The organism is uncultured Lawsonella sp., from assembly GCF_947252745.1.
Lineage (GTDB): Bacteria > Actinomycetota > Actinomycetes > Mycobacteriales > Mycobacteriaceae > Lawsonella.
In genome coordinates this window covers 173,014-230,684 of record NZ_CAMXWW010000003.1, presented here as the reverse complement: position 1 = coordinate 230,684, position 57,671 = coordinate 173,014, and the positions used below count along the sequence as shown (strand labels likewise).

Below are 57,671 nucleotides of genomic sequence, written 5' to 3'. Positions count from 1 at the left end.
TCTACACCATGCGTAATGTGCGCAAGGCTTTTGGTGAGAAGGTCATCTTGGATGACGTCACCATGTCCTTCTACCACGGTGCGAAGATTGGTGTTGTCGGCCCTAACGGCGCCGGTAAGTCCAGCATTCTGAAGATCATGGCCGGAATTGACCAGCCCTCCAACGGCGATGCTTTTGCAGACCCGGAGGCCACTGTCGGCATCCTCATGCAGGAACCACAGCTGGACGAAGCAAAAACCGTCCGCGAAAACGTAGAAGATGGTCTTGGCGAGGTCATGCAAAACCTCAAACGGTACAACGAGATCGCCGAGGAAATGGCCACCGACTACTCCGATGAACTCATGGAGGAAATGGGCGTACTACAGGAGAAACTCGACCATGCGGATGCGTGGGAAATCGACTCCCGTATCGACCAGGCCATGGATGCGCTCCGCTGCCCTCCGGGGGAATTCCCGGTAACGCAGCTCTCCGGTGGCGAAAAGCGTCGCGTCGCCCTCTGCCGCCTCCTGCTGCAAGCCCCCGATCTGCTCCTTCTCGACGAGCCCACTAACCATCTGGACGCCGAATCTGTCGCGTGGTTGGAGAAGTTCCTGCAAGACTACAAGGGCGCCGTGCTGTGCATTACCCACGACCGCTACTTCCTCGACCACATTGCTGAATGGATCTGCGAAGTTGACCGTGGCCACCTCTACCCCTATCAGGGCAATTACTCCACCTACTTGGAGAAGAAGGCAGAACGCTTGGAGGTTGCCGGCCGCAAGGACGCCAAACTGCAAAAGCGTCTGAAGGAAGAATTGGCCTGGGTACGCTCCGGCGCGAAGGCTCGGCAGGCCAAGTCGAAAGCTCGTTTGCAACGCTACGAAGAGATGGCAGCCGAAGCTGAGCAGTACAAGAAGCTCGACTTTGAAGAGATTCAGATTCCCACCCCTCCACGTCTCGGCAATGTGGTGGTGGAGGTCGACGACCTTACTAAGGGTTTCGACGGGCGTGTGCTCATCAAGGACCTCTCGTTCACCCTGCCGCGCAACGGCATCGTTGGGGTTATCGGCCCGAACGGTGTCGGTAAGACTACCCTCTTCAAAACCATCGTGGGTTTAGAAAAGCCGGATTCCGGTACAGTCCGCATAGGCGAGACCGTGAAGCTGTCCTACGTAGACCAGAACCGCGAACACATTGACCCCAACAAGACCGTGTGGGAGGTCGTCTCCGATGGGCTCGACCACATTGTCGTCGGCCAGAACGAGATGCCGTCACGCGCCTACGTTTCCGCATTCGGGTTCAAAGGACCAGACCAGCAGAAGAAGGCCGGTGTGCTGTCCGGTGGTGAACGTAACCGTCTTAACCTGGCACTCACCCTAAAAGTGGGTGGCAATCTGATCCTCCTCGACGAACCAACCAATGATCTCGATGTGGAGACCCTCTCCTCATTGGAAAATGCCCTCACCAAGTTCCCTGGCTGCGCCGTGGTGATCTCCCACGACCGCTGGTTCTTGGACCGCACCTGTACCCACATCCTCGCCTGGGAGGGCAACGTCGAAGAAGGACAGTGGTTCTGGTTCGAAGGAAACTTCGAAGGATACGAAGCAAACAAGATCGAGCGACTGGGTGAAGACGCGGCCCGCCCGCACTCCGTCACCTACCGCAAACTCACCCGCGATTAGCCATCGCACACCATCCACGGGTCCTTGGCAGAAGGGAGTACCACCATGTCGAACCGGGCAGGAAACTACTCTTGTGAGCTAGAAATCCGGTGGAGTGACTTCGATCAATCAGGTGAAGTCACTGACACCACCTACATTGAGCTTGCCCGCGAAGCGCGTCTCCGCTTCGTCAAGGACACGTGGATTCGGCGAGGCTTCACCGCTCCGCCAATGGTGGTACGTCACCTCGAAGTGGACTACCTCAAGCCACTCCTCTTCGGCATGGAGCAGGTTAAGGTCGAATTGACGGTGCAAGCTGTCACAGCGAGCAGCTATACACTCCGACACGAGCTACGTGACGAGCGAGGCGACGTCGTTGCCGTGGTGGACTGTGTGCTGGTTGCCTTCGATTTCGACTCCCGACGCCAGGTGGAACTCGAACCGGCACTCCAACTTATGCTCACCGAGTATCAAGCCGCTGCTGACGGTGATCAGTGACCACCCAACACTCCGAAAACCCCACGCTGAGCTGGGATAACCGTTCACATATCATCATTGCTGGGCACACACATTATCATGCGGTTAACCCTGACTCCTGTCTCCCTAATGCACCGCTTACGTTGTTCCAGCACCGCCCAGCTGCAGCGGTGGAACTGACCACAGCGGCGGGAATCGGTGCGCAAACGCCCACGGCAGACACACCTGCTGAGGAAGTGATCGCGGCCCAAGCCACTCCGCGTATCCTCCGTGCGGCTCTCGATGCGGGCGACGACACCCCGGATATGGTGATCTGTGGTGACGCTTACGACGCGATCCAACACCTCACAGCGCTTGAGGGGCTCCGCGCCCCCCAACTCGTCTACATCGATCCGCCATACAACACTGGCACGATTTTCACTGACTATAGTGACGGGCTAGACCACCATCTCTGGCTGGGTATGATGCATACTCGTCTCACCGCGCTGCGGGATGCCCTCGCCCCGAGCGGAAGTATCTGGGTCCACCTCGATGACTCTGAAATGCCTTATGCCCGTGTACTTCTCGATGAGATCTTTGGGCGGGAGAACTTTATTGCCCAGATTGTTGTGGAGATCAACCCTAAAGGACGACAGCTCGATCGTTTCTTCGCTGCCTGCCACGACTACCTCCTGGTATACGCCAAAGATGCCAGCCGGCTCACCCTTGAACCGGGGATTACCGGTTCCGTCGACCCCCAAGATTTCCCCTATGAAGATAGCCAAGGGCGCTATCGGCTACTTCCTTTGCGTAACACCAATAAAAAGTTCAACCCCGTCACCGCTCACACTATGAGCTACCCGCTCTACGCCAACCCTGACACCGGGGCCGTGCGTATCTCCCCCTTTGCCGGCGCCGAGAAAATTATGCCTGTGTTTGGGGATTTGCAGCCCGCCGTATGGCGCTGGTCTGCACCTACCGTCGCCGAGAGACCCGACGAACTACTGGCCCGTAACGTCCGTGGCAGGAAAGGCACTCGCCTCGATATCTTTCAGATTGACCGGATGCACCCAGGTCGCCGCAAGAAGCTCAAAACAATTTGGCCAGCAAGCGAAGTTGGCTCCTCAGACTCAGCAAAACTACAGTTGCGCAAAAAATTTGGGGATGACATTCAATTCGCAACTCCAAAACCCGAGCCTCTACTAGAACGAATCATTAACGCCGCCACAGAACCCGGTGACTATGTGTGGGACGTATTTGCGGGATCAGGCACCACTGGCGTGGTCGCCCATCGGTTGGGAAGACACTTCATCATGGCAGAAAGTAACCCCAGCACCGTCACCACCCATATACGCATGCGCATGGACGACGCTGGGGCTACACCATTCTGGCTGGCGGTGGAGCCGCGCTACTAGGAATGCCCACGACGGCCCTAGAAGCCACGGACCGGTTAATCCACGCTGTCGTCACTTAGAGAACTGTCCAGTGCACGCCCCTGCTGAGCACGAGCGAGGTCAAAAAGCCCCTCACGCAGAAACCGCTGGGCACCACTCGGCAATGTCGTGGAACTCTCCAGCAGTTCTCCAACCAGCTGCCTCACCTCCGCGGGATTACCCCACAACGGGAACGCTCGTTCCGTCACAGTAGCAGCTACCTCACCGCCACGCTTCTCCCAGAGGCGCACCAAATCAGCCGGATACCGCTGTGCGAAGGGAGCTACCAGCGCGTCCTGGCCAGCCCATGCGAAACCATCCAAGAGTGCCACTATGGACCAGTTGCCTGTCAGCTCGCCTTCCACCGCGAAAAGCTTCTTCCATACGGCAGCCTTATTGTCCGCAGTAGGCAGCGCTGCCCCTGCTGTCAGTGCCCGGCGTACACCCATACTGGTATTGTCGGCACGTAGCGCCGCATCCACGTCGTCTTGTGTCGCAGCCCCGTGGGCAGCCAGTGCCGTCAGCACAGTCCATCGCAGGTCGGTATCCAGCTCCAAGCCCTCAATATCCGCCGGTGTCAGCGAGTTCGCCGTCCACACCTCGTGTAGCAGCGCCACCTGATCTTCCTGCAGCTTGCATTGGCAGAAGGTGGTGAAAGCTATCAGCTGCTGGTCAGCACCAAACTGCGGGTCCTGGGCAATGGTGAGTAGCGCGTCCGTCAAGAGTGCCCACCCCTCTGCCTCTGCCCAAGCAGGATCGGTGAAGTATCGCAGCACCTGCACTGCCCGAGCCATGAGGTGCTCCGCCACTGGAAGCTCCGGCTCTGCCTCGACTGCCCGGGCAATAACCTCCACCAGAGTGGATCCGGGTAGGGTGGCGTGCATCGTCATCTCTTCCAGCACACCCCAGCAGAGGGTGCGAGCGAGCGGGTCCACAATGTCCTCAACACGCTCGACGACAGTGTCCACACTCTGGGCATCCAGTTCGATCTGGCAGTAGGTGAGGTCTTCGTCGTTGGGGAGGAGAAGGGCCCCTTGGGGGATGTTCTGTAGGCCCGGGACGGTGGTCCACTCATCGTCGAGGTCCACTTCGATGTAGTGGGTACGAATCAGTTCGCCAGCCACATCTCCAGTGAGTGAGGTGTCTGCACTGGTATGTGTATTGCTTGCCAAGGTTCCGCCGGTGCTGCCCACTGGGGCTAACGAGTAGACGCCCACACCGACGCGGTGGGGGCGTAGTTCGCCGCTGCCGGGTGCAGCGCCACTTTGGTGGAGGGTGACGGAGCTGTAGCGGGCGGATTGGTCGTCCACAGTTGCGTCGATGTCAGCGAGATTCTGTTCCTCGGCAGAGGTGGTGATGTCGAAGTCGAGGGAGAGGGTGTTGCGTCCGGTGGTGGTGAGCCAGGCTTCAGCCCATGCATGAAAATCCTTGTCGCAGTATCCACTGACTGCATCGAGGAGGTCCTGGAACGTTGCGTTGTTGTAGGAGTGGGCGCGGAGATAGTCACGCAGGCCCTTGAGGAAGGGCTCCAGGCCGGCGTAGGCCACCAGTTGTTTGAGGACAGCACAGCCTTTTGCGTAGGTGATGCCATCAAAGTTGGCGTCGAGTTCTTCCAGGTTTTCCATGCTGGCGGCAATAGGGTGAGTCGAGGGGAGGTCGTCTTGCCGGTAGGCCCAGTTTTTCTGGGTTGAGGCGAAGGTGGTCCAGGCGGTGTGGTACTTGGTGGAGCCGAGTTGAGCCATGACGCTCGCCCAGCTGGCGAAGGATTCGTTCAGCCAGAGATCATTCCACCACTGCATGGTGACGAGGTTGCCGAACCACATGTGTGCCATCTCGTGCAGGACAGTATCGGCACGTCGCTCATATTTCCAGGCGGTGGCGTGGGAGCGAAAGACGTAGTCTTCGCGGTAGGTGACGCAGCCGACGTTTTCCATAGCGCCGGCGTTGAAGTCGGGGACGAACACTTGGTCGTAGGAGCCGGTGAAGGGGTAGAGGATGCCGAAAGTGCGGTGGTAGTAGTCGAAGCCACCCTTGGTGAGGGCGAAGATGTTCTCGGGGTCGAAGTAGGGGGCGAGAGTTTCGCGGCAGTACAGGTTGAGCGGAATGGTGAGGGTAGTGCCGTCTTCTCCGGTCCACTGGTAGGTGTCGCTCCATTGATGGTAGGGACCTGCACAGAGGGCGAAGAGGTAGGGGCAGAGTGGGTTGGTGGGCTGGAAGTGGTGGGTGATGGCTTCGTCTTCGCCAAAGATGGGGGAGATGGCAGTAGTGGAGCTGTCGATGCTGCTATTGCTGATGATGTGCCAGCTGCTGGGAGCCGTCACAGTGAGGTCGATGGGGGCTTTGAGGTCGGGCTGGTCGAAGCAGGCGAAGACGCGTTTGGAGTCGGCGGGTTCGCATTGGCTGTAGAGGTAGACGGTGCCGTCTGCGGCATCGACGGAGCGGTGGAGGCCTTCCCCGGTGGTGGAGTAGCGACACCAGGCGTCGATGACAATGGTGTTGTGATCGGCGAGGGAGGGGAGCGGTAGCCCGTTTTCGCCGGTTTCTCCGGCAGCGGAAAGAGTGGTGTTGTAGGCGTCTACGTCGAGGGGTTCACCATTGAGGGTGGCGGAGAGTATGTGTGCACCGCGTAGGTCGAGGAACGTGGAGTAACCGGGGGCGAGGCAGTCGAGCTGAATGGCTGTGTGGGAGCGGAAGTGGGTGAGGGGGGAGATCCCAGATGGGGCGTCTGTGAGTGCGTCGTTTGCTGCTGTGTCGGGCTGGGTGGTGGGTTGGGTGACGTCGAGGTGGATGGTGTAGGAGGTGACGGTGAGGTGTGCGGCGCGGTCGGCGGCGGTTTCTCGGGTCAAGTTGAATGACGTCACGGAGTTGCTCCTCAGTAGATGGGTGGTGGGCTTCTGTGACGGGTGTAGAAGCACTTTTATGTGATCGTCACAGATGTGTTTTAGGGTGTTTTCAGTTAATAGGGGTCGAACCTAAGAAAAGCGAGAAATTGGTAATTCAATCGCTTTAGTGGAGACTCTAGTTGTTCAATCCTGCAATGTCAGTAGGGGGTTACGAGCCCCATCTTTTAGCGGAAACACTCGGCAACATTTAATAAAGCAACATAGGCTCTGAACTGGTTGTTTCCACTTCTTTCCAAGAACAGCGGGCTAGCTTTTCCAGATCCAAAAATTTTGCTTTAGCCCTCGGTAGCCTAGGAGTCAGCTCCAATTAGTTTAATTGTGCGATCGGACGGGCATTCTCGTTTTTGTGAGTGGGAATCCTTCGTTAGCGAGGGAGGATCCGCGGAGCCCCTGCCAGTCCGTGTTGCGCTTATCAACTCCTCGGAAGGAGATGTCACATGGCGTTGGATCAAGCCGAATGGAAGCGGCTCGAAGACAAGGCCTCCGAGCTCAGGAAGCTTACCCTTCAGACGGTTATCTGGGCAGGGTCTGGTCACATCGGTGGTTCGCTCTCGGCAATGGACGTCTTGACGGTTCTTTACTACAACGAGATGAATTTCGATGGTAAGAAACTAGACGACCCGGATCGCGACCGCTTCGTGCTGTCGAAGGGCCACATCGGCGTTGGTTTCGCCCCTGTTCTTGCTGACAAGGGCTGCTTCCCCAAGGAATGGTTGGAAGACTACAACCACACCGAGTCCCCGCTGGGTATGCACCCCTGTTCACACATGGTGCCCGGCGTTGAAATCTCCACCGGTTCGCTCGGCCACGGCCTGCCGATCTCCGTGGGCATGGCCCTCGGCGCCAAGCTGGCGGGCAAGAAATGGCGCACTTACACCCTGCTGGGTGACGGTGAATCCGACGAAGGCTCGAACTGGGAAGCCGCTATGGCCGGCGCCAAGTTCAAGCTAGACAACCTGGTCGCCATTATTGACCGGAACAAGCTGATGATGGACGGCCCGACCGAAGACGTTATGCCGCTGGAGAACTTCGGCGACAAGTGGCGTGCCTTCGGGTGGGAGGTCATCGAAATCAACGGCAACAGCATTCCCGAAATCGTCGACGCCTTCGCCAAGGCCCGCGAAGTCAAGGGGAAGCCCACCGCCATCATTGCCAACACCACCAAGGGTTGCGGCATTGACTTCATCGCCGGTGACTACAAGTGGCACTACGGTGCATTCGCGTCGGATCTGGCAGATAAAGCATTCGATAGCCTTAACCGCTACCACGAGCAGCGGCTTGCAGCAGTGAAGGGAGCCTAACGCAATGGCTGGTATGACTTATACGGCACAGGCCCAGGTTGACCTGTCCACCGCCGAAATTTACGGTCGCGTTCTCACCGAACTTGCTGCCGAGCATGAGGATATCGTCGGCCTCTCCGCCGACCTCGCCAAGTCCACCAAGATTGGTCTGCTAGGCGATAAGTTCCCCGAGCGCTTCTTCAACGTTGGTATTGCTGAGCAGGACATGATGGGCATCGCTGCCGGTCTCGCCTCCGCCGGCTTCACCCCGTTCGTGTCTACCTTCGCCGCTTTCGCCTCTATGCGTGCATGCGAGCAGGTCCGCACGGACATTTGCTACAACCAGAAGAACGTCAAGATCATCGCCACCCACACTGGCACCTCCTTCGGCCAGGCAGGTACGACCCACCACTGCACAGAGGACATCGCCATCATGCGCTCCTTCGCAGGCATGGTCGTTCTCAACCCCGCCGACGGTATGTCCACCGCCCAGGCTGTGGAAGCTGCCTACGAGCACGATGGTCCCGTCTACATTCGTATCAACCGCGGCTTCGACCAGGTTGTATACGAAGAGCCCATTGAGAACTTCCGTATCGGTGGTTCCAATACGCTCCGTGAAGGCACTGACCTCACCATCATCGCCTGCGGTGCTGGCGTGTGGCGTGCCGTACAGGCTGCCGACTTCCTCAAGAACGAGGACGGCCTGTCTGTTCGCGTGATCGACCTGTACTCCTTGAAGCCGCTCGACGAAGAGGCCATCAAGGCTGCTGTCGGTGAGACCCGCCGCATCGTTACTGTGGAAGACCACAACATCATTGGTGGTATGGGCTCCGCAGTTGCCGATGTCGCCGCCACCACCGGCAAGGGCTTCACCTTCAAGAAGCTGGGTATCCCGGACTGCTGGTCCATCATCGGCCAGCCGGAAGACCTGATGTCCTACTACGGCTTTGACGAGAACGGCATCATTAACACCGTTCGCGAACTCATGAAGATTGAGGTCGAAGAGGACGACGACTGGGATGATGAGGTCTAAGAATGAGCGATGCTGACAAGACTCGGTATTCAACGACCGTCTTCCTGAAGGCGGTTCTGCCTACTCTGAAGCCGCTCGTTGAAGGTAAGCCGGGCCTGACCAAGCTCTGGGGGAGTACCAACGGTACTGTCCAGATCAGTGCTTGCGCCCCGGATGGTGAATTCAACGTGAATGGTGTGCAGAAGGACGCCATGCACTTTGAAATCACCGATGGAGCTCTGCAGCCCCGCTTGTCCGCCACCGACTATCCCGACTTTGAAATCGAGTTCAAGAGCCGTGAAGATCTCGTCACCTTCTTCACCGGTGGACTCGCACTTCCCAAGCTCCACGGAGCGCTCAAGAAGCCCCAACTGCTGGTGAAGACGATCGGCACGCTGCTCGTCCTCTCCAAGCTGATGGGCGCCACTGAGCCCCCGGAGGATCCGGACGAAGCTGCACTTCTCACCAAGCTGATGTTCTACTTGCTGACCACTGGTATTTCCCAGCTCAACAAGGCCGGACATCCGAAGTTCAAGAAGTGGGCAAAGAAACAGCCCGACCGCGTGTACCAGCTGTCTGTGCAGGGTAAGCCCGACCTGGCCGCCTACGTGCGCGTCAAGGGTGGCCGTACCCGTGCATCTCGCGGCTACTACAAGCGTTCTCGCCCGTTCTTCGAGCTGTCCTTCGACTCCGTCCCCAGTGCCCTCGGCACCCTTCTGGAGATCGACGACATGCTTGAGGCCACCACCGCTGGACGTATTCTCATGTTCGGTGCCCCCGAGTACGGTGCAGACTTCGGCGACCTTCTTCTCACCATCGGAGGTTACGCAAAGTGAGAATCCCCTTTAAAGGCCCCAAAGTATACGGACTTATGCACGCTGGTCTCACCGTCAGCGACTTCGAAGCCGCTGTTAAGTGGTACCACGAGATGTTCGGATGTCTGCTCGTCAGCGAGCAGACCCTGGACAACTCCGTCCTGGAGCCCATGTCCAACCTTTACGGAGGCTCTGGCCTGAGCACTCGTCTTGGCTTCCTCCGTACCCCGGACGGCGGTGTTTTCGAAATCTTCGAATTCACCCCCAAGCAGGAGAAGCTGAAGTGCGAATGGAACCGTCCTGGCTTCACCCACGCCTGCATCTCTGTCCGCGATGTGCCGAAGCTTCGGGCTGAGCTCGAAGCAAAGGGTGTCGAGTTTATGACCCCCATTCAGGCCACTGCTGGTACCCACTGGTGCTTCCTCAAGGACCCGGATGGTAACTACCTCGAAATCATGGACCTGCATGCCCAGCGTCTGCCGCTTAAGTGGCTCGGCTGGACTCAAGGCCTGATCGACAAGAAGGGCAAGTACGCCTCCTACTACAAGTAATTCCTTGCGGTAGAACGCAGAACCCTCACTGACCCCACCTGGCAGCAGGTGGGGTCAGTGCTATTTCCGGAATAAACGTAGACCTCCATTGGTTGCCACCAAGTGAAAGAGCACTGTGCTTTCCTCCGACAGAAAGGCCACTATGTCTGAGACCCGCGTAGATTTTTGGTTCGATCCCTCCTGCCCCTGGTGCTGGCTTACGTCGCGCTGGATCCTCGAAGCAAACAAAGTCCGCAACTTCGACCTAGGCTTCCATGTGATGAGCTTGGGTGTTCTCAATGAGGGTCGCGATCTTGACCCCAACTACCGGGAACATATCGACAAGACGTGGGGACCTGTCCGTGTGCTCAACGCCGCAGCACAGGAACATGGGGAAGACGTCCTCGCCGACCTCTACACCGCTATTGGTACACGCTTTCACAATGGTGGGCGTATTCAGGATAAAGACGCCGTTGAGGAAGCTCTAGTGGAAGTTGGACTGCCCACCACCTTGATGGAGCATTGGGACAAGACACCCTACGAGAAGGAGTTGCGGGCTTCGCACCATGCCGGCATGGATGCGCTGGGGGATAACGTGGGTACCCCGTGCATTCATGTGAACGGTGTTGGCTTCTTCGGACCGGTCATCAGTCGTGTTCCGAAGGGTGAGGAAGCCGGGAAGATGTTTGACGGGGCAGTCGCACTGGCAAACTTCCCCTACTTCTACGAACTCAAGCGATCCCGCACGGAATCCCCTGTCTTTGACTTCTAGACACCGCTTTTCCGAGGTCGTTTGCAGGGTAATGACCTAGTAGCGAAACACTGGGCAACAGCACTTTTATGGTGTTGACCAATTGCCACCCAAAGCCGAATTGGGGCTTTTTGCCCTGATTCGGCTTTTCGCTTGCCTGGCCCCCATTAAGCTGAAGCTATGCGAATTTATCTTGGCTCCGACCATGCCGGTTTTGATTTGAAGAATGCCATCGCGGCCCATCTCAAGGAAGAGGGTCACGAGGTCGTGGACTGTGGCGCCCACGAATATGACGCCCTTGATGATTACCCCGCCTTCTGTGTCTCCTGTGCGGAGCACGTCCGTGACGATGAGGGAGCTCTCGGCATCGTGCTGGGCGGTTCCGGCAACGGCGAGCAGATGGCGGCTAATAAGGTGAAGGGCATCCGTTGTGCCCTCGTGTGGAATGTGGAGCTTGCCAAGTTGGCGCGCGAGCACAATAACGCACGGGTGATGAGCCTCGGCGGTCGCTTCACTGAAGAGGCAGATGCGATGGAAATGGTGGATGCATTTATTGCACAGCCGTGGTCTGAAGAAGAACGCCACCAGCGTCGTATCGACATCCTGTCCAAGTATGAGGAGACAGGGATCAACGAAGGCGCCCCTGAACCACAAAAGGTATAGATTCGGTAACTTTTTCCGGGATGTTCCTTCCGCACGGCGGGAACATCCCGGTTTTTTATACCGAGAAAGAGTCTGGAAATAACCTGTGAGAAGTTGGACGTGAGCACGGAAACTGAAGCAAATTTCTCGTGAATTGGTAGACAAAATTCTCGCCACTAGATGTCGTATCGCGCCAGGTGGATAAATTGTTTATGCAGGTAGAAAGGTTTCAGTTTTCCTATTTATCAAAAAATCTAGAAAAGCTGGACAGATTGATTAAACCGAACGGGTTAAAACTGCGAATTACTTGAAAGCGCCATGTTTTTTTATCCCGAGAACTCAGATAAAGTTTTGGTAGCAGTATTGCGTCTAAATGAGGTTTGTCTATGTCTTCCCGCGTTCGGAATCGCCTGCGTGCACTCGCCACCTCGGCTACCAGTCTGTTGGTAGCTAGCAGCATGGTGTTTGCACTGGCGCCCGCTGTTTCTGCCGCACCGACCAGCTCGGAGACGAGCACCGCTACCTCTACCTCCAAGAAGAACTTCCTGGACGGGCTGTTTGGCGGAAAGTCTGACGAAGCCACCAGCACGAAGGCTCCCGCCTCGACGGTGACGTCCATCAATCATCTGCGTGATCTTTTTGACGCGCCGAAGGCTTCCATTACGACCACTCAGCCGGAAGACCCCAATGCTGAGGCCGAGGGCCGCGAAGCTATCCGCAATAAAGATGGTGAGATTGTCTATACCGGCAAGCACACTTCCCAGACCGCTGCAGAAGCTCAGGGTTTGTACTGTGAAACCTCTGACGATCTGACCTTCGGTGGTGTGGCGCACCTTGTTGAGGATCAGCTGCGCAAGCTTATCAAGGATAAGGCCTCGATGAAGGTCTTCGACCAGCAGGTCCGGATGCTAGAGACGGCAATGAACTACGTCCAGCTGCCGACCCTCATTGTCTCTAATCCGGCAACTCAGCTGACGGGTCCGGCCCGCGAGTTCGACGACCATGGCGTGAACTACTTGGTTGGTGCTCTGCTGAAGGCCCGTGACGGTGGTTGGCGTTCGACCGTGTCGGTCCAGGACATCACCATCAACGAAGCGATTGAGACGGTGCTGTGGTGGTTCTACTGGATCCAGATCTACGGTCAGTGGTACAACGAGACCTTCCCGTCCATTATTCAGGCGACGATTCTGGGCATCAAACTTGGTGGTCTGACTGATCCTGTTGAGAAGACGTTGGAATGGGGTCCGAAGATTGTGCTGGGTCTGGGTAACTTCATCCAGAAACAGCTGCAGACGAACTGTCTCTCGAAGGCGAACTCCCGCTCCAACCCCGGCAACTACCAGTACCATGATCTGCCGGCCTGGCTGCCGAAGGACATCACTGATGGTGTCCGACAGCTGGAAGAGCCGCTCGACAATGTCGAGGTTGCCGACGAGGACTGCCCTCCGCTCTCGGAGATGAACTTCCGCCGGATCGGTAAGCGCACCACCCTCATCATGCGCAAGGATATTAAGCCGCAGTACCGTCATCTCTTTGACCAAGTTGCACAGGTTGTTCTTTTCCGAATGGAAGAGATCAAGGTCAATAAGGCTCTCATTCCACTGAAAGCTTCCGAGATTGGTGGTCTCATTGGTCTGATCAACAATCCGGTCGTCACCTATGTAGGTGGTAGTGCACTCGGTGTTGTAGATGGCCGCGCATATCAATGGGTGCCGCTGGGCGAGATCACCGTCGATAATGCTGCGGACATTGCGATTGTGTCGAACGCGGTCGCGAAGATCATCGCCAAGATTATGTGGGCCATCACCAAGGCGATCATGGAAGCAGTGATCAATGGCGCCTCGAAGGGAATTGATAAAGCTATTCGTAAAGGCATTGCGACGGCTGTTCTTAAGAACCCGGCAAGTACAGCTGCATGTGACGCAGTATACGCAGGTCTCTTAACCGGTTCGTGGGCACCCGAGTTGGTAGCAGCGTCCATTGCTTTGGGCTTGACTGCTCCTGAAGCAACTGTACCGGCAGCTTCGGCGATCGCGGGATGGCTGGCTCTATGTGGTATCACAGATGCCATGCATTCTGAGGTTACTGAGAATGAGGACACCCTTTATCCCCGCCCTTCGTTGCAGGTAACCCTCTTCCCGCTACCCTGGATTGACTTCGGAATTCTTATTCCGTGGTTTGGGTCTATCCCCATTAGCGTGGCTCCTGATCCCGAAGCTATCGTTAAGCCTGAGGAAATGATTACCACTCTGGGTGACCTGCCGGTTTTCGGTCGCTTGTTCCCCAAGTCCAAGTTCATCAAGCTCATCACACTCATCGGCTTGAAGTGGGATCTCATTGGTGACCCGAACCCCACCATCTTCTTCGCTGGTGATGTGCTGCTACCCATGGGACAGAAGGTTACGCAATCCGTGTGCCTCGCAGAGGATAAGGGCCATCGTCAGGCTAAGTGGGAACGCGACCCCGCCCAAATGAAAGACGACGCCGCACTGGCGAAGAAGAAGGGTCTCTACGAAGCCCCCAAGGGGCCGAACATCATCCTTTTCAACAAGTGGGTGCTGCCGTTTGCCAACCCCTTCTTCAAACCTGACTACGAGAACCTCAACACTGATGTTCCTGAGCGCGAACCCATGATCCAGCGCCACGACCCCAACCGTATCCCCGACCAACTCGATCCCGATGACGTCGAGTACAAGGATGAGGTCAATCCCTCGCCGGATCCCGACTACAAGATCACGTACAATCGTGACTTCGACCAGCTTGATCCCACGACGTCCATCACCAAGGACGACCCGTACGCTCCAACCACCAGCTCTAAAAGTAGCTCAACCACTACCAAAGAGCCCAAGGTCACGAGCACTACGACCAAGCGCAACTAAAACCGCATAACAGAGGGAGGCCCCGCCACAATGGCGGGGCCTCCCTCTGTTATCGTGCTATGCCAAAAATCCGCCACAGCATCTATGCAAAGTTAAAGCAACAGCCAGCTCAACTCGTCAAGAATGACGACAACCGTGCCCAGCAATGCAGGTGCACACCCGTACTAGCGGGCCCACACCTCCCGCATCCACGCCTCCACCTCATCGGCGGAACGAGGAATAGCAGCAGACAACCGGCGCACCGACCCGTCCGGATCCACCACAATGTCATCCTCGATACGGATACCAATTCCGCGCAACTCCGGCGGCACCAGCTCATCATCGACACGGAAATACAGGCCAGGCTCAATCGTAAAAACCATGCCCGGCTCCAACGGAGAATCCACATAAAACTCCCGCGGAGTCACCGAACAATCATGCGTATCCACACCCAAATGGTGCCCCGTACCATGCGGCATCCAGCGACGCACCTGCTGCCCCTCTGGACTCACCGCCTCCTCCACAGAGCACGGCAACACGCCCCACTCAGCCAGCGTCTCCGCCAAAAAACGAATAGCCGCATCATGCACTTCGCCGTACTTGCAGCCTGGCTGCTGAGCCTGCCGGAACGCCGCCTCATTAGCCCCCAGTACAGCCTCGTACACTTTCCGCTGACTAGGCGAGAATGTCCCCGATACCGGGAAAGTACGAGTGATATCACCCGTGTACAAGGAATCAAGCTCCGCGCCCGCGTCAATTAGAAGAAGATCTCCCTCCGCCACCGGGCCCGAATTCTCCATATAATGCAACGTTGTCGAGTGCGCGCCAGCAGCCACAATAGTGTCAAAGCCCGTGCCGTGCCCACCCAACCGGGCCGTAGACGAGAAAGCTACCTCAGCCACACGCTCACCCCGCGGATGGCCCACTGCCTGCGGGATGGAGGCAATGACGCTCTCGAAACACTCGGCCGTCAGGTTCACCGCTTGCCGGATCTGCTCAACCTCCCACTGGTCCTTCCACATGCGCACAGTGCCCAGCAACACTTCAAAGGTTTTATCCTCATCCGCAGTGGACGCCCAACGCTCGGCACCCACCACCTGAGCAATCAGTTCGTCAATGGTGGCATCCTCTCCACGCACCACTCGAACTGACGTGCCATCCTCAATACCCCGCAGATCTGCCTCCAGGGAGGTCAATGGGCGCACGGTTAGTCCAGTCCACGCCTCCATCTGCGCGATCGTTGGGCGGGCACCCACCCAAAACTCGCCATAGCGCGAATCCGCATAAAACTGATCCGTAGACCGGGATGCCGGAGGCTGGAAATATAGCACCGCTTCGTGCCCCTGGGCGTGTGGATAGAACACCACTGCAGAATCCGGCTCGAACTCGCCGCCCAGACCCGTTGCCCACACGAACGCAGAGTGAGGTCGGAACAGATAATCCTCATCAGCCGACCTCGTCTTGTACGAGCCCGCCGGAATAACCAACACAGTATCCGGATAATGGCGCTCCACCGCCGCGTGACGCGCCGGCAAAAACTCTGCCACCGCGGCAACAGCACCAGAGTCCCCGCTGTTTGCAGGTTGTGCCCAGTTGCTGCCCATGAACTCGGCGAACGTCGAAGACTTGGGGGAGCGGGAACGATTAGCGGCACGCTCACCCAAGGGTTGTGGGGAGCGTAGCGCATCTAGAGTGAGATCCTGTTGGGTCATCAATAACCTCCTCAGTGGGCCCCGGATAGGGGACGAAGGGTGGTGTGGACACCACCGGCTGTTCCTTCCGTTCTATCATGAGCATCCGTATGCGGAATAGCGTATTGATTAGCTCACCCTAACTTTGCGTGCGTTATACTGAGACCACAAAAACAGGCATAAGCAGGGCACACACCGCCCACCGACCACTCTTCCCGGAGGACCCTATGCAGCGTCGCCACACCACCCCGCTCATCCGCACCGTCACTGCCATCGCGGCAGCTACCAGTGCACTCCTGCTCGGCACCGGTATGGCCGGCGCTATCCCCATGCCCGCCCCCAACACCGCGGCCGTCGTCACCTCCTCCAGCGTGCTCGAGGACGGCGAAGGTAACGGTTGCGCTATCACCGGCGAACTGCCGAAAGTGGGGGAGTACCGCCTCCTTACCGTCGACCCCACCTGTGGTTCCCCCACCCGACCCCTCATGGGTGCATATAAGTATGTGAAGAACGGTGGGCTTAGCTACGAGCAAGCAGCCGCCAAGGAAGCAGGCAAGCCGTTGCCCGCCTACACCAAGGAACAGACCCTAGTCTCTTACGGCATGAAACAGCCGGTGTACCTCAAGAACAACCGAGATGCAGGCATCGTTGGCTACCTCATCCTGCAGGTGCCAAAGGTGGGCTCCGTTGTTGAACTGCACGCGAAGTACCAGGACAAGGGCCAGAAGTAACTCGGCATAACCGGCCAGACCTACTCTGCTAGAAGTACTGAGCCATAATTTCTGTGCCAAAAGTGCTCTGCCGAAACTGCTCTGGTACACACACCGTGCTAAAGGTAGAGAGTTATCAGTACAGGTGACGGGTACTGGCGATAGGTGGGAAAGCCGCCCGCCAGCGCCCTACTCACCGGAGAACACCTACAGTAAAACGAAAGCGCTGCTTCCCATTGGGAACGCAGCGCTTTGTTATGAACGAGAGGGGATGACGGGAATCGAACCCGCGTCTCCAGCTTGGAAGGCTGGGGTAATAGCCACTATACGACATCCCCACAGATAACTTCTGTGCCTGCTAAGACTACCCGAGAAAACCTTGGTTACAAAAATTGCGAGGTTGCACGTAAGATGGTGCAGGAACTCTTCATGCTGAAAAGTACTGTTGGGTTGCCCCGGGATGTGGCGCAGCTTGGTAGCGCGCGTGCTTTGGGAGCACGATGTCGCAGGTTCAAATCCTGTCATCCCGACCAATAACTTCACTCCATCAACGTGACCCCTATAAACAAGGAGAACAATTCCGTGAAAAGCACTGTTGAGCAGCTCACCCCCACCCACGTGAAGCTGACTATTGAGGTTCCTTTCGAGGAGCTCAAGGAAGAATTCGACAAGGCTTACAAAACTATCGCGGCGCAGGTCAACATCCCCGGCTTCCGTAAGGGTCACGCTCCCGCCAAGCTGATCGAAAACCACGTCGGCCGTGGCGCAGTGCTCGAGCAGGTCATCAACGACATGATGCCGAGCCGCTACGAAGAAGCATGTAGCGAAAACAACGTGCAGCCCCTCTCCACTCCCGAAGTTGATGTCACCAAGATCGATGACCCCAACTTCATCGAATTCACCGCCGAGATGGACTGCCGCCCCGAAATCACCGTGCCGGACTTCGCCGGCAAGGAGATCACCGTGGATCCCCGTCGCTCCGCCGACGAAATCGCCGAGCAGGGCCTCAGTGACCTCCGCGAGCGTTTCGCTACCCTCAAGGGCGTAGACCGCGCTGCCCAGGAAGGCGACTTCGTCTCCCTCGATCTCTCCGCCTCCGTCGACGGTGAGGAAGTCAAGGAAGCCGAAACCAAGGGTCTGTCCCACCGCATCGGTCAGGGTGATCTCATTGAAGGCCTCGAAGAGGCCCTCGCTGGTATGAAGGCTGGCGAAAGCAAGACCTTCTCCTCCAAGCTCATCGCCGGTGACCACGCCAACGAAGCCGCCGACGTTACCGTCGTCCTCCAGAAGGTTCAGGAGCAGGAGCTCCCCGAACTCGATGACGAGTTTGCCCAGATGGCCTCCGAATTCGACAGCCTCGAGGAGCTCAAGGACGACCTGGCCAAGCGTGCCGACGCCGCTGCCAAGTCCGAGCAGGCTTCCAACCTGCGCGATGCTGTCCTCGCCAAGCTCATCGAAGAAGCCGACTTCGAGATCCCCGAAGGCATCGTCGAAGAGCAGGCCCAGGGTCAGATCCAGCAGATCCTCTCCCAGTTCGGTGGCGACGAGAACATCCTCAAGTCCATCCTCGAATCCCAGGGTTCCGACCTCGACAGCTTCTACACCGACGCCAAGAAGTCCGCTGAGGACGCCACGCGCTCTTGGCTGCTCCTCGACGCCCTGGCAGAAGAGCGCAGCATCGAAATTAACCAGGATGACCTCACTGAAGCTGTGGTTGCCCAGGCTAAGCAGAACAACATGGACCCCGAGCAGTTTGTGAAGCTCGTCCAGCAGCAGGGACAGCTCAGCAACCTCTTCAGCGATGTGCGCCGCAACAAGGCCCTCTTCGCGGTAGTGCGTGACGTTGACGCCAAGGACACCGACGGCAACTCCCTGGAAGATCTCATGGTTTTCTTCCAGGAGGTCGCAGGATCCTCTGCTTCTGACGACGCTGACGCCAGCGACGCAGAGTAAACCCCCATCTTAAAGCGAACACGGGCGTAGCACGCGAGCCGGCTGCGCCCGTTTTCGTTACTCTATAGACGGCGAATCTTTTCCCACCAGAAACGGAGAAAGCAGGTACCCATGGCCGACGGATTGAATCTCCCCGACTCAGTCTTCGAAAAGCTCTTAAAAGAGCGCATTATCTTCCTTGGATCGGAAGTTAATGACGAGGTTGCCAACCGCCTCTGTGCCCAGATGCTGCTGTTGGCAGCCGAGGACCCCACTGCTGATATCAGCATGTACATCAACAGCCCCGGTGGCTCCGTCACCGCAGGCATGGCCATCTACGACACCATGCAGTTCATTTCCTGCGATGTCGCCACCTACGCCATGGGAATGGCCGCCTCCATGGGACAATTCCTGCTCACTGCTGGCGCCCCCGGTAAGCGTTACGCCCTGCCGCACACCCGTGTGCTCATGCACCAGCCCTCTGCTGGCGTGGGCGGCACCGCCACTGACATCACCATTCAGGCCGAAAACTTTGCCAAGGTGAAGAAGGAAATGGCCGAACTTATCGCCCAGCACTCCGGCCAAAGCGTCGAGCAAATCGAAAAAGATTCTGACCGCGACAAGTGGTTTACCGCGCAGGAAGCCTGTGACTACGGCCTTTTCGACCACGTCATCAAGCACGTTCCCGGCACCGAGAAGTAAAGGAGCACATTACCCATGACCGGATTCCAGCTTCCCGAAGCCCGCTACGTCGTCCCCTCCTTCATCGAGCACTCCAGCTACGGCACCAAAGAGTCCAACCCCTACAACAAGCTCTTTGAAGAGCGCATCGTGTTCCTGGGCTCGCAGGTTGACGACACCGCCGCCAACGACATCATGGCGCAGCTGCTCGTCCTGGAAGGACTCGACCCCGACCGCGACATCACCATGTACATCAACTCTCCGGGCGGCTCCTTCACCTCGTTGATGGCCATCTACGACACCATGCAATACGTGCGGCCCGATATCCAGACGGTGTGCCTGGGCCAGGCCGCCTCCGCCGCCGCAGTACTGCTTGCCGCCGGCACCCCCGGTAAGCGGGCCGCCCTCCCCAACGCCCGCATCCTCATCCACCAGCCGGCCACTGAAGGTATCCGTGGACAGGTGTCGGACCTGGAAATTCAGGCCCGTGAAATTGAGCGAGTGCGTCGCCAGATGGAAGAGACTCTGGCCCGCCACTGCAACGTCAGCCCTGAGCAGGTGCGTGAAGACACCGAACGCGACAAGATTCTGACCGCCGCAGAGGCCAAAGACTACGGCATCATCGATACCGTCTTCGATTACCGGAAAGCCTCCGCTAAGAACTAACAAGAAGCGACTACGGTAAAAGTAATAGTGCCGCGACCCCTCCACCGCGAGTTGCGGACCCGCACCTCTACAGAACCCCGAAGGAGTAGCCGAGCCCGATGGCATATGTTGGCGATTCAAGCGATGTTCTGAAATGCTCTTTCTGCGGAAAGAAGCAGAGCCAGGTGAAGAAACTCATCGCCGGTGGCGGTGTGTACATCTGCGACGAATGCATTGACGTCTGCAACGAGATTCTGGAAGAGGAGTTGAACGACTCCACCCAGACCACCACCGGAAACGACCTGCCCACCCCCAAGGAGATCTGCGAGTTTCTCGACAAGTACGTCGTGGGCCAAGACGACGCCAAGCGCGTCCTCGCCGTCGCCGTCTATAACCACTACAAGCGCATTCGTGCGCTCGGCGGCCGACGTCCCCGCGAAGAAGATGTAGAGATTGCCAAATCCAATATTCTGCTGCTTGGCCCCACCGGCTGTGGCAAAACCTACCTGGCGCAAACCCTCGCCCGTATGCTCAACGTGCCCTTCGCCATCGCTGATGCCACCTCGCTTACCGAAGCTGGCTATGTCGGTGAAGACGTCGAAAACATCCTGCTAAAGCTCCTTCACGCCGCCGATAACGATGTGAAGCGCGCCGAAAAAGGCATTATCTACATTGATGAGATCGACAAGATCTCCCGCAAGGCCGAATCTGCCTCTATCACCCGTGACGTATCCGGAGAAGGAGTACAGCAGGCCCTCCTCAAAATCCTGGAAGGTACCGTCGCTTCCGTCCCCCCGAACGGCGGGCGCAAACATCCACACCAGGACTACATCAAGATTGACACCTCCAACATCCTTTTTATTGCTGCTGGCGCTTTCGCGGGTCTAGAGAAGGTTGTGGCAGATCGCGTTGGTAAAAAGGGCGTCGGGTTCGGTGCGGACCTCGTCACCGAGGAAGAAACCAAGTCCACCAACTACTTTAAGCTGGTGAAGCCGGAAGACCTCAGCAAGTTTGGGCTTATCCCCGAATTCATCGGCCGTCTTCCCGTCGTCGGCTCCGTCGAGCCCCTCGACAAGGATGCCCTTAAAGCTATTCTTACTGTGCCGCGAAATGCGCTGGTCAAGCAGTATCAGAAGCTTTTTGAGATGGATGGGGTAGAACTGGAGTTTACCGACGAAGCCGTGGACGCTTTGGCGGATCAAGCATTGGAACGCTCCACTGGTGCGCGCGGTCTGCGTGCCATCATGGAAGAAGTCCTCATGCCGATAATGTTCGAAATCCCCTCGGCAGAGGACGTGGAAAAGGTCACCATCACCCAAGAAACTGTTCGGGACAAGACCGCTCCGCATATTCAACGCCTCGACATTACCTCCATCGAGAAAAACGTCGGGTAGCCGCCCTCATAGTAGTTTCACCAGCCCACTGCAGCCGGGTTTTGCCCCGCGCGCAGTGGGCTGTGTTGTTCCTCACAAAAGGTGTTCAGTAGGGCATATTCAATGTTCACGAACCCGTCACCAAACCAGAAAATACTTGTGTGACCTGCGGTAACATTGGTCATGCCAAGCGACGATGTGGTTTTTCCCACAATTTCAGGTCGGTCACCTCCGACGACGCTTAGCAAACCAACCAAGATGGTGAGACACTAGAACCGCGCGACTCCACCCTCACCAGGTGAGTCCACTGATCGACGACAAAACATAGTTCGGATCCTGAAAGGACGTGTTTCCGAAGATGACTCAGCCCAAGAAGGTCACCGTCACCGGTGCCGCCGGCAATATCTCGTACTCCCTGCTGTTCCGCATCGCTGAAGGCGCCGTTTTCGGCCCCGACCAGCCCGTCGAACTGAACCTCCTGGAGATCACCCCGGCCCTCAAGGCTGCTGAAGGCGTCGCCATGGAGCTTGACGACTCCGCCTTCCCGCTCCTCGCTGGCATCAACATCTACGATGACGCCAACCAGGCCTTCGACGGTGCTAACACTGCCTTCCTGGTAGGTGCCCGCCCACGTGGTAAGGGTATGGACCGTGCCGACCTACTCGCTGCAAACGGCGCCATCTTCAAGCCGCAGGGCGAAGCCATCAACAACCACGCCGCAGATGACATCCGCGCCCTCGTAGTTGGCAACCCCGCCAACACCAACGCCCTCATCCTCAACCACTACGCCCCGGACGTACCGAACGACCGCTTCACCGCCATGATGCGCCTCGACCACAACCGCGCCCTCTCCATGGCCTCCAAGAAGCTCGACGTTCCGGTCGATGCGCTCACCAACATGACCGTGTGGGGCAATCACGCCAACACCCAGTTCCCCGACGTCACCTACCTCAAGGTGAACGGTGAAGCAGCCGCCGACAAGTTTGACGATGCCTGGCTTGCCGACGAATTCATCCCCAGGGTAGCCATGCGTGGCGGCGCCATCATCGAGGTTCGCGGTGCCTCCTCCGCCGCCTCCGCCGCCACCGGCGCCATCACCCACATGCGTGACTGGTACCAGGGCACCGCCGAAGGCGACTGGGTTACCGTTGCCCTCCCCTCCGACGGCTCCTACGGCATCCCCGAGGGCCTCATGTACGGCGTCCCCTGCACCTCCGACGGCACCAACTGGAACCGTGTCGAGGGCCTGGAAATCTCCGCTGCGCAGGCTGAGCGCATGAAGATCAGCGCTGACGACCTCGAAGCGGAGCGCGCCGCAGTCAAGGAACTCGGCCTGCTCGACTAGTCGCCAACCGCGGTTTTCCGACCGCCCATTAACTCCTGGAATGCACCCGGTACCCACACCGGGTGCATCTCTTTTTCTCTGCCATGCCGCCCGTGCGCCCCCAGTTCGAAAGCAGCCCTGCAAACCGTTAAACTTGCAAGCGTGACCAGTGTAGAAAACTCCGCTCAGAATGCCCCTTCCACCTCCGTTGATCGCTCCGGCGAGCTCCCCAAATCGTGGGATCCCCGCGCCGTCGAGCCCAGCATGTACCAACGGTGGGTAGACGCCGGATACTTCCACGCTGACGTCAATAGCAATAAACCTCGCTACAGCATTGTGCTGCCACCCCCCAACGTCACCGGCAAACTCCACATGGGCCACGCCCTCGACCACACCCTCATGGATGCCCTCTGCCGCCGCAAGCGAATGCAAGGCCATGAGGTGCTCTGGCTCCCCGGCATGGACCACGCCGGAATCGCCACTCAATCCAAGGTAGAGCGGCAGCTCGCCGACCAAGGCATCGACTACCATGCCCTCACCCGCGAAGAATTTGTGGAGAAGGTGTGGGAATGGAAGAGCGAATACGGTGGCCTGATCGGTACCCAGATGCGTGCTATCGGTGACGGCCTCGACTGGGAACGCGAACGCTTCACTCTGGACGAAGGGCTATCCCGCGCCGTCCAAACCATTTTCAAGCGCCTCTACGATGCCGGCTATATCTACCGTGCCGAGCGACTCGTCAACTGGTCTCCGGTGCTGCAAACCGCCGTTTCCGACATCGAAGTGAAATACTCCGATGATGAAGGGGAACTGGTGTACTTTGCCTACGGCGAGATTGGCGCAGACGGAAAGCCAGTAGAGGGCAACAGCTTGGTCGTAGCCACCACTCGTATCGAAACCATGCTGGGTGACGTCGCCATCGCCGTCCACCCCGACGACGAACGCTACCAGCACCTGGTGGGTAAGGTGTTCCCGCACCCGTTACGCGACGATCTTACCCTTACTGTCATTGCCGACGACTACGTCGACATGGAATTCGGCACTGGCGCAGTCAAGATTACCCCCGCGCACGACCCCAATGACTTCGCCATGGGGCAGCGGCATAACCTCCCCATGATCAACATCATGGATGCTACCGCCCACATTGCCAATACTGGCACGCGCTTCGACGGCCTGAGCCGCGAAGACGCCCGCCCTGCGCTCACCGAAGCACTACGTGAACAAGGCCGCATCGTCAAGGAAGTGCGGCCCTACGTTCACTCCGTCGGCCACTCTGAGCGCTCCGGCGAAGCCATCGAACCACGTCTCTCTCTGCAGTGGTTCGTCAAAGTGGAGGACCTGGCCACCATGGCTGGCGACGCCGTACGCGACGGACTCACCACCATCCACCCTGCTTCCCAAGAACCTCGCTGGTTTGAGTGGGTCGACAATATGCACGACTGGTGCATTTCTCGCCAACTGAAGTGGGGCCACCGTATTCCCATTTGGTATGGTCCCGATGGCGAAATCGTCTGCTGTGGCCCCGACGACGAGCCCCCGGCCGGCTGGGAACAAGATCCCGATGTGCTCGACACCTGGTTCTCTTCCGGGCTCTGGCCCTTCTCCACGCTCGGCTGGCCCGACCGTACAGAAGATATCCAACGCTTCTACCCTACGAACGTCCTCGTTACCGGCTACGACATCCTCTTCTTCTGGGTTGCTCGCATGATGATGTTCGCTACCTTCGTCGGTAAAGAAGGTGCCACCGGCAAGGACGCTGGTGACATCGGCCCCATTCCCTTCACCGACGTCTTTCTCCACGGTCTGGTGCGTGATGAGCACGGCCGCAAGATGTCTAAGTCCCTCGGCAATGGCATTGACCCCCTCGACTGGGTAGAACGCTTCGGGGCAGACGCCCTGCGCTTCACTCTCGCCCGTGGCGCCAACCCCGGTGCTGACATTCCGGTGGGCGATGACAACTGCCAAGCCAGCCGCAACTTCGCCACCAAGCTCTTCAACGCCACCCGCTTTGCTCTCATGAATGGTGCCGAAGTAGGGGAGCTGCCAGACCGTGCTGAGCTCACGGATGCGGACCGCTGGATCCTTGACCGTCTCGAACAGGTGCGAGCCGACGTAGACTCTGGTCTGGAAGCCTACGAGTTCTCCAAAGCCTGCGAGGCGCTCTACCACTTCACCTGGGACGAGTTCTGCGACTGGTATCTGGAGCTGGCCAAGGCCCAGCTGGGGCGCCCCGAGGATAACCTGCCTAGCGCCCCCGCGACCCGCGTCGTACTCGGCCATGTGCTGAACACCCTGCTGCGCCTCCTGCACCCAGTCATGCCCTTCGTTACCGAGGCATTGTGGACCACCCTTACTGGGGAGGAATCACTGGTGGTCGCAGAGTGGCCTGGCGCCTACACCGCGAAACTCGACGAGACTGCCCTGCAGCGCATCACAGACCTGCAGAAACTCGTCACCGAGGTCCGTCGTTTCCGCGCCGATCAAGGTGTCAAGCCGTCCCAGCGGGTTCCCGCCCGCCTGGTGGGCGTCGCCGAAGCGGCCGATCTCGATAACCAAGTTGCAGCCGTTCGTTCACTCGCTCGACTAGAAGAGCCTGCCACGGACTTCAACGCCACCGCCTCGCTGGAAGTCCGACTCTCCCGTGCCACCGTGGTAGTAGAGCTTGACACTTCCGATACCGTCGATGTTGAAGCCGAACGGAAACGTATCGAGAAGGATCTGGCAGCAGCTCAGAAAGAACTCGACACCACCGGAAAGAAACTGGGCAACCAGAACTTCCTCGATAAGGCTCCGGCTGTGGTTGTGGACAAGATTAAGGCTCGCCGCGAGATTGCAGAAGCAGAAGTTGCCCGCCTGACCGAACGCCTAGCAGCATTGCCAGCCCGTAAGTAAGGCCTACCCAGCAGAACAGTGCTACGTTAGCTGCCCCGGCTCCACACCGGGGCACTAACCATACTGTCCGGACATAAAGCGAACCGCCACTGCCTAGAGGAGCATAGAACGATGAGCGATCTGCCGAAGAACCTCAACTATCGTGACGTCTACAACGCCGATGATCCACTAGCCTCCCTCCGCGCTGGTAACCCTGCTGCATTACCGGAGGCAGAAGCCTATCGCAACCTCATGGCAGGACATGCCCATGAGCAGAACCGAGACGAGCCATGCGCCTGCCAGACAGGGGGTAAGTTCGCCGACGCTGACGAGGTTGCCCGTGTAGCAGCGACAGAAGAAGCAGACTCGGCTGATGCCCTCGCCGAATACGTGTTCCGGGAGTCGGGACTCAATCTCGACGCGTTGGCGGCGGCTGCCGAACGCATCGTCGACCAGGCGTCTGACGGGGATGATGACGAGTTCAACCCTGAAGCCCCGTTCGGGCTGCGGCGTCTTAATCCGCTCCTGGACGAAGACGGCGTGCTCACACCGGAGGTTCAACAGAATCTGCGGGACCTCCTCTCCCAATTTGACGAAGAACAAATGGATGCGCTGGCTCAAGCTCTGGACGCCTACAACTTGGCGCATGTGGGGGAAGACTCTGACGACACCGACAGTATTTCGGGGGAGGACCTGTACGGTGACTATACCGGGCGTATCGACATCGACACCGGTGACAGCATCCCGGACCTCACCGTCTACGACGAGGAAGACGATCCCAGCAGCTACCAGGTAGAGAAACCCTCCGCGGAGGACTTTGCCGCCCTGGCTGCCGTGGAGGCAGAACTCGATACCCGGTGGGGAGAACGACAGATTGCACCCGACCTCTCCCGTATGGAGCGGTTGATGGATATGTTGGGCCATCCGGAACAGGCTGCGCCGGTTATCCAAGTGGCAGGTACCAACGGAAAGACCTCCACAGCCCGCATGATTGACGCCCTACTGCGGGCCATGGGTCAGCGAGTGGGACGTACCACCAGCCCCCACCTGCAGATTGCCACCGAGCGCATTAGCGTCGACGGTGTCCCCATCAGCCCTCGCCGTTACGTTGAGGTATGGCAGGACCTCAAACCTTTCGTCGAGATGGTTGATGCCTGGTCAGTGGAGCAGGGCGGACCACGCATGACCAAGTTCGAAGTGCTTACCGCGATGGCCTACTGCTGCTTCGCCGATACTCCCGTAGATGTTGTCGTGGCAGAAGTGGGGATGGGCGGACGCTGGGATGCGACGTCGGTGGCACGTGCCGAAGTGGCGGTTGTCTGCCCGATCGGCATGGATCACATGGATTACCTGGGCGACACTATCGAGAAGATCGCCGCAGAGAAGGCGGGCATCATTAAGCCCACTGAGGGGGAAAACACCCCTCACAATCCGCACGGGACTGTTGCCGTCATCTCCCACCAAGAACCCACCGCACTGCATGTTCTGCTGGAACAGGCGGTGCAGGCGAATGCGGTGGTTGCCCGGCAAGGGCTGGAGTTTGAAGTGTCCGCCTGCCAGCCGGCCGTGGGAGGCCAGCTGATCTCTATCCAGGGTCTCTCCGGCAGCTATGACGACATTTTCCTGCCTCTCTACGGTGAGCACCAGGCGGAGAATGCGGCAGTGGCATTGGCGGCGGTAGAGGCATTCTATGGGGCCAGTTACGAAAAGCCCCTCTACGACCAGGCAGTGCACAATGGATTTCAGGCGGTTCAGTCACCTGGACGGCTGGAGCGTGTGCGTACCGCTCCTACCGTGTTGCTTGATGCCTGCCACAATCCGCATGGGGCAAAGGCACTCGCACGCGCCCTCGACACGTGCTTCGAGTTCAACCGGTTAGTGGGTGTACTGGCCATTCTGGGCGATAAAGATGCCCGGGGCATTCTCGAGGCGCTGGAACCGGTACTGGACAAAGTCATCCTTACTACCAACAGCAGCCCGCGAACCCTCCCAGTTGAGGATCTCGCAGAAATCGCTCGGCAGGTCTTTGACGCCGAGCAGATTGATACCGCGCCGACCCTCGCGGATGCGATTGCTCTTGCGACTGTAGAAGCCGAGAACATTGATGAGAATGGTGTGATGAGCGGGGCTGGGGTCATTGTTACCGGCAGTGTGGTGACGGCGGGAGAAGCTCGCTCACTATTCCGCAAAGCCCCTGCTTAAACTTCCGTTGGACAGCACGTGTCGACACGGTGACGAATCACCATCGGACAACTGAGAAGTACAGCATTGTTGCACGTTAGGCTGGTGCTCAGGAATGTCTTGTGGATGAGTGATGAAGCGCGGATTATTAGGGAATAACCCGCTTTCCGTTACTATATGCATATGACAGAACAGACTTTCTTTATGATCAAGCCGGACGGTGTGAAGCGCGGCTTGGTAGGCGAAGTTCTTCGCCGCATTGAGAACAAGGGCCTCACGATTGCGGCCCTTGAGCTCCGCCACGTTTCGGAGGAGCTAGCCGAACAGCACTATGCCGAACACAAAGGTAAGGACTTTTACCAGCCACTGGTGGACTTCATCACCTCTGGACCGGTTGTTGCTGGTGTTTTGGAAGGCCCGTCTGCCATTGCCGCCTGGCGCCAGCTGTGCGGCGGAACTGACCCCGTTGCCAAGGCCGCGGCCGGATCTATCCGCGGTGATTACGCCCTTATCACCCGTGAAAACCTGGTTCATGGCTCGGACTCACCAGAGTCTGCTAAGCGGGAAATTTCCACGTGGTTCCCGGATTTTCCGCTCGACTAACAACTCTCAATCGTTTCTTTTTCCCTCACAATCAGATCTCCCGTGTGAAGCCGGTGTAGAGAACGTTTCGACGTTTTTGCGCCGGCTTCGGTGTATTGGGGCATTGTGTGACACAATAGGGGAGTCGCCAATCACATTTCTAAGGTGTCAGCGCCGCCTTTCGGGGCGAGCCGCGTTTCCCTTCCGTGTCTGGCGTCGCCTGGAAACGGCGCAGCGTCACACCCCGACGACCACTGCTTATGGCAGCTGAACTGCAGCCGACTGGGCCAAGAGACCATCCGATATTTCAATACACCCCTCTGTGTGGCCGCTCGGTACCGATGCGCCCGGAGGTAAAGGAGATAGTGTGCTGCCAGAAAGCACCACGGTAGAAGCTGTACTTGCAGACTTACCTCAGAAAATCCGTGTCCACGTCCTCGCTAAGCGCCTGGGCATGGCGTCAAAAGAACTGATTGCCGCGCTTGCCCAGCAAGGCGTCACCGTCACATCTGCTCAGTCCAGCGTGACGTCTGACTTTGCTACCCAATTCGTGGCCACCCTACTCGCCGACACACCCGCAGAACCCGTACCAGCTGACGATGCCGCCACCACCGCATTTGAGTCGGAACCTTCTGCATCTGCGACGGACGATACGGCGGATGCCGCTTCGGCAACAGCTAGCCCGTTCATGAACCCTTTTATTGCGGCCGAGCATGCCGAACCTATGACGACTCCGCTCCCGCAAGATCCCTTCACCACCGGTGCTGTCGCGAACCCCTTCGCCGTGAACGCCATGCTGCAGGCAACTGCGCCTATCGTAGTCACCGCCCAGGATATGGGCAGGGATGAGTCCGGTGAGAAGGACACCGCAGACCAGGAAGAGAACGACTCCCGGCACAGTGATGACGAGAGTTCGTCCTCTGCTCGCCGACGCCGTCGCCGCGGACGACGAGGCCGTGGCCGTGGGCGTGGTGATGACTCTGATAGCGCCGAAGACTCGGCGGAGGACAGCACGAGCGACGCGGACACCACCGACCGGGCAGACAACACCGCCCAATCTGGCTCCAAGAGCGGACGATCGGGCGACAAGAAAAAGATGCACAAGCAGGCTTCTCCTGCCGAACCGGAGGAGAATGCCTCCACGGCAACTGATGCTGGGGACGCCGAGGCCGCAGACGATGGGGGAGAGGACGCTTCCTCAACTCACCGGCGTCGCCGGCGTCGTCGCCGCAGCGATGTCGATACCGACGACAATACAGAGGACGATCCACCGAACACGGTAGTGCATGAACGCGGCAGCACCCGCCGTCGCCGTACCTCCGGCTCGGACGAAGTCCAGGGCATTTCCGGCTCTACCCGGCTCGAAGCCAAGCGTCAGCGCCGTCGTGAAGGACGTGACAACGCTCGCAACCGCATCCCTGTACTCAGCGAGGCTGAGTTCCTTGCGCGCCGTGAATCTGTCGAACGCACCATGGTAGTGCGGGAGAAGGAGCGGTCCGACCACCCAGGAGTTACCACCCAGGTGGGAGTGTTGGAAGACAACATTCTGGTCGAGCACTTCGTCACTTCCGACAGTCAAGCATCCATGGTGGGCAATATCTACCTGGGCCGCGTACAAAATGTACTGCCCAGCATGGAAGCTGCCTTCATCGACATCGGACGAGGTCGCAACGCGGTGCTCTACGCCGGGGAGGTGAACTGGGCTGCTGCTGGACTGGGAGGCAAGTCCCGAAAGATCGAGCAGGCTCTCTCGACTGGCGATATGGTGCTGGTGCAGGTTTCCAAGGACCCTATTGCCCATAAGGGTGCGCGTCTGACGACCCAGATCTCAATGGCTGGACGTTACCTGGTGTACGTGCCGGACGGAAGCAGCACCGGAATTTCCCGTAAGTTGCCCGATACGGAGCGCAAGCGCCTGAAAGGCATTCTCAAAAATATTGTTCCCGGTGACGCCGGGGTGATAATTCGCACTGCTGCTGAGGGGGCCTCGGAGGAGGACCTCAAGCGCGATATCGACATGCTGCATCAACAGTGGCTGTCGGTACAGCAGGCCGCCGAGGAAGCTCAGCAGAAAGCTGACGGCAAGGCTCGCACCCTGCATGAAGAACCCACCATGTTGGTAAAGGTTGTGCGGGACCTCTTCAATGATGACTTCAAGAAGCTCGTGGTGGAAGGGGAGCGTGCCTGGGAGACCATCACTCGTTATGTCCAGAAGGTGGCACCACAGCTGGAACAACGGCTGGAACGTTGGGAGAACACGGGAGTGGATGTCTTCCAGGCCTACCGTGTCGACGAGCAGCTGGCTAAGGCTCTTGATCGGAAAGTGTGGCTGCCTTCTGGCGGTACTCTCGTCATTGACCGCACTGAAGCCATGACGGTTATCGACGTCAATACCGGTAAGTTCACGGGCTCGGGTGGAAACCTGGAAGAGACCGTCACCAGAAACAACCTTGAAGCCGCTGAAGAAATTGTACGCCAGCTGCGACTACGCGACATTGGCGGCATTGTCATTATCGACTTCATTGATATGGTGCTGGAATCGAACCGGGATCTGGTGCTGCGTCGTGTCCGGGAAGCGCTCGGCCGCGACCGTACCCGCCACCAGGTTTCCGAAGTTACCAGCCTGGGTCTCGTCCAGCTGACTCGCAAACGCCTGGGTACTGGCCTGCTTGAGGCATTCTCGAAGCCATGTCAGCACTGCTCCGGCACCGGCTACATCCTGCAAGAGGATCCGGTGGAGTCCATCACCAGTGGTAACAACGCAGAAGATCTGCGCGGTGGGCGACGTCGCAAGGGCCGCAATGCGGACAAGCAGGAGAAGGACGAGACGGCAAAGGGCGGAAAGTCGAAGGACAAGGACTCCGCTGATAAGGACATGTCGTCTAAGGGGGGCAACGGTGGTAAAGACCATCAGGGCCCCAACCCCAGCGAGCATCCCATGATGAAGGCGATGGGTCGGAAGAAGGATGAGGGTTCCACTGTCACAGACACCACACCCCAGGTCACCGCTGACACATCCCAGCTAGACTCCATTGCCAGCGAGAGTGGCGAGCAGGACAGCCAGCAGACGGTAACTGTGAACGCTGAAGCAGAGTCGGCAGCGACGAGCAACGCAGCAAATAATGCTGTTGCTGCAGACACCGCCGATGAGTCCAAAGAACCTACTGCACGGCGGCGCCGTCGGCGCGGACGCCGGCATGGCACCCGCCCCGAACAACACAACGATGAGGCAGACCTGTCTGCCGAGGGCGAGAGTGCGGAAGCTGCCACTCCCTCCGACAGCACAGCCTCTACTGAGACTGCAGCGGACCGCCCTCAAGGTGAGCGCTCAGACAAGAAATCGGGGAAGAAGGAAGGCCAGAAAGCGAGCCAACAGAGTGATGCCAAGGATGCACGCCCTGCAGAGGCGCCCACTTCGGCACGCGATGCTGAGCTCTCTCGCCCAGCGGGGATCGCACCTTCATCCTTGCCGTCGGTAGCCGAGGTGGCGGTCCCAGAGACAGCAACTCCTCGCAGGCGTCGCGGAGCACGTCGTGCCACCCAGGCAGCCGGTTCGGCTACCGCACATGCGGTATCGGCGGCTCCCGCGGAGAGGAAAGAAGTGGTCTCCGGCGTGCTAGCAGCTGTTCCAGTGGCGGTAAATGCCAGTGTGGAGGAAAAGGCGCCACGACGCGTACGTCGCCGTGCCACTCGCTCTTCCTAGTCAGTTTGATTTCCGCCTGTTAAAACGAGTAATCTTGACAGGTCGCCATTCAACGGGTGAATACTCACGTCAACAGCTGCTCTGATGCACTATTGGAGTGCCCAGTGAGGAAACCTAACTCTCCCGCCAGTGGCAAGAAACTAGTCCAGTCGAATAGCCATCCGGTTGTTCGAGAAGAAACAACACTTTTAAGGGGACGCCCTCCGATGTACGCGATCGTCAAGACCGGCGGAAAGCAGTACAAGGTTGCCGAAGGTGACCTCGTCAAGGTCGAGAAGATCGAGGGAGAGCCGGGCACTGCGGTCTCGCTTTCCCCGGTCCTCGTCGTTGATGGCTCTACCGTAACTTCGGATGTTGACAACATCTCCGTGGCTGCTGAAATTGTCGAGCAGACCAAGGGTCCGAAGATTCGCATCCGCAAATTCAAGAACAAGACCGGTTACCAGAAGCGCCAGGGTCATCGTCAGCCGCTCACCGTGCTGAAGATCACCGGCATCAAGTAACACCGAAATTCCTTTAAGGAGAAGCAAATGGCACATAAGAAAGGTGCATCTAGCTCGCGCAACGGCCGCGACTCTAATGCCCAGCGCCTCGGTGTGAAGCGCTTCGGTGGTCAGCTCGTCAACGCAGGCGAGATCCTGGTCCGCCAGCGCGGCACCCACTTCCACCCCGGCGTCAACGTCGGACGTGGCAAGGACGACACCCTCTTCGCTCTCGCTGCCGGCGCCGTCGAATTCGGCACCAAGCGTGGCCGTCAGATGGTGAACATCGTTCCTGCCGAGGCAGAGGCCTAAGAAACCTCACCACATCTTTTTCAACAGGGGCGGGCTGGGCAACAACACCCAAGCCCGCCCTTGCTGTATATCTCAAAAGAGACGCCTAACCATCCACATAACGGAGAAGACGATGGCACGCTTCATCGACCGAGTAACCCTACATGTTGCCGCCGGCCACGGCGGAAACGGTTGTGCCTCCGTCCACCGCGAGAAGTTTAAGCCACTCGGTGGGCCAGACGGTGGAAACGGGGGGCGCGGTGGTGACGTCGTCCTCGTCGTTGACCCCCAAGTTCATACCCTGCTTGACTTCCATTTCAGCCCGCACGCAAAAGCGGAAAAGGGACAGCCGGGCATGGGCTCCAACCGTAATGGAGCACAAGGCGCCGACCTTGTTCTCAAAGTACCCGATGGAACTGTCGTCACCACCCCGGATGGTGAGTTACTGGCGGACCTCACTGGTGCCGGAACCGAGTTCATCGTCGCCAAAGGTGGCAATGGTGGCCTAGGTAACGCTGCACTGATCTCCAAAACCCGCAAAGCTCCCGGTTTTGCCCTGCTGGGTGAAGAAGGTGAAAGCTGCGATGTGGTACTTGAGCTAAAATCTGTGGCCGATGTGGGTCTGGTGGGATTCCCATCAGCTGGAAAATCGTCGCTCATTAGTGTGCTTTCCGCTGCCAAACCGAAGATTGCAGACTACCCCTTCACCACTCTGCAGCCGAACTTGGGGGTGGTGACTGCCGGTGACATCACCTACACTATTGCCGATGTTCCCGGCTTGATCCCCGGCGCCGCTGAAGGGCGTGGGCTGGGTCTCGACTTCCTCCGTCATATCGAACGCACTGCGGTGCTCGCCCACATTGTCGACTGTGCCACCTTGGACCCTGGACGGGACCCAGTGAGTGATGTGGATGCCCTGGAAGCCGAATTGGCCGCCTATCAACCTGCCCTCGAGGGCGACATGGGGTTGGGAGACCTGGCTGATCGTCCCCGCATCGTCGTGCTCAATAAAGTCGACGTTCCCGAAGCAAAGGAACTTGCCGAGTTCGTTAAGGACGAATTCACTGCGCGTGGCTGGCCTGTCTTCGAGATCTCCGCGGTGAGCCGAGAAGGGCTGAAGGAACTCTCCTTCGCCCTCGCCGAAATGGTCCAAACCTATCGTGAAGAGCATCCGGTGGAGCAGGAGAAACGCGTCTACGTACGTCCGCAGATGAAGGAAGACGATAGTTTCCGTATTGTTCGCGACCCGGAAATCGCCGGTGGGTTCATTGTGGACGGTGTAAAGCCGGCTCGCTGGGTGGCGCAGACTGCTTTTGATAATGATGAGGCAGTGGGGTTCCTGGCGGACCGGTTGGCGAAGTTGGGGGTGGAAGAGGCACTGGCGGAAGCTGGAGCAGTTCCAGGTTGTTCCGTCACTATTGGGGACGTGTGCTTCGATTGGGAGCCCAGCACTCTGGCCGGTGTCGACATGACACCCACTGGCCGTGGTACCGACGTTCGCCTGGACCACAACACGCGAGTGAGTGCGAAGGAACGTCGCCATGCGAAGCGTATTCGCCACGGTCTTGCCGATGAAGACTCCGATATGAACGACGAAAGTACCTGGTAGAAAAGAATGTCCGGTTCGCAGTCCGTGCCCCAGCAGGCTTCCTCCTCCCTGGATCCCGCCACGCAGCAACGTGTGTTGTCCTCACCTACCCGGGAGGCGATCCGCACGGCACGTCGTGTGGTCGTCAAAATTGGGTCATCGTCTATCTCCCATCCCGATGGCGGGTTAGATCGCGACAAGCTCGATAAGCTGGCGACGGTGCTGGAAGAGCGCATGAGTGCTGGATCCGATGTTTTCGTGGTCTCGTCGGGTGCAATCTCTGCCGGTATTACCCCTCTCAAACTGCATAAGCGTCCACGGGACATTGCCACCAAACAGGCTGCTGCTGCGGTTGGGCAGGTGGAACTTGCGAAAGCGTGGGGAGAGTCCTTCGACCGATATGGGCGCACGGTGGCACAGGTGCTGTTGACCGCGAGTGACTTAGGAAAGCGCGATCGGGCTCGGAATGCGCAGAATACTCTGGATCGAATTCGCCTGCTGCATGGTGTTCCCATCATCAACGAAAACGACACGGTTGCGACGGACGAGATTCGCTTTGGCGACAATGATCGGCTTGCGGCTCTAGTGGCACATTTGGTGTCTGCCGATGCGCTAGTTCTGTTGTCTGACGTAGATGGTCTTTATGATTCTGATCCTCGTCAGGGCAATGCCACCTTTATCCCCGAGGTTGCCCACCCTGCTGTTATTGATGGAGTGGAAGCGGGCGACGGAGGTGCGCTGGGGACGGGCGGAATGGCCTCTAAACTCTCCTCTGCGCTCCTCGCTGCCGATGCAGGTGTTCCCGTCTTGTTGGCAGCATCTCACGAGGCTGACGCTGCGCTCCGAGATGCTTCTGTAGGGACGGTTTTTGCGGCGCGGCCGAAGCGTATGACCGCCAAGAAATTCTGGGTGCGTTACTCCGCAGATAACGCCGGCACGCTCATCGTGGACGAAGGCGCGGCTGCGGCGGTACGGCGGCGCCGTAGTTTGCTGGCCGCTGGCGTGGTGACGGGGGAAGGCGACTTCCATGGGGGAGATGTGGTGGAAGTACGTACTCGGGCAGGGGAGCTAGTGGGGCGCGGCATTGTGTCCTATGCGGCAGGGGAGATGGAGTTCATGTACCGCATGAGTACGGATGAGCTTCCTAAAGATATGCACGCCCCGGTCATCCATGCGGACGATCTAGTGTTGGCCTGAGACGAGGTGCTGTGAGGGCATCGAGACTGTTAGTGGTCATATGTTCAGTGTTGCTATGAATAGTCTATGAATTCATGGTGGCCTAGCGATGGGTTACGGATGAAGATTACGTGATCTACCAGCTAGTTTTTGCGCATATGGCAGTCAGCAGGACTACGTTCGTGAGTATGAGCGAAACAACAACTTCCACGATTACTCGCCGGTCCTTCTTAACCGGTTCAGCTGCCCTCGGTCTAGGGGTGGCCACTAGTCTCACTCTGCCTGGACCACAGGCCTCCGCCGCCACCGTCAACGATGCCCTCATCCCCGCCGCCCCCAAAGCGGCGGCAGGAGACCGTGTGACAGTCACAGACCTTGAAGTCATGACCGTTACCCCCACGAGCATCACCTTCTCCTGGAGTACCTTCAAAGAGCCCCACACAGACCACGTCCTTCCCAATGATCGTGTTGCCTCTGACGGTGAAGTGTGGCTTGCCCGCTCCGACGTCAAGCAACCCCTTCGCTGCGTCCACAAGTCCTACTCCAAGACTGGGTTCCACTACGTCACTATTCAAGGCCTCAAACCCAATACCCAGTACCGCTTTGAATGCCGCTCCTTCGGAAAGAAAGCCGAACCCGGACTCTGGTTCACCAACATCTTTGATGAACCCGAAGTCACCGGAGTCATCACCACCCTTGCCCAGCCCACCGGCAAATATATTCAGACTGTCGCCGTCGCCAACGATATCCACATCGGCAAGAGCGGCGACTCCATCAACTCGACCCCCTGGTCGGAAATCATGGTCTCCTCCATGCTCGCCGAAGTAAAGCGCCGCAACATCGCCCGCATTTACGTCAACGGTGACCTCTGTGACCACGGCATACTCGAAGAAGCCAAGACGCTGCGCCGCATCATGGACACTTTCGGCGGATACCAGAAGGACTATTTCTTGGTCCGCGGCAACCACGATGGATACGGTATGGAAGGCTACGATCGTAAACCCGCGTCGACCTTCGATCCCATTCATGCTGTCTTCCCCAATCACAAGCTCCAAACCACCTGGTCGACCCTGGACAAGAAGCTGCGCGTGGTGGGAATCGATGGCTCGCACCCCGGCAAACACAACGGTGAACTCACAGAGGCCAACTACCGCAGCATCGAAAAAATCCTGCTCTCCGACCCTCAGCGTCCCACCCTGGTGCTCTCGCACTTCCCAGTGACGGAAGAAGCTGCCCGCACCAATGTTGGCCAGCGGCCCTTCATCTACAACAAGAAGGACTCCATGCGCCTGCAACGCCTCTTCCAAAAAGCACCTGGTGTGTTCTTCATGGCTGCCGGCCACACTCACCGTGCTCACCGGGATGCTGCTGATCTGCCCGGTGGTCCACAGTTTGCGCAGTTCTGCGCCAGCACCCCATTCCCCGGTGGTTTCACCCTCATGGACATCTACGAAGGCGGCTACACCGTTACCTTCCACCGTGCCCCCACCGCACAAGCTCTCCAGCAGGTCGCACTTAACCGCTACAAGGAGGCTCTCGGCTTCTACGGGGAGTACACCATCTCCCGCATGCAGGACCGCTGCTTCACCGTGAAACGAGACATGTCCGCCCTGCGTTAACCTCACACAGACACTTCAAACCCATCTGAACCCGCACACCCGGCCCCCCTGCAAATGACAGTAGTAGGGGGACGGGTGTCGGTGTATCTGCCGGTTAACTAGATTTCATACGGTCTCCACACGACAGCAACGTTGCAGTTAAAGAGGCGTTACACTACGCCCTTACCGTGCCAGGTATGAACGAGAATACTCTGCCCAACCGTACCCTCACCCGCCGCTCCTTCCTTGCCGGGAGCGCCGCAGTGGGGCTAGGCGCTGCTACTGTCCTTACCGGACCACGCGCATCCGCAGCCACCCCAGTTATCACCCCTCTACCGGCAGCTCCCCGCGCGACGCCCGGCGCCAACGCCACCGTCACCGACCTGGAAGTGATCACCGCCACCCCCACCAGCCTCGTATTCAGCTGGACGACTTTTACGACCCCTCACACAAACCATCTCTATCCCAATGATCGTGTGGCCTCTGACGGTGAAGTGTGGCTCGCACGGGCAGATACCAAGGAGCCTCTCCGCTGCGTCCACAAGTCCTACTCCAAGACTGGGTTCCACTACGTTACTATTCAAGGCCTCAAACCCAATACCCAGTACCGCTTCGAATGCCGCTCCCTCGGAAAGAAGGCCGAGCCCGGCTTCTGGTTCACTAACATTTTCGGCGAACCGGAAGTCACCGGGATTGTCTCTACCCTTGCCCAGCCCACTGGCAAATATATTCAGACTGTCGCCGTCGCCAACGATATCCACATCGGTATGGAAGGCGCAGGAATCACCAAACAGCCCTGGTCCGAAGTGATGGTGACCTCTATGCTCTCTGAGCTGAAGCGCCGCAACATCGCCCGCATTTACGTCAACGGTGACCTCTGTGACCACGGCATACTCGAAGAAGCCAAGACGCTGCGCCGCATCATGGACACTTTCGGCGGATACCAGAAGGACTATTTCTTGGTCCGCGGCAACCACGATGGATACGGTATGGAAGGCTACGATCGTAAACCCGCGTCGACCTTCGATCCCATTCATGCTGTCTTCCCCAATCACAAGCTCCAAACCACCTGGTCGACCCTGGACAAGAAGCTGCGCGTGGTGGGAATCGATGGCTCGCACCCCGGCAAACACAACGGTGAACTCACAGAGGCCAACTACCGCAGCATCGAAAAAATCCTGCTCTCCGACCCTCAGCGTCCCACCCTGGTGCTCTCGCACTTCCCAGTGACGGAAGAAGCTGCCCGCACCAATGTTGGCCAGCGGCCCTTCATCTACAACAAGAAGGACTCCATGCGCCTGCAACGCCTCTTCCAAAAAGCACCTGGTGTGTTCTTCATGGCTGCCGGCCACACTCACCGTGCTCACCGGGATGCTGCTGATCTGCCCGGTGGTCCACAGTTTGCGCAGTTCTGCGCCAGCACCCCATTCCCCGGTGGTTTCACCCTCATGGACATCTACGAAGGCGGCTACACCGTCACCTTCCACCGCACGCCTACTGCGCAAGCACTGGCACAAACGGCATTCAACCGCTACGACAAGAGCTTTGGCTTCTACGGCGAATACACTGTAAGCCGCATGCAGGACCGCTGCTTTACCGTGAAACGGGATATGTCCGCTCTGTCATAGTGGCTACAATGGTGGGTATCTCTAGCGTCAACTGACGGGTAGGTACCTTCACTATGGGAAAACTCCGCCTAGCGACGGCTGCTGAGAAAACGGTCACTATCGCGCTGGTGATATTTGGCCTTGCCACCCTCATCGGCATGATTCTCATGTGGCCTTCAGACAAGTCCGTGACGGTCGACGACACCCTCAAACAGTCCATCGGCATGAACGACAGTCTGGTCTATGGGAAGGCTCTGGAGGAAGGGCAAACAGCCTGCAATAACGTCCTCTTCGGGCGTCCCATGAATGTGCAGCCGCACTTCCCCGCAGGATCCTCCTTCAAGCCCTCAGAAGGGGCCGTGAAAGGCCAATGCCCCGCCATCGTCGTGGAGATCCGCACTGGCGAAAACGCCTCCCAGTATGTGGTTCTCAACAATCGCGTGGTGGGCGACTCCGTCATGGTGAAACCAGGCGACCAAATCCGTATGGCGCAAGACAAGTCCGCGGGGAATACCCGCTACGTCTTTGAAGACATGGATCGGCGTGCTTCCCTCGCCATCTGGCTGGGGGTGACCATCCTCATTGTGCTCCTGGCCGGCTCTTGGAAAGGCCTGCGAGCCGTCATTGGTGTCATCGTCACCCTGGCAGTAGTGGTGCTATGGATGCTGCCCTCCATCCTCTCGGGGCACCCCGTTATCCTTGTTGCCGTATGCGGCTCCTCCCTCGCACTCTTCCTCGTGATGTTCTTCGTCCATGGGCTCAGCTGGAAAACCGCCTCGGCGCTACTGGGCACACTGATATCCCTGTTGGGCGCTGTCACCATGAGCCAATTGGCAGTACAGACGGCGCACATCACCGGGATGTCAGAAGACCAGAACGTCACCATGCAGATGTACATGGGGCAGCTGCCAGTTGTCGGTCTCGTCATCGCCGGATTCATCATCGGCACCATTGGTGTGCTGAACGACGTCACCATCAGCCAGGCAGCTACTGTATACGAGCTGGCAGAAATGGATCCCACTGCATCGGCCAGCCGCGTGTTCAGTGGTGCAATGCGGGTGGGTCGTGACCATATCTCCTCCATGCTCTACACCTTGGTGCTGGCCTACACCGGCTCGGTGCTGCCGCTCCTCCTCCTCATCCAACAGTCCTCCCGCGGCATGTGGGAGGTCCTCAACGGTGAAGTGATAGCCGTGGAGATCCTCCGCTCGATTGTTGGTGCCATTACCCTGGCATTATCCTTCCCACTCACCAACGCCATCGCCACCTGGTTAGCAGTTCCGCACAAGCATGGGCGGGAAGAGGATATCGTTCCTGCCACAGTGGGGGCCCTTATCAACTCCACAGAAAAATCTGACGACGAGCCGCTCTCACACCCCATCTCCGCTCCCCAAGAATCCGGGGAAGAAGAAATTGTCGAAGCGGAGATCGTCCCACCCAGTAGGGGAGGCTACCCACACCACGACAACTACCATCGGCCTGCCGATCCACACTCCCGTCCCACCGACGGCTACCCGCGGCCGCAGGGCGGATTCCAACGAGTTGGTGACGGACACCTGGTGACCGGTGACGGTTACCTCACCAGTGGCGACCGCGGCTACGTTACCTATACACCCCCCATTGTTACAAGCACTGCCACCTCTTCAGGAGATGCTCCCACTATTTCCGACTACCAGCCGCGCCGCGTCCGGCCAGCTGGCTCCGATAATGACATTAGCGGCTACCACACTGGAGAGCGCTACACCACCGGAAACGACAGTGGGGACGAGGGAACCCCTGCCCGGCACGGCCGGCACTCCCGCTAATATTCATTACCGGAGGATTCTTAAACGGGGGCACGGGGAAATCGAGAAGCCTGACGAACGCTACGAAAAATCGACCTCCCACACGTCCGAGTTGCCAGAAACTTGCCGGAAGGGCTCCCGTGCACGCCCGCCTCTTCCAACAGGAACGGTAGGCTAGACAGCATGACCGCTACTGATGAACTGCGCGAGGAAATTCTCGCCGCCGCTGCCCGTTCCAAAGCCGCCTCGCGGGCTATTGGCCTGCTTACCACTACGCAGAAGAACGAAATCCTGCAGACTGCCGCCGCTACCCTTCTCGATCGGGCCGACGAAATCTTGGCTGCCAACCGGGAGGATATTGAGATCGCCCGTAGTAAAGGCACCAGCAACGCCATGATCGATCGTCTCGAGCTCGACCAGGCCCGCATCGAAGGCATCGCCGGAGGTCTTACCCAAGTAGCTGGTCTGCCCGACCCCGTTGGTGAAGTGCTTCGCGGCCGCACACTCGGTAATGGTCTCAAACTGCGGCAGGTTCGCGTCCCGCTGGGCGTTATTGGCATCGTCTATGAAGCCCGCCCGAACGTCACCGTTGATGCGTTCGGCCTCGCCCTCAAATCGGGAAACGCGGTCATCCTCCGCGGCTCCAAGTCTGCAGCAGGTTCGAACGCTGCTCTTGTCGCGATCCTGCGAGACGTGCTCACCTCCTGCGGGGTACCCGCGGATGGCGTCCAGCTCATCAGCTCAGCATCCCACGACACCGTCACCCACCTCATTCAGGCACGTGGACTAGTCGATGTCGTCATCCCGCGCGGCGGCGCCAACCTCATCAATGCAGTTGTTCAGAACGCCACCGTTCCCACCATCGAAACAGGCACCGGTAACTGCCACATCTACCTCCACTCAGCCGCAGACCTGGAAATGGGTATCGCCTGCATGCTCAATGGCAAGACGCGTCGCTGTTCCGTATGCAACGCCACCGAAACCGTCTTGGTCGACAAAGGCCTGGGAGACGACGGACTGCAGGCAGTGCTCGACGCGCTGAAAGGCGCCGGTGTCACCGTCCATGGGGATCTCCCCGGCCTGGTTCCGGCCACCGACGAGGACTGGGGCAGCGAATACCTCAGCATGGACATTGCACTCAAAGTGGTCGATGGTCTGGATGAAGCCGTCGACCACATCAATACTTGGGGTTCTGGGCACTCGGAATCCATCATCACCCGGGATGTTACCGTTGCTCAGCAGTTCACCGACCGTGTCGATGCAGCAGCCGTCTACGTCAACACCTCCACTGCCTTCACCGACGGCGAACAGTTCGGCATGGGCGCCGAGATGGGTATCTCCACCCAGAAGCTCCACGCACGCGGCCCCATGGCACTCCCAGAATTGACCAGCGCCAAGTGGGTCATTTGGGGCACTGGTCAAACCCGACCCTAGGTACACAATGACGGATAGCACAAGGCATTCTCCCGCCACCAGCCGCCTCGGCATTATGGGTGGCACTTTCGACCCCATCCACCACGGTCACCTGGTGGCAGCCAGCGAGGTCGCTGCTCGCTTCGATCTCGATGACGTCGTCTTCGTCCCCACCGGCGAACCGTGGCAAAAACACGGGCGGCGGGTGAGCTCGGGGGAAGACCGCTATCTCATGACGGTGATCGCCACCGCCTCTAACCCGCGCTTCTCGGTGAGCCGCTGCGACCTTGATCGGCAGGGGCCAACGTACACCATTGATACGCTGCACGATATCCAATCCCAGCACCCGGAAAGCGAACTCTACTTCATAACCGGCGCCGATGCCCTTTCCAAAATTGTGACGTGGCAGAACTGGGAAGAGCTTTTCGACATGGCGCACTTCGTTGGTGTCACACGCCCCGGTTACACTATTGATGAAGAGTTACAGCGTCGCCTTCCGGAAGGCCGTGTCACTCTTCTCGAGATTCCTGCTCTGGCGATCTCATCGACCGAATGCCGGCGTCGCACTGAGGAGGGGATGCCCGTGTGGTACCTCGTTCCCGATGGTGTTGTGCAGTACATTGCAAAGCGCAACCTGTACCGGTCAGATGATTCTGCGCGTGCCGATGGCACCGCTGTCGCAACTGCCCCCGTTCCTATGCCCCCCGATGCTTACACCACTATTTCGAAGGAGAATGCGTGACAGCCTCTGCTAACGCAATCGAGATCGCTACCTGGGCGGCCCAAGCCGCAGACAGCAAGAAAGCCGAGAATATTCGCATCGTCGATGTGTCGGAGCGACTTGCTATCACTGATTGTTTCGTCATTGCCTCCGCCGACAATGAGCGCCAAGTCAATGCCATTGTGGACGGTGTAGAAGAAGACCTGCTCAAGCGCAAGGTCAAGCCTGTCCGCCGGGAAGGCGGCAAAGAAGGCCGTTGGACCCTCCTTGACTATGTGGATGTCGTCGTCCACGTCCAGCATGCTGACGAACGCGAGTTCTACGGTCTCGACTCCCTGTGGAAAGATTGCCCCGAAATCTCCTGGGGGCCTGCAGTAGATGACGCTACCGCAGGCGACACTGTAGAAGCTGAGGCCGCAGAGGGATAACTGTGTCCTTCCGCCGACTCATACTTCTCCGGCATGGGGAAACCGAGTTCAATCGTGCCCGCCGCATGCAGGGCCACCTCGATGTGGTACTGACCGCTCGCGGGCGAGAACAAGCCAGCCGCGTTGCCCCAGTGCTCGCTGCCAAACATCCCCTCGCCATAGTGAGTTCCGATGCACAGCGGGCCACCCAAACTGCCCAAGCGATAAGCGACCTGTGTGGTGTGCCCGTGCAGCTTGATAGCCGCCTTCGGGAAACCGATATGGGCGCATGGACGGGACTCGACCATGCGGAAGTGGAGGCCCACTGGCCCGGGGACCGCCCGAAATGGCGTTCCGACCCCACCTTTGCTCCCCCCGGTGGAGAAACCCGTTTGGCAGTAGCGGCGCGCGCCATGAACGTTGTCCGTGACCTCCACCGAACCCTCACTGGCTGGGGCCAGGATGACCGTCCTGTCCTTCTTGTCGCCCACGGAGGAACATTTTTGGCCTTAGCCGCCGCGCTCATCGACTCACCGCTGCAGAACTACGCCACATTCTCCGCGTTGGGAAACACCTCCTGGTCCCAATTCACGGAGTGGCCGCAATACTTCACCGAAGCAGATCTCGACCAGCATCCCGCAGCAGCTGGCCCTCGTATCCCCGCGCTTCCACCCATCCAACCCGGCTACCAGTGGCGGGTCGATATCTGGAACTCCACTACTCACTTGGGAAATGACGCGTTCTGATGACAGACCAGCCGGCCCATCACGACACTACTGCGGAACGTCAGGCGTTAGCCGCCTATGATGTGTCCGCACAACATCAACACACCAAGCTTGTCGTCTTTGGCGACTCCCTCACCCACTTCGGGCCGGAAGGTGCCCTACCGCCCCACGATTTGCGTCTCTGGCCGGCAGCACTCGCCCACGACATGGGCCTTGAGCTAGCGCTCTTTGCGGAAGCTGGTTGGACCACCCGCCAAGGATGGTGGGCTATCACTCGAAACCCCACTATTTGGGAAGCCATCGCTGAATCTTCCGCTGTGGTCCTTGGGTTATGCAGTATGGACTCCATGCCCTCTCCGCTACCCACCGCATTGCGCGAAGGACTGCGATATATTCGCCCCCCGCGCTTACGTCGAGCCGTACGGAAGGGCTATCTGGCGCTGCAACCTCAACTGTCCCCCTATCTGCCATGGCAGGCGCTTCCTCCCCATCTCACGGTGGAGTACCTAGAACGGATGCGTAACGCCATCACAGTGGTGCGCCCCGACGTCCCCCTCGTCGCTGTCACCCCCTGCGGCCATTGGGGCAAATCCTATGGTTATGCACAGCCAGGTCGCGATAAAACAGGTGCCGCAGTGCGCCAGTGGGCTCAGAAAAAGGAGATTCCCGTCGTGGATCTCTACGCCGAGACTCGCAGCTACGTTGAAAACCACATTGGTAATCCTGACGGTTTGCACTGGGGATTTGACGCACATCGGGATGTCGCCGACGCTTTCCTTCGAATCTTCCACACTCGCACAAACTGGGGATAAACTTCTGCTCTGGGCGGGCCCACACTTATAACGGACAATGTCCCCTTCTACGCTGCTGGTATGCCGCACCGCTCACCCATCAGCGTTTACCCGCCCAACGCGCCCACCTGGGCGCAAAGTGGATGGGATACCGAAGAACCTAGCCCTCCGCCCGACCCGGCACCAGTTCCTTCGACTCCCGCATCCCGGTCGTTTTCTGCTGCCGCTTCTACTATCCCCGGAGCACAACGGATAACGCACTGGTGGGCGACCATGACAAGCCTACAACTACGCGGATTCATTATCGCCGTACTGGTGTTGGTTGGCCTCTCAACCACCAGCCTCATCGCCAACTACTGGATGCTCCATGCCAGTGGTGTCTCTCCCATAGGTCTGAGAGCTACCCAGTCTGGCCAAACTACCCGAAATAGTAACCCTCACCCCGGGCAGACGGCCGAGGTTCGTACCGTCACCCTGACAACTACGCCATCCATCGGAACAGGCACACACGAGACGGCAACGAACGCTAGCGAGCCTTCCCCGGGAGCTCCCCCGCAAGGACGTTCAGCAGCGTCTACAGCAGTTAGCGACCCTATTAATATCAATACTGCTTCCGCTGCACAGCTTGAGGAGCTTCCCGGTGTCGGCCCCGCCACCGCACAAGCCATCATTGATTACCGCACCACGAACGGGTCCTTTTCTAGTGTGGAGGAGCTCACTGCTGTCGATGGGATCGGTGCGGGCAAACTCGCCAAAATTCGCGGACATGCCACCGTCTAGCACGAACAACCTCCACCTTGCGCACGAGCATGGGGACCGCGTCCACGACATTCGTCTTGTTGTACCGGCACTCTGCCTATGGGCGACTGCCCTCGTAGGGGCAGAAGGAGGGATTCGTGTCCTGGAGGGAGTGGTAGCGACTGCTGTCGTCGGAGCTGTCATCGTGTGGCGAATACGTCGGCGAAGGTCAGAGTCCCCGCTCGTGTCTCTTATTCTTGCAGCATTGCTGGCGGTAGTGCTGGGTGGTGCCGCAGCGCTGCCCCACCTGTATCTCATCGAACGGGGGATGCATACGCTCTACCCTGCGTCCACGACCACCCCCAGTCTGTCGGTCTCATCAGTTACCCATGCTTCGTTAGCTACTCACACCCGGTCAGCTACCCTGTTCACTCCTCCATCCCAGGGTTCCCGTACGGCCGCCTCATCACGGGTAGTCCTCGGTCGCATCACCGGCAGACCACTCCATAACGCTACGGGTACGCGCTTTACGCTACGTACTGCCCACGGGGAGATGGTCATCCATGCCCGCTCAGCACAGTGTCAGAAACTCGTGCTAGGACAACGTGTCACACTGGTCGTTAAACCATTAAGGCCCCCAGACCACCACCTCAGCTTAGGAGAGTGGCGAGCAGTATACCTTCGTAGTGCCCGTGCACCGCAAGGAATTTGGGCATTTTCTGCACTTGTTGCGCAGCGGTGGGAGGAGGCCCTTACCCTCGCCGACACGGCAGGTCTCACCACCAGCCTGCATGCCCTGGCCCGCGGAATGACCATCGGAGACACCTCCGGCATCACCTCAGACCAGCAGCGTTGTTACCGTGCCAGTGGCCTTACTCACCTCACTGCCGTCAGCGGTGCCAATGTCAGCTATGTGCTGCTCCTCGCCGGAGTTACACTCCACCATGCTTCCCCTCGCCGCCGGGTAATCGTGCACTCTATCCTCCTCATACTCTTCGCAGCGTTAATCGGTCCTGAACCAGCCGTCCTTCGTGCCACTATCAGCGGAGCCGTGGGCGTAATTGCGTTGTGGGAAGGCGGACGCAGCGCCGCGTTCCCTGCACTTGGAGCCGGGATACTTAGCCTCATCATCATCTCACCACTATTTGCTGTCTCGCCCGGATTCCTCCTGTCTGTAGCGGCCACTGCCGCGCTCATCTGGGCAGCGCCTCGGGTCGTTGAGAAATTCGTACAGTTCGGGCTTCCTCGAGTCGCTAGCGAGGTGCTGGCGGTGACGGTGGTGGCCGCCAGCAGCACACTCCCGTTAAGTCTCTATCTTTTTGGGACAGCCAGCGTTCTTGGAGTGCTCGCCAATATTATGGTTGCACCAGTTGTTCCCCTCATCACCGCAGTCGGTTTGGTGGGAGTAATGACGAGTTTCGTCTTCCCTCCACTGGGAGCAGTACTGCTGATGGTGCTAGTGCCAGCACTGTGGTGGGTGGAGAAGGTAGGGATGGCGCTGGGCGGCCCCAGTTGGGCTCAGCTTTCTCTTCCCCAGGAGCTTTCCCCTGGGCTTGTTCCACCCTTGGTTCCCAGCTTGCTGGCTACCGCCGTGCTCGCTGCAGCAGTACTCACCTGTTACACACGGAGAGGGAGGGGAGTGGTTACGGTTCTCGTCATCGTGGCTGGGGTAGTGACGGGCGGACATGCTCTCGCAAGCTATCGGCATTTGATGGCTTGCCAACGTCAGCCAGATGCCCTCACTTTGGTCTCGTCAGCGCCGAACGTCACTTCATCGCGTGACTCTGTTTTCAGCTCCACGCACACTGTGAGGGTGGAACACCGCGGGTCAAACCACCGACTACGGCGTCCGGTCATTCTTCTTGAAGGCGCAATCACTGCTGTGACCCTGCCGCGCATCGATGAGCTCGCTAGCAGCCTGCGCGATCCTGTTTTCGTACACCTGAACACGGTTACCACCCACGTCGCCATCACTCGTGGATCCAGCCCTTCCACATATCACCCTGGCTCGTTATCCGCCAGCGTCTCCGCACGTGAGTCTCTCCAGGGATCCTCCACCGTGTCCTCTCGTGTGTCTCTCACGCCGGGCGGCACCCCCGTTGTCGAGCTGGCACCCGGCGAGACGGTGACAATCACCAAGACCAACCAGATTTGTGCCCTAGTCATGGCAAGATAGAGGCGTGAACCCTCTGCAGCTCATTCTCGGTGACGAAGAATTCCTTATCGACCGCACGATCTCCAGCATCATTCAGAGTGTCCGTGTCGGCATGCAGGGCAATCCGGAAGAACTTCCGATTACCAAACTCCGTGCGGGTGATGTCACACCGTCCGAAATCGTCGAGCTGCTCAGCCCCTCTCTCTTCGCAGAAGACCGCGTCGTCGTCCTTGAAGCAGCTGGTGAAGCTGGCAAAGAGGCAGCAGCCACTATTGAACAAGCGGTACAAGGACTGGCGCCAGGGATCGTTCTGGTAGTGGTTCACAGTGGTGGAGGCCGTGCGAAAAACCTCGTCACCGTCATAAAGAAGGCAGGCGCGGAGGTCACGGAATGCCCAAAGATCATCAAGGTGAGTGAACGAGAGGACTTTGTCGTCAACGAGTTTCGCACCCTGGGTGTCCGTCCTAGTAGTGATACCGTCCATGCACTTTTGGATGCTATCGGTGGGGATCTTCGTGAGCTTGCCTCCGCTGTAACCCAGTTGGTGGCGGATACCGGGGGACGGGTCGACCCGGCGGCTGTCCGGCGCTACTACGCGGGGGTAGCCGGTGTCACCGGTTTCCAGGTTGCCGACGATACACTTGCGGGGAACACGGTGGCTGCGTTGACGGCACTCCGCTGGGCACTCGTGGGTGGTCTGCACCCTGTTCCGATCGCGGATGCATTGGGAGATTCCCTCTTAGGAATGGTGCGTATTTCTGCTATGGGCCGCGTAGACCCCTACTCTTCCGCAAAAACATTGGGGATGCCGCCGTGGAAGATCAAAAAGATTCAGCAGCAACTGCGAAGATGGGATGCTGCTCGCCTGGCGCAGGCGATGCAGATTGCCACCGATCTGAATGGGGCGGTGAAAGGGCAAGCAGCGGACGCTGAATACGCTCTGGAAAAAGCTGTCCGGGAGATTTCTCAACTGGCGGGTCAGCGCTGAGGCGCGTCACCTAGCTGACGCGCATTCTCCCGTAGTCGGGGGACGATTGGGATGATGCGTGCTGCCAGGAGACGTGCCTCTCTTATAGCAGAAGCGCCGGTCGGGAAAACCCACACCGGCGCTCCTGTGATGTTCTAGTACAGATTAGAGAGCGTTAGTCTGCTGAGCCATAGCGGACTTCTTGTTGGCCGCCTGGTTCTTGTGGATGACGCCCTTGCTGACAGCCTTGTCGAGAGCGCGGCTGGCGACACGCAGAGCCTCAGTGGCTTTTTCCTTGTCGCCAGCTTCAGCTGCCTCACGGAAGGCGCGGATATCAGTACGCAGAGCAGACTTAATGGCCTGGTTACGAAGACGGGCGCGCTCGTTGGTGCGGATCCGCTTCTTCTGGGACTTGATGTTTGCCACGTGGAAACCTCTGTAAGTTGATGTGTTCTGGACTCAATGCTTATTTGATTGCGGCGCGTTGCCCCGGGGCATCTCACTCGGCAGTATTCGTACAGAAAAGTACGGGACGTCCACCGGGTGCGCTATACGCAATCACCGAAGGTTCAGCATAGCAAAGATGCTGCTACCACTCAAAACGTGTTACCTGGTTCATGACCAGCCGTACTCATCCCGCAGGCGGCGCGCGACCTGCTCAAAACGTTCCCTATCGAGTACTGAACCTTCACGGCGTATTCCTGCTTCTGGAACCTCTAAGACGCGATCTAACCGCACGTAGCTCTCTCGATGCTGGCTATCCCAGGATCCACGGCCAAGATACTCCCAGTTGCTGTCATCGCGACGGCGTGACTGCGAGGACAACATGAGTCCTAACAGCGTGTCACGATCGCGACCCACCACAAGTACCGGGCGGTCTTTGCCCTCGCTGGGGTCCTCCTCGAACTCCACCCACGTCCATACGATCTCGCCCGGATCGGCCTTGCCATCCAAATCGGGGGAGTACACCAAGTGGTGAGCTACACTACGGGCGCTCTTAGCGTGACGGGTGGTGGGGCGACCGCCCCCGCGGCTGATCTGCCGGTCGTGCGCATTCCCACTAAAGCTCCGGATGGTTTCCTGCGCACCACGCGCAACAATACGACGCGCCGATGGGTTACTGAGAACGTTCTTCGCGGCGCGCACCAAGGTACCGACGAGGCGGCCGCCTTTTCCAGCTGGACTCATACGTCTCAGCGTACCGTGTGCCGGTGCGCGTGCCCGAGAGAGCGGCCTAAATTCCAGAAACTGCCACTTCGTGAGACACTAGAGGGGGAATTCCCCATATCGACACCGCGGAGCGGGTGGTATGTACCCTCCGCGCTGTCCGACCCGCACTGTCCGACACGTACTGTCCGAAAGGTTTGAGGACGTCTATGGCGCACTTCGCAGAGACGACGTTTACTGATCCCGCCCGGATCCGTAACTTCTGCATCATTGCCCACATCGACCACGGTAAGTCCACGCTGGCCGATCGCATGCTGCAGATCACCGGTGTCGTCAACCAGCGCGAAATGCGTGACCAGTATCTGGACCGCATGGATATCGAGCGGGAGCGCGGCATCACCATTAAGGCACAGAATGTGCGTATCCCCTGGGTGCCGAAGACGGGTGCCTGTGCCGGTCAAGAGATCGTCATGCACCTCATCGACACCCCCGGGCACGTCGACTTTACCTACGAGGTTTCCCGCGCTCTCGAAGCATGTGAAGGGGCTGTGCTTCTCGTCGACGCCGCCCAGGGTATTGAGGCGCAAACCCTCGCAAACCTTTACATGGCCATCGATAAGGATCTGGAGATCATCCCCGTCCTCAACAAGATCGATCTGCCAGCTGCCGAGCCGGAGCGCTACGCCCGCGAAATCGCCCAAATTATCGGCTGTGATCCCAGCGACGTCATTCAGGTCTCGGCAAAGTCGGGCATTGGCGTCGAAGAACTCATGGACGTCATCGCCGAGAAAGTGCCCGCCCCGACCGGCAGCTCTAGTGACCCCACCCGCGCCCTCATCTTCGATTCCGTCTACGACATTTACCGTGGAGTCGTCACCTACATTCGTGTGATGGATGGGGAGATACGCCCTCGCACCAAGATCCGCATGATGTCGACCGGTGCGGTCCACGAACTCCTCGAAGTGGGCGTTATCTCGCCCGAGCCAAAACCTACCGATGGGCTTGGGGCTGGAGAAGTAGGCTACCTCATCACCGGTGTAAAAGACGTTCGCCAGTCCAAGGTGGGCGACACCGTCACCACCTTTAAAGACGGAGCAGAAGAACCTCTCGCCGGGTATGAAGAACCAAAGCCCATGGTCTATTCCGGTCTTTACCCTATTGATGCCTCCGACTACCCCGACCTGCGCGATGCACTTGACAAGCTGCAACTCAACGATGCAGCCCTCACCTACGAGCCGGAGACCTCTGTGGCGCTGGGCTTCGGCTTCCGCTGTGGCTTCCTCGGCCTCCTCCACATGGAGATCACCCGCGACCGTCTGCAGCGCGAGTTTGGGCTGGACCTCATCTCCACCACACCCAACGTGCACTACCGGGTTGTCACCGAAGACGGCACCGAGTACGAAGTGACGAATCCCTCTAATTGGCCCGAAGGTAAACTTCGGGAAGTCTATGAGCCCGTCGTAACCTCTTCGATCATTGTGCCCAGCGAGTTTGTTGGCACCACGATGGAGCTGTGTCAGACCCATCGCGGTGAGTTAAAGGGCATGGATTACTTGTCTGAGACGCGTGTGGAGCTGCGCTACCGCCTGCCGCTCGCCGAGATCATCTTTGACTTCTTCGACTCGCTGAAGTCGCGCACCCGCGGATACGCCTCGCTGGACTACCACGAGGACGGTGAGCAGCTGGCCGACCTGGTGAAAGTCGATATTCTGTTGCAGGGTGAAGCCGTGGATGCATTCTCCGCTATCGTCCACAAGGATTATGCCTCCACCTATGGCAATATGATGACGAAGAAGCTGCGGACCCTCATCCCCCGACAGCAGTTCGAGGTGCCCATTCAGGCTGCAGTGGGATCCCGCATTATTGCCCGCGAGAATATTCGAGCCATCCGCAAGGACGTCTTGGCGAAGTGCTATGGCGGCGACATTTCCCGCAAGCGCAAGCTGCTGGAAAAGCAGAAGGAGGGCAAGAAGCGAATGAAGACTATCGGCCGTGTAGACGTTCCGCAGGAAGCCTTCATTGCGGCTCTCTCTGCCGACGCCGAAAGCGACAAGAAAAAGAAGTAGCCTCACAGCGGCGCCGGGCCCCCAGAGACTTAGCTCTAACTGAGGCCCCAGGTTGCCCGAGCAGCCCGATAGCAGTCCATTTCCACATGGGGTTTCTCATCCCACACCATGCAGACTCGCGTCGCCTCGTTGTAGGCGGGCCATCCTGGGTTACCGTCGGTAATGAAGTGCTGTAGCGCACTGTGCATGAGATCGGCGGTGGTCTGCCCGGCGGCATCATCTAACACTGCGGCAGTCGGGTCACTAGGATCCGTTGTAGCGACGGGGCCCACTACGCTGTCGGCAGTCTCTGCACCGAGCGTACCAAACCACATAGGGAGATCGGCGCAGTGGGCAGCCCCCTGTCGACCCGGCCAACGATAGTCATAGACCCAGGTGCGGGACTCTTCAGCAGGTTGGTCAAGGACGCGCCCCTCTGCCGCAGTGGCGACGGTGGCTCGAATCATGGTGTCAGACATGACCGCCCCCACGCGACCCTCGTGGATATCGTCATGGTGGGCGGCAATCACGCTGTTTCTCCGGTTGGGATCCACGCCCGCCGTAGAGAGAGAAATCTCCACACCGAGCCGGGAGAACAGCTTCATTGCACCGTCAAAAGTGATCGAATCGAACTCTTCCGAGGTGGATCCGATGAGCATCGGATAGTTCTGGAAGGGGGCACCGTCAGCCGCGTCACTTAGAGTCTTCGGCTGAGTAGCCGCATCACGCACCGGGTAAAAGGGGAGACCGAGGGGGTTGTTGCGCCGCATCCGGCGAGAGAGCTTCTTCATTTTCTCCAGCGGCCACTGTGACAGCTCATCGACCGTAAAGGTTCGGAAGGGCAGTGCGCGACGGGCTGCCTTAACGATTCCCTTTGCGCCCCCATCGGAGGGGAGGCGGACAAACGCGGGTGAGCATGAAAATACCTGTTGGAAAAGACCTTCTGCAGCAGGATTAGAGGCGAGGCAGAGGACGCTCGTGCCACCTGCCGACTGACCTCCAATAGTGACACGCTTAGGGTCACCACCGAATGCGGAGATATTACTCTGCACCCATCGGAGGGCGGCTAGCTGGTCGAGCATGCCGCGGTTCTGAGGGGCATCCGGCAGCGGCAGCCAGCCTTCCGCATCAAGACGGTAGTTGATGGTTACTACGATCACTCCGGCAGCGGTGAACTTTGCTCCATCCCACCAATCACAGGCATTTTCCCCCACAATGAAGCTGCCGCCATGAATCCACACAAAGACGGGGAGTGGATGCGATGAAGGCAGTTTGTTGGGCTGGGGGAGGGTATCTCTGGGCGCATAGATCGTGAGATTGAGTTTTTCTGCGCCGGGCCGGACCACTTCTGGGATGGTGGGGTTGGGATTGGTGGAGAAGTCTTGGGCGGTGGGGCCGGGCGCAGTGCAGTCGCGAATACCGTCCCAGGGTAGTGCGGGCTCAGGTTCGGCAAAGCGGGAGGTACTGGAGACGGGAGCTGCGTAGGGGATGCTGTAGAAGACCACATCGTGGGCGCGGTCAAGCCCTTGGACCTGCCCATACTGGGTGGTGATAACAAGGGGGGAAGGGACTCCACGTGGAGAGGTCACTGTGGTGGTGTCGTTTTCGGCCATAATCCGAGGTTACCTTGTCCTCGCTAAGATAGAACCCACAACTATGCCACGACGCGGCTCGATTGGCTGCTAACAGCCGCTTGAGCCAGCCTGTGACAATGATCTGAGACAACGACCCGTGATGACGAGAAAGGTGTGTCGTGTCCCCTGCAAACCCGCTGTTGGTCCCCTCCACGCTGCCCTACGGTTTACCCGACTTTTCTGCGATCCGCGACGAGCATGTGATGCCGGCGCTGGAGGAGGCACTACGACGTCATACCGCTGAAATCGCAGCTATTGCGGACTCTCCAGAGGAACCTACCGCCGCGAATACTGTGGTGGCGTTGGAGCAAAGCGGACAGGACCTTGCCCGCGTTTTGGGGTATTTCTACACAGTGGCAGGTGCTGATGCGACGGAGGAACGGCTGCGCATGGAAGCGGAGATCTCCCCGCTTCTCGCCCAACACTCTGACGACATGTACATGAATCCGCAGCTTTTCCGCCGAATTGATGCTGTGTTCCAGACACTGCCGGAGAGCGTAGGGTCGATCGAGGCGAAGGGCGGGGTAACAGCTGCACAGTTGGAGGCGGAGACGGTGGCTTTAGTTCAGCGCTACCATGACCTTTTCTTGCGCCATGGGGCTGGCCTTAGTGCGGAGGCGCAGGCACGCGTCCGGGAAATTAACGCCGAGCTTTCTCAGCTGTCCTCAGAATTCGGCGACAACCTACTTAAGGACACGCAGGCACGTGCCGTTCACATCATGGAGGAATGCAAACTCGCGGGGGTAGATGACGCACAGAAGCACTTCTTCGCTGACACTGCCCGCGCCGCCGGAATGACGGGCTGGCTCATCCCTCTGGGGTTGCCGACTGCCCAACCTATTCTCGAACAATTGTCTGATCCCGTGGTGCGCGCCCGAGTGTATGAGGCCTCCGTGGAACGTGGTGGTGTGCGCAGCGAGCAGATCGCGCGTCGTATGGCGGTGTTGCGAGCGGAAAAGGCGGAACTGTTTGGCTACCGTACGCATGCGGAATTTGTCATCTCCGACGAAACGGCACGCACCCCAGAAGCTGCGCTGGAACTTCTCTCTGATATCACTCCGGCGGCAGTTCGAAACGCGGAGCGTGAACGGAAAGACCTCGTGGCGATGGCAGAAGCGGCTGGGGAGACCAGCTTTACCGCCGCAGACTGGCCATACTACGCAGAGAAAGTGCGGTCCGCCCACTATGCCCTCGATAGTGCAACGCTCAAACCCTATTTCCGCCTGCAGAGTGTGGTGGAGAAGGGCGTTTTTCGGGCTGCGGAAACGTTGTATGGGCTGCGCATTGTGAAACGTCCTGACTTAGTGGGCTATACCCCGGATACGGATGTGTGGGAGGTGACGGACGCCGCAACGGGGGAGGGCATTGCCCTGTTGCTCACCGACTACTTCACGCGCCCGACGAAGCGGGGTGGTGCTTGGATGAATAGCATCGTTGACCAGAACTATCTTCTGGGACAGAAACCCATCATCGTTAACGTTCTCAACCTCACTCCTGCCCCTGCCGGGGAGGATGTTCTTCTTACTCTTGATGAGGTAGAGACCCTCTTCCATGAGTTTGGCCATGCTCTGCATGGGATGCTCAGCTCGGTGGTGTATCCGTTGTTCTCGGGGACGAATGTGCCGCGGGATTTCGTGGAGTTTCCCTCCCAATTCAATGAGATGTGGGCCCTGCACGAGGACACGCTGCCGGTCTATGCCCACAACGCAGCGGGGGAGACTATTCCCCGCGAGCTGGTCCAGAAAGTGCGCGCCGCACAGCAGTTCGGGCAGGGTTTTGCAACGGTGGAGTACCTAGCCGCCTGCGTTATCGATATGGCATGGCACACTCTCACCCATGCGGAGGCACTCGCGTTAAGCGATGATGTGGATGTGGCAGCCTTCGAACATACTGCTCTGCAGCGAGCAGGATTGTTGGTGGACGGTATTGCACCACGCTACCGCACTCGCTATTACCAGCACATTTTTAGCAACGGGTATTCTGCTGGCTACTACAGCTATCTGTGGTCCGAAGTGCTGGATGCGGATACGGTGGACTGGTTTAACGAACAGGGCGGATTGGTGCCAGAGGCAGGTCGCCGTTTCCGGGAGAAGATTCTTTCACGTGGTGGGGCAATTGACTACATGTCGGCTTACCGGGACTTCCGGGGTCGAGACAAGGATGTCGCTCCGCTATTGCGCCGCAGGGGTTTGGTCTAAGAGGCCCACCCATAGTGCTCATCAACTACCCTAAAGGGGAGGACCGCAAAGGTGGGCGGTGGGAAAAGCTCCAGCTGTGTGCTGGGGGCTGTGAAGGAAAGTGATCAGGAGGTGGCGAATGGAACGGTTTCTTGGTTGGACTAATACGGTGGCGTCCTGGTTCGTGGACCTGCCGGTGGGGTGGCAGATGTTTATTGCGCTCCTCATCCTTATCCCCATCTGCTTCGTCATTGCACAGTTCCTGCTGCTACCGATTATCGACGTCGTGGAGAATGCGTATCGGCGGCGGGTAGATGTCCATAATGTGATTGAACCCGCGCTCGTGGGGCGTGCTGACAAGAGTGCTACCGCAGGGACTTCTCGGGATGCCATAAGCCACACGGATAGTCAGTGACCGTGTCGTCGTCTCCCCTCACACCGACAGACGTTCATACCCCACAGGTTCCGTGGGAGTGTACCGATCGAGAGGCTCTCGCTACCCGACCTTTCGGCATTTATCTTCACGTCCCCTTCTGTACGTCGCGCTGTGGCTACTGTGATTTCAATACGTACGCGCTCCACACTTTCCCAGCAGGCCCCAGTGGGGATCCTATTACCTACTGGGTAGAGCAGTTGTGTCATGAGCTACGCCTGGGGGCACAGTTACTGGCAGAAAGGGGAGTGACGCTACCCTTCGCGAGCACAGTCTTTTTCGGGGGTGGTACGCCCAGCCTTTTGGGAGATCGTCTTCCCGCAATTCTGGAAGTGGTGCGGGAGTGTTTTGGGATCGCGCCAGGGGCAGAGATCACGAGTGAGGCCAACCCCGAAAGCACCTCGCCGGAACTGTTCGATTGCTGGCGTAAGGCGGGGGTCAATCGGCTTTCTCTCGGCATGCAGTCCAGCTCTTCGCGAATTTTGGCGCTCCTCGACCGGGATCACGACCCAGTCCGTGCAGTTTGCGCTATTCGGGAGGCGAAGGCTGCTGGCTTCGAGCACCTCAACCTCGATCTTATTTACGGTACCCCCGGGGAGACTGCAGACGAGGTTGCCCGCAGTGTAGACACAGTGGTGGAGACGGGGGTCGATCATGTGTCCGCTTACGCGTTAACTGTTGAGCCAGGCACTGCCCTTTTCCGCAAGATCAAGCGCGGGGAGATCGCGCCGGTGGATGAGGATGTGCAGGCGGATCGCTACTACCAGATTGATGCGGCGCTGCAGCAGGCTGGCTTTGCCTGGTATGAGGTGTCCAACTGGGCGCGTTCGCAGGAGTCGCGCTGCCGGCACAACCTGGGCTATTGGGAGGGTGGGAACTGGTGGGCAGCTGGTCCCGGAGCGCATGGCTATCTAGGGGGTGTGCGATGGAGCATCCGCAAGAATCCCCGTAGCTATGGGGCGTTGCTGTCCCACGGCATCTATCCAGCTGACTGGTGCGAAGTATTGACGGAGAAAGAACTGCGTGAAGAGACCATTATGTTGCGACTCCGGGTACGGGATGGGTTGCATCGCAGTGTGCTCACACCTGCACAAACACAGGTAGCAGCCACGGTGGTGGGAGATGGCCTGGCAACGTGGGAGGGAGAGTACCTGGTACTGACAACGCGGGGACGGCTATTGGCCGATGGCGTGATTGGGGACTTGCTTCTCGTCGAAGAGTAGACCCCGGTGAACGTGGCGGGGACCCCGTATTGCGTTAAACTGGCACTTAACGCCCGAGAGTGCCAGAATTGGGGCAGACGGCATTATTGACACGCGGAACCCCGCATCTCTTCACTGCAAAGGAGGCCCCCATGGCACGCGCAGATGAACGCCGCCTCAAAGTCCTCCGCGCTATCGTCACCGACTTTGTTGCCTCGCACGAACCCGTAGGCTCCAAAGCCCTCGTAGAGAAGTACCAGCTCGGCGTCTCCAGCGCCACCATTCGCAACGATATGGCGGTACTCGAAGCCCAAGGCTACATCACCCAACCGCACACTTCATCCGGGCGAGTACCCACCGAAAAGGGCTACCGAGAATTCGTCGACAACATCGAGCAGATTAAACCGCTCTCTCGTGCCGAACGTACTGCCATCCGGCGCTTCCTCGACGAATCAATCAGCATCGACGACGTCCTTAACCGCGGTATCCGCCTCCTCAGCCAGCTCACCCAACAAGTCGCCGTCATCCAATACCCCACCCTGCACCGTGCCAGCGTG

General features: G+C 58.6%; 45 protein-coding genes and 2 tRNA genes (2 of these 47 only partly in view). 41 read left to right on the top strand and 6 right to left on the bottom strand.

All coding sequences use genetic code 11. The features are described 5' to 3' along the window. The 3 genes in view from ettA to Q0X28_RS04870 are tightly spaced (at most 45 nt apart) and all read left to right on the top strand, a layout consistent with a single transcriptional unit that may run on beyond the window. Nucleotides 1–1,661: the 3' portion of an energy-dependent translational throttle protein EttA gene (gene ettA / locus Q0X28_RS04880; protein ID WP_296237805.1), read on the top strand. Its footprint begins 13 nt before the window's first position; the window shows 1,661 of its 1,674 coding nt (coding positions 14–1,674); its start codon lies beyond the left edge, outside the window; the stop codon is at nt 1,659–1,661. Nucleotides 1,662–1,706: 45 nt separating this feature from the next. After that, the gene (locus tag Q0X28_RS04875) at nt 1,707–2,138 is read left to right on the top strand and encodes an acyl-CoA thioesterase (RefSeq protein ID WP_296237802.1); all 432 of its coding nucleotides are present in this window, start codon (nt 1,707–1,709) and stop codon (nt 2,136–2,138) included. After that, a complete protein-coding gene (locus Q0X28_RS04870; RefSeq protein ID WP_298576893.1) occupies nt 2,135–3,511 on the top strand; it encodes a site-specific DNA-methyltransferase in 1,377 nt (458 codons plus the stop codon). The genes Q0X28_RS04875 and Q0X28_RS04870 overlap by 4 nt, the downstream gene beginning before the upstream one ends. A gap of 35 nt (nt 3,512–3,546) precedes the next feature. On the opposite strand, the gene pepN is transcribed toward Q0X28_RS04870, so the two are convergent. Beyond that, the gene (gene pepN, locus Q0X28_RS04865) at nt 3,547–6,390 is read right to left on the bottom strand and encodes an aminopeptidase N (RefSeq protein ID WP_298576891.1); all 2,844 of its coding nucleotides are present in this window, start codon (nt 6,388–6,390) and stop codon (nt 3,547–3,549) included. Between the two features lie 479 nt (nt 6,391–6,869). Between pepN and Q0X28_RS04860 the strand changes: the two genes are divergently transcribed. The 7 genes from Q0X28_RS04860 to Q0X28_RS04830 all read left to right on the top strand — a co-directional run bounded on the left by Q0X28_RS04860 (nt 6,870) and on the right by Q0X28_RS04830 (nt 14,341). Beyond that, nucleotides 6,870–7,733 (top strand): transketolase, encoded by an 864-nt coding sequence (locus Q0X28_RS04860; protein WP_296237796.1) that lies wholly within the window; start codon nt 6,870–6,872, stop codon nt 7,731–7,733. A 4-nt stretch (nt 7,734–7,737) separates the two neighbouring features. After that, complete coding sequence (locus Q0X28_RS04855; protein WP_296237794.1) at nt 7,738–8,745, top strand: transketolase family protein; 1,008 nt, start codon at nt 7,738–7,740, stop codon at nt 8,743–8,745. Between the two features lie 2 nt (nt 8,746–8,747). Then, nucleotides 8,748–9,560, top strand: coding sequence for a hypothetical protein (locus tag Q0X28_RS04850; protein WP_296237792.1), 813 nt, complete (start codon nt 8,748–8,750; stop codon nt 9,558–9,560). Beyond that, on the top strand, nt 9,557–10,090 hold the full coding sequence (locus Q0X28_RS04845; RefSeq protein WP_296237791.1) for a VOC family protein: 534 nt from the start codon (nt 9,557–9,559) through the stop codon (nt 10,088–10,090). Before Q0X28_RS04850 ends, Q0X28_RS04845 begins: the two co-directional genes overlap by 4 nt. 142 nt (nt 10,091–10,232) lie before the next feature. Beyond that, nucleotides 10,233–10,841, top strand: a complete 609-nt coding sequence (locus tag Q0X28_RS04840) for a DsbA family protein (protein ID WP_298576888.1) — start codon at nt 10,233–10,235, stop codon at nt 10,839–10,841. A 159-nt stretch (nt 10,842–11,000) separates the two neighbouring features. Beyond that, entirely contained in the window at nt 11,001–11,483 is a 483-nt protein-coding gene (locus Q0X28_RS04835) for a ribose-5-phosphate isomerase (protein WP_298576886.1), read from the top strand. A 365-nt stretch (nt 11,484–11,848) separates the two neighbouring features. Further along, nucleotides 11,849–14,341 carry a hypothetical protein gene (locus Q0X28_RS04830; RefSeq protein WP_298576860.1) on the top strand — a complete coding sequence of 831 codons (2,493 nt, stop codon included), beginning with the start codon at nt 11,849–11,851 and terminating at the stop codon, nt 14,339–14,341. Nucleotides 14,342–14,505: 164 nt separating this feature from the next. Here the strand turns inward: Q0X28_RS04830 and Q0X28_RS04825 are convergent, their stop codons facing one another. Beyond that, entirely contained in the window at nt 14,506–16,032 is a 1,527-nt protein-coding gene (locus tag Q0X28_RS04825) for an aminopeptidase P family protein (protein ID WP_296237783.1), read from the bottom strand. 206 nt (nt 16,033–16,238) lie between these two features. Between Q0X28_RS04825 and Q0X28_RS04820 the strand changes: the two genes are divergently transcribed. Next, complete coding sequence (locus Q0X28_RS04820; protein ID WP_296237781.1) at nt 16,239–16,742, top strand: hypothetical protein; 504 nt, start codon at nt 16,239–16,241, stop codon at nt 16,740–16,742. Between the two features lie 245 nt (nt 16,743–16,987). Here the strand turns inward: Q0X28_RS04820 and Q0X28_RS04815 are convergent. After that, nucleotides 16,988–17,059, bottom strand: a tRNA-Gly gene (locus Q0X28_RS04815). Between the two features lie 118 nt (nt 17,060–17,177). On the opposite strand from Q0X28_RS04815, the gene Q0X28_RS04810 reads away from it, so the two are divergent. The 25 genes from Q0X28_RS04810 (at nt 17,178) to holA (ending at nt 48,477) form a co-directional block, all read left to right on the top strand. Beyond that, a tRNA-Pro gene (locus tag Q0X28_RS04810) sits at nt 17,178–17,254 on the top strand. 49 nt (nt 17,255–17,303) lie between these two features. Further along, nucleotides 17,304–18,674 carry a trigger factor gene (gene tig, locus Q0X28_RS04805; protein ID WP_296237778.1) on the top strand — a complete coding sequence of 457 codons (1,371 nt, stop codon included), beginning with the start codon at nt 17,304–17,306 and terminating at the stop codon, nt 18,672–18,674. 111 nt (nt 18,675–18,785) lie between these two features. Further along, nucleotides 18,786–19,355, top strand: a complete 570-nt coding sequence (locus Q0X28_RS04800) for an ATP-dependent Clp protease proteolytic subunit (protein ID WP_296237775.1) — start codon at nt 18,786–18,788, stop codon at nt 19,353–19,355. Between the two features lie 15 nt (nt 19,356–19,370). Continuing rightward, complete coding sequence (locus Q0X28_RS04795; RefSeq protein ID WP_296237772.1) at nt 19,371–20,000, top strand: ATP-dependent Clp protease proteolytic subunit; 630 nt, start codon at nt 19,371–19,373, stop codon at nt 19,998–20,000. Nucleotides 20,001–20,098: 98 nt separating this feature from the next. Continuing rightward, nucleotides 20,099–21,373: an ATP-dependent Clp protease ATP-binding subunit ClpX gene (gene clpX, locus Q0X28_RS04790; protein WP_298576857.1), complete on the top strand. Its 1,275-nt coding sequence runs from the start codon at nt 20,099–20,101 to the stop codon at nt 21,371–21,373. A 337-nt stretch (nt 21,374–21,710) separates the two neighbouring features. Further along, nucleotides 21,711–22,697: a malate dehydrogenase gene (locus Q0X28_RS04785; RefSeq protein ID WP_298576856.1), complete on the top strand. Its 987-nt coding sequence runs from the start codon at nt 21,711–21,713 to the stop codon at nt 22,695–22,697. A 141-nt stretch (nt 22,698–22,838) separates the two neighbouring features. Continuing rightward, a complete protein-coding gene (locus Q0X28_RS04780) occupies nt 22,839–25,568 on the top strand; it encodes a valine--tRNA ligase (RefSeq protein WP_298576854.1) in 2,730 nt (909 codons plus the stop codon). A gap of 657 nt (nt 25,569–26,225) precedes the next feature. Continuing rightward, nucleotides 26,226–27,749: a folylpolyglutamate synthase/dihydrofolate synthase family protein gene (locus tag Q0X28_RS04775; RefSeq protein WP_298576915.1), complete on the top strand. Its 1,524-nt coding sequence runs from the start codon at nt 26,226–26,228 to the stop codon at nt 27,747–27,749. Between the two features lie 162 nt (nt 27,750–27,911). Next, complete coding sequence (gene ndk / locus Q0X28_RS04770; RefSeq protein WP_296237763.1) at nt 27,912–28,331, top strand: nucleoside-diphosphate kinase; 420 nt, start codon at nt 27,912–27,914, stop codon at nt 28,329–28,331. A 346-nt stretch (nt 28,332–28,677) separates the two neighbouring features. Next, nucleotides 28,678–32,013, top strand: a complete 3,336-nt coding sequence (locus Q0X28_RS04765; RefSeq protein ID WP_298576852.1) for a translation initiation factor IF-2 N-terminal domain-containing protein — start codon at nt 28,678–28,680, stop codon at nt 32,011–32,013. 206 nt (nt 32,014–32,219) lie between these two features. Further along, entirely contained in the window at nt 32,220–32,516 is a 297-nt protein-coding gene (gene rplU, locus Q0X28_RS04760; RefSeq protein WP_053962416.1) for a 50S ribosomal protein L21, read from the top strand. Between the two features lie 27 nt (nt 32,517–32,543). Continuing rightward, on the top strand, nt 32,544–32,807 hold the full coding sequence (gene rpmA / locus Q0X28_RS04755) for a 50S ribosomal protein L27 (protein WP_298576849.1): 264 nt from the start codon (nt 32,544–32,546) through the stop codon (nt 32,805–32,807). Nucleotides 32,808–32,919: 112 nt separating this feature from the next. Next, nucleotides 32,920–34,395, top strand: coding sequence for a GTPase ObgE (gene obgE, locus Q0X28_RS04750; protein ID WP_296239009.1), 1,476 nt, complete (start codon nt 32,920–32,922; stop codon nt 34,393–34,395). 6 nt (nt 34,396–34,401) lie between these two features. Continuing rightward, nucleotides 34,402–35,571 carry a glutamate 5-kinase gene (gene proB, locus Q0X28_RS04745; RefSeq protein ID WP_296239011.1) on the top strand — a complete coding sequence of 390 codons (1,170 nt, stop codon included), beginning with the start codon at nt 34,402–34,404 and terminating at the stop codon, nt 35,569–35,571. A 167-nt stretch (nt 35,572–35,738) separates the two neighbouring features. Further along, nucleotides 35,739–37,169 carry a metallophosphoesterase family protein gene (locus Q0X28_RS04740; protein WP_298576846.1) on the top strand — a complete coding sequence of 477 codons (1,431 nt, stop codon included), beginning with the start codon at nt 35,739–35,741 and terminating at the stop codon, nt 37,167–37,169. 176 nt (nt 37,170–37,345) lie between these two features. Next, entirely contained in the window at nt 37,346–38,776 is a 1,431-nt protein-coding gene (locus Q0X28_RS04735) for a metallophosphoesterase (RefSeq protein WP_298576843.1), read from the top strand. Nucleotides 38,777–38,829: 53 nt separating this feature from the next. Continuing rightward, on the top strand, nt 38,830–40,560 hold the full coding sequence (locus Q0X28_RS04730) for a YibE/F family protein (protein WP_296239015.1): 1,731 nt from the start codon (nt 38,830–38,832) through the stop codon (nt 40,558–40,560). Nucleotides 40,561–40,722: 162 nt separating this feature from the next. Beyond that, nucleotides 40,723–41,973, top strand: a complete 1,251-nt coding sequence (locus Q0X28_RS04725) for a glutamate-5-semialdehyde dehydrogenase (protein ID WP_296239017.1) — start codon at nt 40,723–40,725, stop codon at nt 41,971–41,973. A 7-nt stretch (nt 41,974–41,980) separates the two neighbouring features. After that, a complete protein-coding gene (gene nadD, locus Q0X28_RS04720; RefSeq protein WP_296239019.1) occupies nt 41,981–42,694 on the top strand; it encodes a nicotinate-nucleotide adenylyltransferase in 714 nt (237 codons plus the stop codon). After that, the gene (rsfS, locus tag Q0X28_RS04715; protein ID WP_296239021.1) at nt 42,691–43,101 is read left to right on the top strand and encodes a ribosome silencing factor; all 411 of its coding nucleotides are present in this window, start codon (nt 42,691–42,693) and stop codon (nt 43,099–43,101) included. Before nadD ends, rsfS begins: the two co-directional genes overlap by 4 nt. Before the next feature lie 2 nt (nt 43,102–43,103). Further along, the gene (locus Q0X28_RS04710; protein WP_296239023.1) at nt 43,104–43,826 is read left to right on the top strand and encodes a histidine phosphatase family protein; all 723 of its coding nucleotides are present in this window, start codon (nt 43,104–43,106) and stop codon (nt 43,824–43,826) included. Further along, nucleotides 43,826–44,617 carry a diglucosylglycerate octanoyltransferase gene (octT, locus tag Q0X28_RS04705; RefSeq protein ID WP_296239025.1) on the top strand — a complete coding sequence of 264 codons (792 nt, stop codon included), beginning with the start codon at nt 43,826–43,828 and terminating at the stop codon, nt 44,615–44,617. Before Q0X28_RS04710 ends, octT begins: the two co-directional genes overlap by 1 nt. A gap of 60 nt (nt 44,618–44,677) precedes the next feature. Further along, nucleotides 44,678–45,376 carry a ComEA family DNA-binding protein gene (locus tag Q0X28_RS04700; RefSeq protein WP_296239027.1) on the top strand — a complete coding sequence of 233 codons (699 nt, stop codon included), beginning with the start codon at nt 44,678–44,680 and terminating at the stop codon, nt 45,374–45,376. Next, nucleotides 45,363–47,510 carry a ComEC/Rec2 family competence protein gene (locus tag Q0X28_RS04695; protein WP_298576839.1) on the top strand — a complete coding sequence of 716 codons (2,148 nt, stop codon included), beginning with the start codon at nt 45,363–45,365 and terminating at the stop codon, nt 47,508–47,510. Before Q0X28_RS04700 ends, Q0X28_RS04695 begins: the two co-directional genes overlap by 14 nt. A gap of 4 nt (nt 47,511–47,514) precedes the next feature. After that, entirely contained in the window at nt 47,515–48,477 is a 963-nt protein-coding gene (gene holA, locus Q0X28_RS04690) for a DNA polymerase III subunit delta (RefSeq protein WP_296239031.1), read from the top strand. Between the two features lie 144 nt (nt 48,478–48,621). Here holA and rpsT read toward each other — a convergent pair whose 3' ends face one another. Together rpsT and Q0X28_RS04680 are read right to left on the bottom strand one after the other, a co-directional pair. Continuing rightward, nucleotides 48,622–48,882: a 30S ribosomal protein S20 gene (rpsT, locus tag Q0X28_RS04685; protein WP_296239034.1), complete on the bottom strand. Its 261-nt coding sequence runs from the start codon at nt 48,880–48,882 to the stop codon at nt 48,622–48,624. 189 nt (nt 48,883–49,071) lie between these two features. Beyond that, nucleotides 49,072–49,644: a type II toxin-antitoxin system PemK/MazF family toxin gene (locus Q0X28_RS04680; protein WP_298576837.1), complete on the bottom strand. Its 573-nt coding sequence runs from the start codon at nt 49,642–49,644 to the stop codon at nt 49,072–49,074. Between the two features lie 188 nt (nt 49,645–49,832). Here Q0X28_RS04680 and lepA point away from each other — a divergent pair, with 188 nt between their 5' ends. Next, entirely contained in the window at nt 49,833–51,689 is a 1,857-nt protein-coding gene (gene lepA, locus Q0X28_RS04675) for a translation elongation factor 4 (protein ID WP_296239039.1), read from the top strand. 35 nt (nt 51,690–51,724) lie between these two features. On the opposite strand, the gene Q0X28_RS04670 is transcribed toward lepA, so the two are convergent. Then, on the bottom strand, nt 51,725–53,281 hold the full coding sequence (locus Q0X28_RS04670) for a carboxylesterase/lipase family protein (protein WP_296239042.1): 1,557 nt from the start codon (nt 53,279–53,281) through the stop codon (nt 51,725–51,727). A 140-nt stretch (nt 53,282–53,421) separates the two neighbouring features. On the opposite strand from Q0X28_RS04670, the gene Q0X28_RS04665 reads away from it, so the two are divergent. From Q0X28_RS04665 to hrcA, 4 genes are all read left to right on the top strand, one after another. After that, nucleotides 53,422–55,500 carry a M3 family metallopeptidase gene (locus tag Q0X28_RS04665; protein ID WP_298576834.1) on the top strand — a complete coding sequence of 693 codons (2,079 nt, stop codon included), beginning with the start codon at nt 53,422–53,424 and terminating at the stop codon, nt 55,498–55,500. Between the two features lie 118 nt (nt 55,501–55,618). Then, nucleotides 55,619–55,894 (top strand): hypothetical protein, encoded by a 276-nt coding sequence (locus Q0X28_RS04660; RefSeq protein WP_296239045.1) that lies wholly within the window; start codon nt 55,619–55,621, stop codon nt 55,892–55,894. A gap of 2 nt (nt 55,895–55,896) precedes the next feature. Beyond that, nucleotides 55,897–57,135, top strand: coding sequence for a radical SAM family heme chaperone HemW (hemW, locus tag Q0X28_RS04655; RefSeq protein ID WP_298576832.1), 1,239 nt, complete (start codon nt 55,897–55,899; stop codon nt 57,133–57,135). A 131-nt stretch (nt 57,136–57,266) separates the two neighbouring features. Next, on the top strand, nt 57,267–57,671 hold the 5' portion of the coding sequence (hrcA, locus tag Q0X28_RS04650; RefSeq protein WP_296239050.1) for a heat-inducible transcriptional repressor HrcA. The gene runs 636 nt beyond the window's last position; 405 of the gene's 1,041 nt are visible here — the first part of the coding sequence; it begins with the start codon at nt 57,267–57,269; its stop codon lies beyond the right edge, outside the window.

What these genes read in the sequence shown, in the direction of transcription:
- Q0X28_RS04875 (WP_296237802.1), top strand. Translation starts at nt 1,707, where the DNA reads ATGTCGAACCGGGCAGGAAACTACTCTTGTGAGCTAGAAATCCGGTGG.
- Q0X28_RS04860 (WP_296237796.1), top strand. Translation starts at nt 6,870, where the DNA reads ATGGCGTTGGATCAAGCCGAATGGAAGCGGCTCGAAGACAAGGCCTCC.
- Q0X28_RS04855 (WP_296237794.1), top strand. Translation starts at nt 7,738, where the DNA reads ATGGCTGGTATGACTTATACGGCACAGGCCCAGGTTGACCTGTCCACC.
- Q0X28_RS04850 (WP_296237792.1), top strand. Translation starts at nt 8,748, where the DNA reads ATGAGCGATGCTGACAAGACTCGGTATTCAACGACCGTCTTCCTGAAG.
- Q0X28_RS04840 (WP_298576888.1), top strand. Translation starts at nt 10,233, where the DNA reads ATGTCTGAGACCCGCGTAGATTTTTGGTTCGATCCCTCCTGCCCCTGG.
- Q0X28_RS04835 (WP_298576886.1), top strand. Translation starts at nt 11,001, where the DNA reads ATGCGAATTTATCTTGGCTCCGACCATGCCGGTTTTGATTTGAAGAAT.
- Q0X28_RS04830 (WP_298576860.1), top strand. Translation starts at nt 11,849, where the DNA reads ATGTCTTCCCGCGTTCGGAATCGCCTGCGTGCACTCGCCACCTCGGCT.
- Q0X28_RS04825 (WP_296237783.1), bottom strand. Translation starts at nt 16,032, where the DNA reads ATGACCCAACAGGATCTCACTCTAGATGCGCTACGCTCCCCACAACCC.
- Q0X28_RS04820 (WP_296237781.1), top strand. Translation starts at nt 16,239, where the DNA reads ATGCAGCGTCGCCACACCACCCCGCTCATCCGCACCGTCACTGCCATC.
- Q0X28_RS04800 (WP_296237775.1), top strand. Translation starts at nt 18,786, where the DNA reads ATGGCCGACGGATTGAATCTCCCCGACTCAGTCTTCGAAAAGCTCTTA.
- Q0X28_RS04795 (WP_296237772.1), top strand. Translation starts at nt 19,371, where the DNA reads ATGACCGGATTCCAGCTTCCCGAAGCCCGCTACGTCGTCCCCTCCTTC.
- clpX (WP_298576857.1), top strand. Translation starts at nt 20,099, where the DNA reads ATGGCATATGTTGGCGATTCAAGCGATGTTCTGAAATGCTCTTTCTGC.
- Q0X28_RS04785 (WP_298576856.1), top strand. Translation starts at nt 21,711, where the DNA reads ATGACTCAGCCCAAGAAGGTCACCGTCACCGGTGCCGCCGGCAATATC.
- ndk (WP_296237763.1), top strand. Translation starts at nt 27,912, where the DNA reads ATGACAGAACAGACTTTCTTTATGATCAAGCCGGACGGTGTGAAGCGC.
- rplU (WP_053962416.1), top strand. Translation starts at nt 32,220, where the DNA reads ATGTACGCGATCGTCAAGACCGGCGGAAAGCAGTACAAGGTTGCCGAA.
- rpmA (WP_298576849.1), top strand. Translation starts at nt 32,544, where the DNA reads ATGGCACATAAGAAAGGTGCATCTAGCTCGCGCAACGGCCGCGACTCT.
- obgE (WP_296239009.1), top strand. Translation starts at nt 32,920, where the DNA reads ATGGCACGCTTCATCGACCGAGTAACCCTACATGTTGCCGCCGGCCAC.
- proB (WP_296239011.1), top strand. Translation starts at nt 34,402, where the DNA reads ATGTCCGGTTCGCAGTCCGTGCCCCAGCAGGCTTCCTCCTCCCTGGAT.
- Q0X28_RS04740 (WP_298576846.1), top strand. Translation starts at nt 35,739, where the DNA reads ATGAGCGAAACAACAACTTCCACGATTACTCGCCGGTCCTTCTTAACC.
- Q0X28_RS04735 (WP_298576843.1), top strand. Translation starts at nt 37,346, where the DNA reads ATGAACGAGAATACTCTGCCCAACCGTACCCTCACCCGCCGCTCCTTC.
- Q0X28_RS04730 (WP_296239015.1), top strand. Translation starts at nt 38,830, where the DNA reads ATGGGAAAACTCCGCCTAGCGACGGCTGCTGAGAAAACGGTCACTATC.
- Q0X28_RS04725 (WP_296239017.1), top strand. Translation starts at nt 40,723, where the DNA reads ATGACCGCTACTGATGAACTGCGCGAGGAAATTCTCGCCGCCGCTGCC.
- nadD (WP_296239019.1), top strand. Translation starts at nt 41,981, where the DNA reads ATGACGGATAGCACAAGGCATTCTCCCGCCACCAGCCGCCTCGGCATT.
- octT (WP_296239025.1), top strand. Translation starts at nt 43,826, where the DNA reads ATGACAGACCAGCCGGCCCATCACGACACTACTGCGGAACGTCAGGCG.
- Q0X28_RS04700 (WP_296239027.1), top strand. Translation starts at nt 44,678, where the DNA reads ATGCCGCACCGCTCACCCATCAGCGTTTACCCGCCCAACGCGCCCACC.
- Q0X28_RS04695 (WP_298576839.1), top strand. Translation starts at nt 45,363, where the DNA reads ATGCCACCGTCTAGCACGAACAACCTCCACCTTGCGCACGAGCATGGG.
- Q0X28_RS04680 (WP_298576837.1), bottom strand. Translation starts at nt 49,644, where the DNA reads ATGAGTCCAGCTGGAAAAGGCGGCCGCCTCGTCGGTACCTTGGTGCGC.
- lepA (WP_296239039.1), top strand. Translation starts at nt 49,833, where the DNA reads ATGGCGCACTTCGCAGAGACGACGTTTACTGATCCCGCCCGGATCCGT.
- Q0X28_RS04670 (WP_296239042.1), bottom strand. Translation starts at nt 53,281, where the DNA reads ATGGCCGAAAACGACACCACCACAGTGACCTCTCCACGTGGAGTCCCT.
- Q0X28_RS04660 (WP_296239045.1), top strand. Translation starts at nt 55,619, where the DNA reads ATGGAACGGTTTCTTGGTTGGACTAATACGGTGGCGTCCTGGTTCGTG.